At 43.1% G+C, this 57671-nt stretch carries 47 protein-coding genes and 1 pseudogene (1 of these 48 running past the window's edge); 1 reads left to right on the top strand and 47 read right to left on the bottom strand.

The annotated features are described in order from the left end of the window. From RTX25_RS07430 to RTX25_RS07405, 6 genes are all read right to left on the bottom strand, one after another. Positions 1-471: the 5' end (the start) of an RnfABCDGE type electron transport complex subunit D gene (locus tag RTX25_RS07430; protein ID WP_312652303.1), read on the bottom strand. The gene continues 525 nt to the left of window position 1, outside the view; only the first 471 of its 996 coding nucleotides appear in the window; its start codon is at positions 469-471; its stop codon lies off the left edge, out of view. 1 nt (position 472) lies between these two features. Next, positions 473-1801: an electron transport complex subunit RsxC gene (gene rsxC, locus RTX25_RS07425; RefSeq protein ID WP_312652301.1), complete on the bottom strand. Its 1329-nt coding sequence runs from the start codon at positions 1799-1801 to the stop codon at positions 473-475. A 257-nt stretch (positions 1802-2058) separates the two neighbouring features. Further along, the gene (locus RTX25_RS07420) at positions 2059-3183 is read right to left on the bottom strand and encodes a Gfo/Idh/MocA family oxidoreductase (RefSeq protein WP_312652299.1); all 1125 of its coding nucleotides are present in this window, start codon (positions 3181-3183) and stop codon (positions 2059-2061) included. Positions 3184-3368: 185 nt separating this feature from the next. Then, positions 3369-3584 (bottom strand): hypothetical protein, encoded by a 216-nt coding sequence (locus RTX25_RS07415; RefSeq protein ID WP_312652297.1) that lies wholly within the window; start codon positions 3582-3584, stop codon positions 3369-3371. Between the two features lie 218 nt (positions 3585-3802). Then, a complete protein-coding gene (locus RTX25_RS07410; protein ID WP_312652295.1) occupies positions 3803-5530 on the bottom strand; it encodes a Cna B-type domain-containing protein in 1728 nt (575 codons plus the stop codon). Between the two features lie 14 nt (positions 5531-5544). Further along, on the bottom strand, positions 5545-6180 hold the full coding sequence (locus RTX25_RS07405) for a histidine kinase N-terminal 7TM domain-containing protein (RefSeq protein WP_312652293.1): 636 nt from the start codon (positions 6178-6180) through the stop codon (positions 5545-5547). A 374-nt stretch (positions 6181-6554) separates the two neighbouring features. Here RTX25_RS07405 and RTX25_RS07400 point away from each other — a divergent pair, with 374 nt between their 5' ends. Further along, positions 6555-7550, top strand: coding sequence for a zinc-binding dehydrogenase (locus RTX25_RS07400; protein ID WP_312652291.1), 996 nt, complete (start codon positions 6555-6557; stop codon positions 7548-7550). A gap of 395 nt (positions 7551-7945) precedes the next feature. Here the strand turns inward: RTX25_RS07400 and RTX25_RS07395 are convergent, their stop codons facing one another. From RTX25_RS07395 to RTX25_RS07195, 41 genes and pseudogenes are all read right to left on the bottom strand, one after another. Then, positions 7946-8392 carry an Hsp20/alpha crystallin family protein gene (locus RTX25_RS07395; protein WP_312652289.1) on the bottom strand — a complete coding sequence of 149 codons (447 nt, stop codon included), beginning with the start codon at positions 8390-8392 and terminating at the stop codon, positions 7946-7948. A gap of 229 nt (positions 8393-8621) precedes the next feature. Next, entirely contained in the window at positions 8622-8849 is a 228-nt protein-coding gene (locus RTX25_RS07390) for a DUF2188 domain-containing protein (RefSeq protein ID WP_312652287.1), read from the bottom strand. Between the two features lie 172 nt (positions 8850-9021). After that, a complete protein-coding gene (locus tag RTX25_RS07385) occupies positions 9022-9672 on the bottom strand; it encodes an HAD family phosphatase (RefSeq protein WP_312652285.1) in 651 nt (216 codons plus the stop codon). Between the two features lie 65 nt (positions 9673-9737). Further along, complete coding sequence (locus tag RTX25_RS07380; RefSeq protein WP_312652283.1) at positions 9738-10436, bottom strand: YetF domain-containing protein; 699 nt, start codon at positions 10434-10436, stop codon at positions 9738-9740. Positions 10437-10539: 103 nt separating this feature from the next. Then, on the bottom strand, positions 10540-11304 hold the full coding sequence (locus RTX25_RS07375) for a response regulator (protein WP_312652281.1): 765 nt from the start codon (positions 11302-11304) through the stop codon (positions 10540-10542). After that, positions 11301-13019, bottom strand: coding sequence for a sensor histidine kinase (locus RTX25_RS07370; protein WP_312652279.1), 1719 nt, complete (start codon positions 13017-13019; stop codon positions 11301-11303). The genes RTX25_RS07375 and RTX25_RS07370 overlap by 4 nt, the downstream gene beginning before the upstream one ends. 221 nt (positions 13020-13240) lie before the next feature. Then, positions 13241-14185: a nucleotidyltransferase gene (locus RTX25_RS07365; protein WP_312652277.1), complete on the bottom strand. Its 945-nt coding sequence runs from the start codon at positions 14183-14185 to the stop codon at positions 13241-13243. Between the two features lie 83 nt (positions 14186-14268). Beyond that, on the bottom strand, positions 14269-15687 hold the full coding sequence (locus RTX25_RS07360; RefSeq protein WP_312652275.1) for a phosphoglucomutase/phosphomannomutase family protein: 1419 nt from the start codon (positions 15685-15687) through the stop codon (positions 14269-14271). A 34-nt stretch (positions 15688-15721) separates the two neighbouring features. Continuing rightward, positions 15722-17395, bottom strand: a complete 1674-nt coding sequence (locus RTX25_RS07355; RefSeq protein ID WP_312652273.1) for an iron ABC transporter permease — start codon at positions 17393-17395, stop codon at positions 15722-15724. Position 17396: 1 nt separating this feature from the next. Beyond that, the gene (locus RTX25_RS07350; RefSeq protein WP_312652271.1) at positions 17397-18470 is read right to left on the bottom strand and encodes an ABC transporter ATP-binding protein; all 1074 of its coding nucleotides are present in this window, start codon (positions 18468-18470) and stop codon (positions 17397-17399) included. A gap of 58 nt (positions 18471-18528) precedes the next feature. Next, a complete protein-coding gene (locus RTX25_RS07345; protein WP_312652269.1) occupies positions 18529-19557 on the bottom strand; it encodes an ABC transporter substrate-binding protein in 1029 nt (342 codons plus the stop codon). 322 nt (positions 19558-19879) lie between these two features. Further along, entirely contained in the window at positions 19880-20440 is a 561-nt protein-coding gene (locus RTX25_RS07340; protein ID WP_312652267.1) for an RloB family protein, read from the bottom strand. A 2-nt stretch (positions 20441-20442) separates the two neighbouring features. Beyond that, complete coding sequence (locus RTX25_RS07335; protein WP_312652265.1) at positions 20443-21714, bottom strand: ATP-binding protein; 1272 nt, start codon at positions 21712-21714, stop codon at positions 20443-20445. Positions 21715-22053: 339 nt separating this feature from the next. Then, positions 22054-23208 carry a hypothetical protein gene (locus tag RTX25_RS07330; RefSeq protein ID WP_312652263.1) on the bottom strand — a complete coding sequence of 385 codons (1155 nt, stop codon included), beginning with the start codon at positions 23206-23208 and terminating at the stop codon, positions 22054-22056. Positions 23209-23218: 10 nt separating this feature from the next. Continuing rightward, the gene (locus RTX25_RS07325) at positions 23219-28792 is read right to left on the bottom strand and encodes a hypothetical protein (RefSeq protein ID WP_312652262.1); all 5574 of its coding nucleotides are present in this window, start codon (positions 28790-28792) and stop codon (positions 23219-23221) included. A 313-nt stretch (positions 28793-29105) separates the two neighbouring features. Beyond that, complete coding sequence (locus RTX25_RS07320; protein ID WP_312652260.1) at positions 29106-30026, bottom strand: hypothetical protein; 921 nt, start codon at positions 30024-30026, stop codon at positions 29106-29108. Further along, positions 30023-30322 (bottom strand): MBL fold metallo-hydrolase, encoded by a 300-nt coding sequence (locus tag RTX25_RS07315; protein ID WP_312652258.1) that lies wholly within the window; start codon positions 30320-30322, stop codon positions 30023-30025. Before RTX25_RS07315 ends, RTX25_RS07320 begins: the two co-directional genes overlap by 4 nt. A 167-nt stretch (positions 30323-30489) precedes the next feature. Further along, on the bottom strand, positions 30490-31569 hold the full coding sequence (locus RTX25_RS07310) for an extracellular solute-binding protein (RefSeq protein WP_312652256.1): 1080 nt from the start codon (positions 31567-31569) through the stop codon (positions 30490-30492). A gap of 59 nt (positions 31570-31628) precedes the next feature. Then, positions 31629-33275, bottom strand: a complete 1647-nt coding sequence (locus RTX25_RS07305; RefSeq protein WP_312652254.1) for an iron ABC transporter permease — start codon at positions 33273-33275, stop codon at positions 31629-31631. Position 33276: 1 nt separating this feature from the next. Then, on the bottom strand, positions 33277-34434 hold the full coding sequence (locus RTX25_RS07300; protein ID WP_312652252.1) for an ABC transporter ATP-binding protein: 1158 nt from the start codon (positions 34432-34434) through the stop codon (positions 33277-33279). 132 nt (positions 34435-34566) lie between these two features. Continuing rightward, a complete protein-coding gene (locus RTX25_RS07295) occupies positions 34567-35346 on the bottom strand; it encodes a helix-turn-helix domain-containing protein (RefSeq protein ID WP_312652251.1) in 780 nt (259 codons plus the stop codon). A 14-nt stretch (positions 35347-35360) separates the two neighbouring features. Continuing rightward, on the bottom strand, positions 35361-37064 hold the full coding sequence (locus tag RTX25_RS07290; protein WP_312652250.1) for a histidine kinase: 1704 nt from the start codon (positions 37062-37064) through the stop codon (positions 35361-35363). A gap of 399 nt (positions 37065-37463) precedes the next feature. Beyond that, on the bottom strand, positions 37464-38507 hold the full coding sequence (locus RTX25_RS07285) for a type II TA system antitoxin MqsA family protein (RefSeq protein ID WP_312652248.1): 1044 nt from the start codon (positions 38505-38507) through the stop codon (positions 37464-37466). Positions 38508-39244: 737 nt separating this feature from the next. Continuing rightward, the gene (locus tag RTX25_RS07280; RefSeq protein WP_312652246.1) at positions 39245-40099 is read right to left on the bottom strand and encodes a MurR/RpiR family transcriptional regulator; all 855 of its coding nucleotides are present in this window, start codon (positions 40097-40099) and stop codon (positions 39245-39247) included. 38 nt (positions 40100-40137) lie between these two features. Continuing rightward, a complete protein-coding gene (locus RTX25_RS07275; RefSeq protein WP_312652244.1) occupies positions 40138-40830 on the bottom strand; it encodes an N-acetylmannosamine-6-phosphate 2-epimerase in 693 nt (230 codons plus the stop codon). Positions 40831-41157: 327 nt separating this feature from the next. Next, positions 41158-41688 (bottom strand): glucose PTS transporter subunit EIIB, encoded by a 531-nt coding sequence (locus RTX25_RS07270; RefSeq protein ID WP_312652423.1) that lies wholly within the window; start codon positions 41686-41688, stop codon positions 41158-41160. Positions 41689-41715: 27 nt separating this feature from the next. Beyond that, positions 41716-42684: pseudogene (locus RTX25_RS07265) on the bottom strand (PTS transporter subunit EIIC); the annotation flags it as partial. Between the two features lie 394 nt (positions 42685-43078). Continuing rightward, on the bottom strand, positions 43079-43795 hold the full coding sequence (locus RTX25_RS07260; protein ID WP_312652242.1) for an NAD(P)H-dependent oxidoreductase: 717 nt from the start codon (positions 43793-43795) through the stop codon (positions 43079-43081). Between the two features lie 241 nt (positions 43796-44036). Further along, a complete protein-coding gene (gene pcp, locus RTX25_RS07255) occupies positions 44037-44681 on the bottom strand; it encodes a pyroglutamyl-peptidase I (protein ID WP_312652240.1) in 645 nt (214 codons plus the stop codon). 300 nt (positions 44682-44981) lie between these two features. Further along, positions 44982-45434 (bottom strand): ribose 5-phosphate isomerase B, encoded by a 453-nt coding sequence (rpiB, locus tag RTX25_RS07250; protein WP_312652238.1) that lies wholly within the window; start codon positions 45432-45434, stop codon positions 44982-44984. Between the two features lie 50 nt (positions 45435-45484). Then, on the bottom strand, positions 45485-45673 hold the full coding sequence (locus RTX25_RS07245) for a PfkB family carbohydrate kinase (RefSeq protein ID WP_312652236.1): 189 nt from the start codon (positions 45671-45673) through the stop codon (positions 45485-45487). 22 nt (positions 45674-45695) lie between these two features. Beyond that, entirely contained in the window at positions 45696-46715 is a 1020-nt protein-coding gene (locus RTX25_RS07240; protein WP_312652233.1) for a LacI family DNA-binding transcriptional regulator, read from the bottom strand. A gap of 433 nt (positions 46716-47148) precedes the next feature. Further along, entirely contained in the window at positions 47149-48078 is a 930-nt protein-coding gene (gene manA, locus RTX25_RS07235) for a mannose-6-phosphate isomerase, class I (protein WP_312652232.1), read from the bottom strand. A gap of 89 nt (positions 48079-48167) precedes the next feature. Then, entirely contained in the window at positions 48168-49118 is a 951-nt protein-coding gene (locus RTX25_RS07230) for an ROK family protein (protein ID WP_312652231.1), read from the bottom strand. Next, on the bottom strand, positions 49115-49771 hold the full coding sequence (locus tag RTX25_RS07225) for an SIS domain-containing protein (RefSeq protein ID WP_312652229.1): 657 nt from the start codon (positions 49769-49771) through the stop codon (positions 49115-49117). The genes RTX25_RS07230 and RTX25_RS07225 overlap by 4 nt, the downstream gene beginning before the upstream one ends. Positions 49772-49838: 67 nt before the next feature. Then, positions 49839-50771, bottom strand: a complete 933-nt coding sequence (locus RTX25_RS07220; RefSeq protein WP_312652227.1) for an ABC transporter substrate-binding protein — start codon at positions 50769-50771, stop codon at positions 49839-49841. Between the two features lie 64 nt (positions 50772-50835). Then, positions 50836-51858 carry an ABC transporter permease gene (locus RTX25_RS07215; RefSeq protein WP_312652226.1) on the bottom strand — a complete coding sequence of 341 codons (1023 nt, stop codon included), beginning with the start codon at positions 51856-51858 and terminating at the stop codon, positions 50836-50838. 12 nt (positions 51859-51870) lie between these two features. Then, the gene (locus RTX25_RS07210) at positions 51871-53388 is read right to left on the bottom strand and encodes a sugar ABC transporter ATP-binding protein (RefSeq protein WP_312652224.1); all 1518 of its coding nucleotides are present in this window, start codon (positions 53386-53388) and stop codon (positions 51871-51873) included. 127 nt (positions 53389-53515) lie between these two features. Next, on the bottom strand, positions 53516-54964 hold the full coding sequence (locus tag RTX25_RS07205; protein ID WP_312652222.1) for an ATP-binding cassette domain-containing protein: 1449 nt from the start codon (positions 54962-54964) through the stop codon (positions 53516-53518). Next, complete coding sequence (locus tag RTX25_RS07200) at positions 54957-55979, bottom strand: histidine kinase (RefSeq protein WP_312652220.1); 1023 nt, start codon at positions 55977-55979, stop codon at positions 54957-54959. The genes RTX25_RS07205 and RTX25_RS07200 overlap by 8 nt, the downstream gene beginning before the upstream one ends. Positions 55980-55988: 9 nt before the next feature. Beyond that, positions 55989-57602: a response regulator gene (locus RTX25_RS07195; RefSeq protein WP_312652218.1), complete on the bottom strand. Its 1614-nt coding sequence runs from the start codon at positions 57600-57602 to the stop codon at positions 55989-55991. Positions 57603-57671: the final 69 nt, after the last annotated feature.

The raw sequence follows: 57671 nt of genomic DNA, 5'->3' as shown, positions 1-57671 counted from the left end.
TGCAGCCGATACGGCATCGGGTCCCGGCAGCACCCAGCTGGTGATCCAGGGTGTAAAGAACACCTTAAGCATGACTCTTGCGGCAAGAGCAGGATTGAACCTGTTTCTGCCGATTCCCCCGGCCATCTGCTTGACCACGATGATGGCAAACAGAGAGCCGATGACGACGGTCCACCAGGGTGCGGTCACAGGAAGGCTGAGGCCAAGGAGCACACCGGTGACCATGGCGCTTTTATCGTTTATGGTGATCTTCTTATAGGTCAGCTTCTGATAGAGGTATTCGCTGCCCACTGACGTTACGATCCCAAGTGCAACAAGAAGCAGCACTTTCCATCCGAAAAAGTATACAGCAGCTGCAGTTGGCGGCATCAGTGCAATAAGCACCTGATTCATGACCCATGCTGTGGTTCTTGGTACCCTTATGTGAGGTGAAGGTCCTACACGCAGTTTTTCTTTCATCTCCATTCTCATGCTATGCCCCCTCTTTCTGCTGCTGAGCTTTTATGGCTGCTTTTGCTTCTCTGATGTTTTCAAGAAGAGGAATCTTCGAAGGACAGATATAGGAACAGTTCCCGCATTCTATACAATCCATGGCACCAAGCGCTTTCGCTTTATCCACGTCCCCTCTCTTGAATGCCTCACTGATGAGAATCGGCTGAAGATTCACCGGGCATACGTTGATGCATTCGGAACACATGATGCAGTCGCTCTCTTCTCCGATTTCCGCTTCCTTTGCATTCAGCACAGTGATGGCGGTCATGGCTTTCACAATCGGTACACTGACATCAGCCAGTGCTCTGCCCATCATCGGTCCGCCGCTTAAGATCTTCGCAGGATCTTCTTTAAAACCGCCGCAGTCGTGAAGAAGTGACTCCACAGGTGTTCCGATCCGAACCAGAAGGTTCCTGGGTTCCTTCACAGGGGAACCTGATACGGAAATCACTCTCTGATAGAGAGGTTCTCCCAGTTTTACAGCGCGATATACTGCTCTTACCGTTGAGATATTCATGACCAGAGTGCCTACCTCGGAAGGCAGCCCTCCAGGCCTTACTTCTCTTCCTGTCAGATTCTTGATGAGATTCTTTTCCGAGCCTTGTGGATACATGGTACGAAGGGTTTTTACGGTAATATCCGTAAAGTCCTTAACCGCATCCGATAGTGTTCTGATCGCTTCCTGTTTGTTGTCTTCCACAGCAATATAGACGATCTTAAGCTTCGGCAGAAGCTTTCTGACCACATCGATTCCCTTTATGATCTCATCTGTATGTTCAAGCATCACCCTGTAATCGGAGGTGGAATAAGGTTCACATTCGGCACCGTTCACGATGAGCGTATCGATGGTGCTTCCAGGAGGAGGATCAAGTTTTACTGCGGTGGGAAATGAAGCTCCGCCCATACCTACAATACCTGCACTGACGACCTTCTCCAGGATGACTTTCGGATCACTGATCTCTTCCTGCTCTTTTATGGAATCGATAAAGGTATCTTTTCCGTCGTTCTCGATCACGATACAGTCTGCCATTCCGCTCTGCGTCTGTCTTTTCTCGATCTTTATGACCTTGCCTGATACGGAGGAATGGACTGGGGCAGAAATTTTTCCGTCGGCTTCAGCCAGGAGTGTACCGATTTTAACTTCATCTCCTACCTCAACCACGGGTTTTGCCGGTTTTCCTATATGCATGGAGACCGGAAAAACCAGCTCCTTCGGGACGACTGCTACGGTGATTCCAACATTACGTGTTCTGTCTTTGTTTTCTTCGGGATGACTTCCGCCATGCTTGCCCATGAAAAATAATCGCATATGATCATTCCTTTCTGTCCTTCATACTTTATAACTGTTCTAATAACGAAATACTCTTTAAAATCAATATAATGATATAAGTATAATGTATTTTATTTAGTAGATAAAGAAATACGGCCAGGAATATGCAAAATGTTCATACCTCGCATCTGAATAATCCATGGATATAAACATAGTGAAATAAAATCGGTGAGGAGAGCCTCTCTCTTCACCGATACTACTTTAGTTATGAAGCTGAACGCTCTTTCGGGTAATGATTACACATCCTCTTCCTGCCTGATCTTTTCATTCAAGGCCAGCTCATAATCTTCCGGATCAAAATCAAGTGATACGGTTTTTTCTGTCCATGCAGACATATAGGTTCCGTTGATCATTCTTACACTCTTTATCCCTTCACTAAGCGGACAGATGATTTCTTCCTTTCCAAGCACCGACTGGACAAAATTGTTTATGAGTCTTGCCTGAAGTATTCTATTGGGCTGCTTCTCGAAGGTCTTCTCCTCTACCCTGTAGGGCACTTCAGGAAAGTTCTCTTTTGTCTCCTTTGCAAAGTCTTCCTCATCCTCGGCAAGCTTTGTGATTTTCACCTTGCTGTCATTCTCGATGACGATCTGACCTTTACTGAAGGAAAGCTCGAAACGGTTGGTTCCCGGACTTTCATGAGTTCCTGTGAGAAACTGTCCTGATGCTCCGTTGCTGAAGAACATATGGATCATCACATCATTTTCCGCGGTGATGGGTCTATGGAAGCCTTCTTTTGTAAACGCGACGACCTTTTCAGGCATTCCCGTCATCCAGAGAAGCGTATCCAGCTGATGTATGGCCTGATTGATGAGCACTCCTCCTCCTTCTGCCTTATAGCTTCCTCTCCAGATGGTCTGATTATAGTAGTCATAGGTCCGGTAGAGATTTGTCACCTGCCAGATGGCACGTCTTAGCTCCCCCATGTCACCGCTGTCCACAAGATCCTTTACAAATCCGTAGAGTTCGCTGCTTCTGTAATTGAACATCACACCCGCTTTGAGATGAGGATAGGCGTCCGCTGCTTTATTCAGCGCTTCCACTTCCTTTATCCTTATGCCCACAGGCTTCTCGATCATCACGTGTTTTCCGCTTTCAAGAAGCTTCTGCGCCATTTCAGGGTGGTAAACGTGTGGCGCTGTGATGATGACCGCATCGATTTCATCTGCCTCCAGCATCTCTTCCAGGCTGCTGTAGAGCTTCGTCTCCTTAAGATCATACTGAAGTAGAATTCTTTCAAGATTTTCCCGGTTTCTTGAGGTCAGTGCGGAAAGCTCCGCATCTTTAATGAGTCCTTTTGAAAACATGGAGATATAATCTTCTGCGATATGTCCGATTCCTATAATACCTACTTTAACCATAATGCTCACATCCTTGTATTTCTTAGTACCATCTTATCATCAAAACCCCCAGAATCTAAGCATGTTTTATCGCCTCACCCGCCATATGACCACTTTTTGTGCTTCTTCCGGACATCATAGACGAAAAGAGCACCGCATTCCTGCAGTACTCTTAAAAAGAGGGGTCTCTATATTAAGCTCATCATTTATATGACAGTATGGTTCCAGGCCTCACAGAAGATTCCGATTCCCTTGTCGGTAAAAGGGTGCCTGAAGCTGTCCCTGTATACCTCTATCCCTGCTGTCACGATATCTGCACCGGCAAGTGCACAGTCTACCATCTGCTTGGGGGTTCTGATGGCCTCTTTTACCCAAGCTGAGATCTCATCCAGAAAGGCGTAGAATGATTTCCCGCTGTTCATGATGTGTTTCGGATTGGTGGTGACACCATCAATTCCGAAAGTATGATAAGCCGTTCTGACTAAGGATATCCTTAATTATAAGTATAGGGAAGAAATAAATTATGATTACTATATATTTTATTCATCGAGACTTCTACTTAAGTCTTTAGCAGACAGAAAGAAGCAGGCCTTAGCCTGCTCCTTTATTTATGTTTATTGATGTCTATCCTTATCAGTCTTTAGATGTTTCTTCTCTTTCTAAGAAGGAGAACTCCGCCAAGTGCCATCAGGATACCCAGACCGTACCAGATCACTCCATTTTCAGCGCCAGTACTTGGCAGCTGTGGCTGTGGTTTTGGTGGTGCAGGTGTCGGTGGCAGTGGCTTAGGATCCACGTCTTCGAATTCGAGAATGTTGACTACTGTCAGTTCGAAAACTTCACCGTCTTCGTCCAGTATGACTGTCTTAGATTCCGGATCCATGATGTAGTCCTCTGGTGCACTGATTTCCGTTACGATGTAGGTGCCCAGTGGTAATACCGTTTCAAGGATTCCGTCTTCATCTGTTGTTCCTCTGAATACGAGGTTTCCTTCTTCATCTTCCACTTCAAAGACTACGCCTTCTACAGGGAAGTCAAAGTCGTCGACTTTTACGATTCTTAAGGCTGCTCTTAGCTGTCTGTTCAGGATGTTGTAGCCTGTTACAGTCGCCTCATATCCTTCTACCGGATCTTCAGTTACGGTGTAGACAAAGGCTTTTCCATCTTCGTCAAACTCTGGGAGTTCTGTGAAGCTGTAGGTCCACTTGTCATCTTCGTCTTTGGATAAGGTCACTTCGTCTATTTCCACTCCATTCTGAAGCAGATTGATGACGATGCTCTCTGGTCTTTCAGACAGGTCATCCCAGGTCTTTTCACCATTAACGTTAACCATGCCTGTTCTAACATTCTGAATGTCATAGCCTGCATAGAAGGTATTATAGCCTTCAACAGGAAGTTCTTCCACTTTGTAGGTGTAGGCGATTCCGTTTTCATCAAACTCTGGAAGCTGGCCGAAGCTGTAGTTCCATTCATTTTCAGCTGTGACCACTCTTCTGTCAATCTCTTCACCGTTTCTTGTGAGGATTGCAGTGATGGATTCCGGTCTTCCTTCTTCACCTTCGTCGAACCAGCTCTTCTGTCCTTCGATTTCTACCGTTCCGACTCCTGTGTTTGTCACGGTGAAGCTGCCATCTTCATTTTGGATGATGGTGCTTTCATAACCTTCTGCAGATACTTCTTCCAGGTAGTATTCGATCGGCATACCGTGTTCATCAAACTCTGGAAGGTTCTCAAATGTGAATGTCCAGTCGTTTTCTTCGGACAGTACTGCCATTGCGACATGTGTATGGTCGATCATTTCATCCATTGTCATTTCCGAGAATTCTCTGTCCATTTCGTGTATTCTTCTGTAAAGATGTACAGTGATTTCTTCGATGTCTCTGACTCCGTTGTCTTTCCATATCTTTTCAACAGGTATGTCGATTTCGCCGGTGCGGATGTTATGGATATCCGTTCCGATGATTTCTGTCCTGTATCCGTCAACTTCAACTTCATCTATGGTGTATTCGTATGCGATACCCTTTTCATCAAATTCAGCCAGGTTTTCAAATGAATAGCTCCATTCGTTTTCTTCGCCGATTGCAGTTCTCGCGAATTCTTCACCGTTCTGAAGGAGAACGACTGTTATGTATCCAGGCCTTAAGCTTGTGCCTTCTTCATCCATCCAGTACTTCATACCTGATACACTTGTCTCGCCGGTTCTGAGATTGGTTATGGTGTAGCTTCCGTCCTCATTCTGTTCCACTGATGAAACATATCCTGTGACTTCCACTTCTTCTACGAAGTATCTGATCTGCAGTCCGTTTTCGTCAAACTCAGGAAGATCTCTGAAGATATCCTTCCAGTCGTTTTCTTCATTCAGTTTCATGGTCATGACTTCTTCTATGGAGACGGCCTGTGGTGCTGCGATACGGTAAATATACCAATAATGAGGCTCACATGAAGTCCAACGAGAATCGCAAGTATTTCTTTTCTGAGGACTCTATCTGTGCTTTTCTTCAGATTTCTGGATACTAAAAATATGGCCAGCATCATAAAGACAGCAAAATACAGCGCCATCCACGAATCAAGCAGAATATCCGGCTGATAGATAAGCCAGCTTTTGTCATGCTTCCTGATGACTTGAATGAGCTCTCCACCACTTGCACTGATGAAAAAAATAACAACTGTAACAGGCACCGGGAAGTATATCGCAGCAAGCTGTTTTCGTTTCAGTACGATATCCAGACCCGATGTCAGTATCAGATGATGCAGAAGAATACTGTAGAAAGTTCCCCAGCCGATGACACTCATGAGAAACAGGTACCGCCCTCCCCCTATTGTCTCAGCATGGTTCATGAGCGAAAAACTGAACGCCCATACACTGGTGGAGCAGCACAGATAAAAGAAACTCCGGTTGATCCTCTCCTTCGGATTGAGGTAATAGGCATGCATACCCACATAGAAATAAATAATCATCGTCAGATAGAATAACATCGATAATAAAGTTGATGCCATGATACATACACTTCTTTCCATTAAATAATCCGCTGCAGCATTTTAAGGTTTCAGCCTGAAATATCATTCAAAATTTCAATTATATTTCACCTATTACACTTATCGGCAATATTCCAGCATTTTATAGCTTCCACGTCTGATTATCTTGAGATGTAAGGGAATTTACCTTTAATATCATCGAAGCCTCCTATAAATCTGTCGATTTTCTGTGCTGCGCCATGGCATCCATGACGCGTTATGAAAAAAGTGCGCATTTTAGAAGATCTGGAAATGTTCTATGAATTTTCATGAAAATGGCTGTTTCGCTTCTTCGTCCAAATGCAGGATTCAAGAAGATGCACTATAATAGTAGGTATATTACGGATTAATACTGACGGCAATGGAGGAGATTAATCATGAAAGCAGTTGTTGTAGGGGATGCCACCCAAAGAGAACTTCAGATCAAAGAGATGGATATACCCATTCCACGAGATAACGAGATTCTGGTCCGTGTTCATGCTGTAGGGCTCAATCCTGTGGATTATAAGGTGGCCGCTTCCGGACACCCTAGCTGGTCCTACCCTTTTATACTGGGTCTTGATATAGCGGGCACAGTAGTTGAAACCGGAAAGTCTGTAACGCACCTTTCCCCCGGAGACAGAGTCTTCTACCATGGCGATCTGTCAAAGCCTGGAGGGTTTGCTGAATATGCCGTGACAACCGCACACACAGTAGCCAGTATTCCAGGCGGCGTGAGTTTTCAGGAGGCAGCTGCACTTCCCTGTGCAGGTCTTACCGCCTATCAGGCCCTTCATCGAAAAATCGATATGAGCAATATGGAATCCATACTGATTCACGGCGGCGCCGGCGGTGTCGGTGGTTTTGCCATACAGCTGGCCAAGCGTGCAGGGCTTAAAGTCATCACCACCTGCTCACCCGAAAATAATGACTGGGTTTCAAAGCTTGGTGCCGATTATGCCATAGACTATAAAAATGAGGATATCACTTTAAGGGTAATGGAAATTACGGATGGTAAAGGGGTAAACACCATTCTGAACACTTTAGGTGCAGAAAGCGCTCAGGAGGATATTTTGAGATTATCCTACAACGGTCATCTCATCTGTATCGCTGATCTTCCCGATCTTGCGAAGGTCAACTTCTGGAGTAAAGCGATATCAGTTCACACCATCGCCCTTGGCGGCGCTCATGGATCAGGAAACTACGCAGAGCAGAGGGATCTGTCCAATATGGCTAGAGAGCTCATCAATCTCTTATCCATCGGCGGAATACTTCCAATGATCGAAAGCAGAATCACTCTTGAGGAAATCCCCGAAGGATTTAGACGTCTTTCCTCAAGGCACGTGAGAGGCAAGATTATCGCAGAAATCATTCCTGAAGGTCCATCAAAATAAGAATCCGCTCTATACAAGAAAGGATATAACGAAATATGCTGTTACATTGTCAGTCTACCTGAGCTGTAACAGCTTATTTTAATGAATTATTCTATCTGATCATTCGGGGAAATAATCATACTTCTGATCTTAGAAGTCGTAATCACATCATATGAATACGAGACAGAACCGGGACTTAATATATGGTCTTTAATATATATCCACATTCACAGACATCACTTTAATCCATGTCGGATTCAGAACACCCAGTTGCAGCCTGTAAAAATAGTATCGTAATATCTTATGGGAGAGCACAGCAGATCACTACTGTAAGGTTCTAAATCATCCTCTTCAACGGAAAAAACAATCCGCATCCTGGGCTTAGGATGCGGATTGTTTTTAGTTACCCGATATCTTTATTCGATGTCGATTTTTCTGCTGGTATCAGCTGATTCTTTCTTAGGAATATTGATTTTCAGAACACCGTCTTCAAGTCTGGCTTTGATGCCTTCCTCATCAGCCTCCTGAAGATAGATGTTTCTCTGCATGGAACTTGTTCTTCTCTCTCGATGAATAAAGTTCTTTTTCTTCTCTTCCTTTTCTTCCTCTCTGCTGATGCTGATGCCGAGTCTTCCATCTCTTAAGGAAAGATTGATTTCTTCTTTCTTGACTCCGGGAACTTCAGCGTGAACAATATACTCTTTGTCTTCTTCCTGAACATCCACCTTAAAGGTATCTGCCTCAAGATATCTTCTCATAGGCCATGCTTCCGTAAAAAAGTCATCCAGCATGCTATGAAGGTCATCAACATCTCTTGATACAATGTCATTTTTTCTTCTGTTGAATGGTATTAATCCTGCCATACTTTCCAACTCCTTTAATTTCAGTTTATGTAACATTAGCACTCCAGCCCTTCGAGTGCTAATCAAATTACAATTATGTTATAGCACAGGTATTTTGAGATTTCAAAAATGATTTTTCAAGAAAAATGGCGTAAAAAACAGACAGGCAATGCGCCTGTCCGTTAATTTAAATTTTTCAATTTTTTGAGGCTTAAACTGAACATAATCCCGGAATTCCAAGAATCAATCATCAGCCCTTCGGTGGATAAGGATCATTTCCGTAGGAGTTTCTCTCTCCAATGGTCCCGTCCAGCTTATGTATGATCAGCTCCGTCTTCTGGTTCATCGCAATTTCCTTTGCGATCTTTACAGCCTCTTCCTTGGTTTCTGTATGGTGACTTGCTCTTTTTGCATCTTCTCTTTTGACATCCCAGCCGCCGTCCGGATTAGGCAGTACATGATGCGCATCATTTGCCATAATATACGCTCCTTTCATTCATCTCATTCTATATTTCTGTATGATCTTCTGAGAGTATTACACTTACTCCTTCATCATAAGTCATAGATATGAGGGTTTTGCATATATTCGGTAAAAATGGTTTGAACAAAGTGCTCACCGCTATCATGCTTAATAGACATGAGGAAAGGACTTAGAGTAGAGAAGCATCAGAATCCTTCATATGCTGAAGATTCTCTTCCAGCATGAGATACAGATCCATCATATGGTTGTTGTGGAAAAAGTGAACCCCTTCCATTCCGAATTCAAGAGCTGTATGGATGTTCGCAAGAGTATCGTCGATGAATACGCACTCTTTGGGATCCAGCTGATATTTTTCAAGAAGAATCTCATAGATCTTTCTCTGAGGCTTCATTTCCTGATGTTCATAGGACACAATCTTCCCGTCAAAGAGATCAAAGAACGGATAGTACCTTATGGTATTCTCAAATCCTCTTTCAGGATAGTTCGAGAGCGCATAAAGGTTGTAGCCCATCTCTTTGAATTTTCTCAGGAAGTATAGGGATACTGGCATCTCACTGATGAGAAAATTCTCCCAGTGATAGATGATTCTTTCCACTTCCTTCTGATACTCAGGAATTCTTGTGATGATTCTTGACGCGGCTTCCACCTCGCTCATCTTACCATGGTCGAGAAGCTTCCACTCCTCGCTGCTGAATACTTCGTTATAGAGTAACTTCATGAGCTCCGGATCCTGTCCGTAGTGATTGACCAGCCACTCTGTGGGATCAAAACGGATCAGTACATTCCCGATGTCGAATATGATGTTTCTGATTTTATTCATTCTTTTTATCCTCCCGCTGTTTATTTTCGAAATCCTTGTTCAGTATTTATTCTTGTAGTTACTGGCTAATTTATGTAGCCTTCTCTAACTTCATTGATGCAGTCATCGATCATTTTGTAGTAGAATCCCTCTTCTTTTGACCATTCGCAGTATACAACCTTTGTAAGATCTTCCACTCCAAAAGTCTTCATCTCACCTTTCAGCCACACCTCTTCTTTTCCGATGTATTTCAGCACTTCGCGCTGAACTTCACCTTCATCGATGAGCAGAAAATTGTAGTAGTCTTCCTTGGATGAGTCTTCTACGTTTCTGTACTTTGCGTACCGGATCACCGAAAACCTTCCGTCCGGTTCGAGAAAAAGATCTTTCACTTCCCTGAGGGAAAAAATATCTTTCTGCCTCAGTACACTTCTCAGCTCTTCCATCTCGATATTGGCTCTGTCAAAGAGTCTCATGTTCAGTTTACCATTCTCGATGATATGATCAGGGGTTCCTCTGAAAACTGTTCTGAACAGATTGTACTTCTTGGCCAGAAGATCCATGATATAGATGCTCAGAGTCCAGACCATAGCCGTGAAGATGAACGGAAGAATACCGATTTCATCGTCATAGAAGATGCTGTCGAGAATTCCTCCGAATACAATGACATGAACAAGGTCAAAGGGCGACAGCTGAGCCAGATTCTTCTTCCCCAGGAGCCTGAATGTCAAGGTCAGGGTTAAAATTCCGATCACAAGTTTTATAGCCTGAAGTCCATAATCCATAACAATCTCCTTCTCATTCTTAGTAATAATCAGTACGATCCATTTCGAAAAATCAATTTATATGAGCCTTTATTATCAGATACAGTTTCTTACATCCATCGTCCTACACCTCAAGTTCTCTCATGTAGACACTTGGACTTTTGCCCGTGACTTTTTTGAAGATGTTGCTGAAGTAGTGGGCATCATTGTAACCCACAAGGTATGCCAGTTCGTAGATTTTGGGATGATCCTTCTCCATGATGTGGATGGCTTTTTTCATCCTGAAATGGGTAAGATAATCCACAAAGGTATACCCTGTTTCCCGTTTAAAGAGCTTAGCCAGATAGCTTTCGCTGATGCCAAGCTCTTCTGATATCTTAAGGCACGTGATGTCCTTCATGTAGCTGTCATCCATGCATCTGATGCACTGCAGGACATAACGGTTGGCATCAGTTCTTTCTGTGCCGGGATACTCTTTGAAGAAGTCCAAAGCCTGTTCCTCACTTCCTAGCCGCTCCTCGTTGATTTCACCGATCACCTTTTCCAGAACCTTTTCCAGTTCCTCATCTTTGAACGGTTTAAGGAGGTAGTCTGTGACTCCGAGACGCAGTGCGCTTCTGGCATATTCAAAATCCGAATAGCCCGAGATGATGATGAAGTGCATATTATGGTCCTCTCCAAGTGACTCGATCATCTCTATCCCCGTCATCCCTCTCATTCTGATGTCCGTAAGGACAATCTGAGGTTTCTTCTCTTCGATGAGTTTCAGTGCTTCCTGAGCATTTGCCGCCTCACCCACCACCTGACAGCCGAATGCCTGCCAGTCTGTGGTCATGATGATTCCGCGACGGATCATTTTTTCATCTTCCACTACAACAACCCTGATCATTTGCTGCCTCCTTCGGGGATCGCGATGCGTATGGTCGTTCCCCTTTTCAGTTCAGTGAGTATCCTGACGCCGTAGCCCTTTCCGTAGATGAGCTCGATTCTTTTATGGACATTGATGAGCCCGATTCCGCTGTCTGCATGTTCTTCCAGCAGCTTCACCGCAACCGTCTCTTCCATCCCGATTCCGTCGTCCTTCACTTCAAATATCATCCTGCCGGCTTCCTTGAAGCCTAGCACTTCCAGATGTCCCTTTCCTTCCAGGCCATGAAGAATGGCATTCTCCACAAGAGGCTGCAGAATGAGCTTCGGAATCTTGAGATCCATGAGACTTTCGTCCACGCGGATGTCATAGGAAAGATCATCATCATAGCGCGCCTTCTGTATGGAGAGATAACTCTCAAGCCAGGATAGGCTGTGCCTTACGGTCTGGAACTCTTCGGCATCCTCCATGGATATGCGAAGAAGAATTGCGAGATTTGTGATGAGACTGATGACTTCGTCCGTTCTCTGCATCTTGGCCATCCACTTGACCGTATCCAGCGTATTATAGAGAAAATGGGGATTGATCTGGGACTGAAGCATCTTCATTTCCGATTTCTTCAGTCTGTCCTTGCTTTCGATGATGTTTCTGATAAGAAGATCCAGCCGCTTCGCCATCTTGTTATAGCGCTGCATGAGCTCACCGATTTCATCGGTTCTTTCTACCGGGAACCTCTCGCTGAAGTCCCCCTTCTCCACTTTCTTCATATAGTAGACCAGATCCTTCACCGCACCCGACACGGACTTCGAAACCTTATAGGCAAAGAGCAGTGCAATGACGAGGGTAAAGAGTCCGATATTGAACAGGATTTTCAGAAGAAAGGTGGCATTGCTTTTGACATCTTTAAGAGAGGAGTAGGAAACGATCCGAAAGGGATAGTTTGCGCTGGCTCTGTAGGAAGCATGAAAGGAATCATCCTCGATGGCTGTGGTGTAGCTTCCGCTCGGCGCGGAAGAATCATATCCAGCATCCACTTTAAACGGTCTTGCCTCGTTCTCAATCTGATTCTTGCTGTAGAGCACGTTGCCGATCTCATTGACGATGAGCACTTCCCAGATGTTTCCCTGATTCTTGCTGTGGATGATGCCTGAAAGCTCTTCCCTTCTGATATCCACCAGAATGAAGCCTTTAAGCTGATCTTCCTCTATTACAGCCTTGGCCGCAGTGAGCGCTTTATCGTTCAGCTTTCGTTCTGCGTAGCTTGCAGGATGAAAAACGATGGCGTCATCGGACAGGCCCGCTTTTCGCAGAACCCCCCAGCTCAGGTAGTCTTTTGTATTATAGTGCCTGGGTACGACGTCGGACTGAAATAGTGTCTTTCCGTCCATGCCGAGTAGGTAGAGAGACATGGTGGAGGTCCTACCTGAAAAGAGGTAGTACATCTTCTCGTATATGGCTCTTGTCTCCTCTTCCGTAACCGTCTGATCTTCCATGACCTTAAGAACAAGGGGGTCCTTTGAAAGGAGCGAGACCGCCTGCTCGTAGAATCCGTACATTGAATCCACATCAGCTGAAACCTCCTGAAGATAACGCTCCGCCTCTTCCTCGATATTGCTTCTGAAGATTCTCTCGGAGAACCCGTAAAGAAGACTGGTGATGAGAAGAAGAGGAATCATGGCCACCAGAAAATAGGTGACAAAAAGCTTGGCGAAAAATGAGCTTTTAAACTTTTTCAACTGCGTTCTCTCCTCCTTCTCTCCTTATGCAGGGTAAAGCCTGCAGGCAAAGCATATCTCTTCTGACCGGTCATAGGATTTCAGTCTTTTTATCTTCCGCACACTCATTTTATGTCCTCGTGTACATTCCATTTTATCACTGAGGTATTTTAACCTGTTCTCTTATTATAATACATTTTTGAAAGAGATTGAGCTCTACAAAAGAGATCCCGCGAGAATCCTTACTCACCAAAGAGAGACTCAGGATAATGGCCGGTTTCCACAAGTTGTAGAATGGCCGCTGAAACGTCATCCTTATCTTCCTTGTAGGTCATGCCCATCCACTGGTCGCGGGCTTTTATGATCTTAAGATTTTCCCCGCTACGCTTTCTCAGCTCATCCATGGCTTCAGGCAGGTAGAACTCATCTTTCAGAAGTTCAGTGTCTTCCTTCAGAAGAAACGCTTTAAACACAGGCTCGAGATCATCCAGCACCTCTTTCTGAACACCCCAGATGTTCATGGAGACCAGGGTATCTTTCTTAAGCTCGATCTCTTCCTCATTAACCTTAGCAAAGATTGCATCTTCAGCTTTAAAGATTTTCTCTCTTTCCTTTATGGAGACGAGGTAACCCCTCTCATCCACTTCAAGAATGCCTCTTGATACCGCACCTTTTTCTGAGAGCGTATTTTCCACCGGATAGCCCGGTATGACCATGGATTCTCCTTTTAAGAGCTCATCATAAAGATCCTTAAGGACGCCTCTGCCATAGAGATCATCTGCATTAAGAATCACGAAGGGTCCATTCAGATGATGTCGTACACAGTAGAGGGCATGGCCTGTTCCGAGCGGCTTCTTCCTCTCCTCGGGTATTTCTGTTCCCTCGGGAAGAATGCTTCTGTCCTGAAAAACAATCTCCACAGATACGACCTTACTCAGGTTATCTCCAAGGCCTTTCATGAACTCCTTTTCCATACCTTCTCTGAGTATGAAGATGAGTCTTCTGTATCCGATCTTTACCGCGTCATAGGCAGTATAGGCCATAAGGCTCTGCCCTCTCGGTCCGATGTCCGCCAGCTGCTTGTTTCCGCCGAAGCGTTTTCCCATACCTGCGGCCATGAAAACCAGGGTTACGCCCTGATCGGGATTTTCATTCTTTAAACTGTTTTCGTCTCTTGTCTTTTCCATTTTTCTTTTCTCCCATCTGATATTCTTGATCTATCCTGATTCATGATGTGATGAAAGGCACCGATTGCTCGATGCCCCTTTTTTCAGTTATAGATCCCGTAGTGTTCAAGGAAATTCTCGGCAAGTTTCTTCGCTTCCCGTCTTGTGGGCATTTCCACAAATACACGAAGCAGTTTTTCCGTCCCCGAGAAACGTGCCACGATCCATCCGCCGTTTTTGTAGTAGATCTTCATGCCGTCCTCATAGGAGACTTTCTCTACCGGATAGAATTCTTCAGGCAGTTCCTTTTTCTCGAATAACCGCTCTTTAAGCTCCAGTTCCTTTTCGGCAGTGAGGGCAAGATTCTCTTCATGCATATAGAATGAACCGTATTTTTCCTGAAGATGCGTCAGCATCTCGTGGATTCTTTTCCCCGTCACGCTGATCATCTCCACAAGGAGTGCTGCGGCAAAGATTCCATCTTTTCCCTTGATGTGTCCTTTGATGGTGAGTCCACCGCTGCTTTCCCCGCCGATGATTGCTCCGGTCTCGGTCATCTTGCTACTGATGTGTTTGAATCCCACAGGGACTTCATAGCATCTCTGTCCGAAATCTTCTGCAATCTTATCCAGCAGATGTGTGGTGGAGATGTTTCTCACAACTGGTCCTCTCCAGCCTTTGTACTTCAGAAGATAGTAATAGAGAAGACTCATGATGTCGTTGCTTGTGACATAGGTTCCTTCCTCGTCGATGATGCCGAGTCTGTCCGCATCACCGTCTGTTCCGATTCCGATGTCGTAGTTTCCTTCTCTTACCATATCCCTCAGCTTTCCGAGGGTTTCTTTTGTCGGAGATGGCATTCTTCCGCCGAACCGTGTGTCATGGCGGTCATTGATGACATCCACTTCACATCTGACCGTGATCAGCACGGTCTGAAGGGCTGCCTTGGAAACACCGTACATGGGGTCCACAAGGACTTTAAGTTCTCTGTTTCTGATTTTCTCCACATCGATCATGGAAATGATGGTATCCACATAATCATTGAAGGGACTGACGGTCCTTATGATTCCTCTCTTTATCCCTTCTTCGAAGGGCATCGTGAGGATATCTTCCTCATGAAGTTCCTCTATGATGCTTTCAAGCTTTGCTGTGACCATAAGGTCGGCATCTTTACCGCCTTTGGTGAAAATCTTGATGCCGTTGTAGTCCGCCGGGTTATGGCTGGCAGTGACTGCCAGACCATAATCGCAGGCGAAGGACTTGACCGTATACATGATGAGGGGTGTCGGGCTTACTTTTTCGATGAAGTTGACCGCAACGCCGTTCCCGGCAAAGACTTCTGCAATCCATCTTGAGGCTTTGTCCGAAAGAAATCTCTTGTCGTATCCGATGACAATACCGTGATGATCGACTTTTTCTCTTTTCATGAGCACAGCCAGAGACTGGGCTACCTTTATGATGTTCGTTCTGATGAATTCATCACCGATGATGGCTCTCCATCCACCTGTACCGAATTTAAGCATTTGTCTCACCTTACCTTTTATGTCAGATTGAATGTTACAAGGAGATGCTTCTACCACCTGATACCTTATTGAATACCATGATGGAAATGATGGTGGTCAGGGTCAGGATGGAGGCAAGCGCTGCTGCTGTACCGAAACTTGCCCGCACGACTTCTGTATAGACAGCCACCGATATGGTGGATGTTCTTCCCGTATAGAGGATAACCGTCGAGCTCAGCTCATTGATGGTGGTGATCCAGCTTAAAATCGCACCGGAGAACACTCCAGGAGCCATCATGACCGCTGTGACCTTAAAGAAAGTCTTCATAGGCGAAACACCCAGATTGATTGAAGCTTCCTCGATGCTCGGATCGATCTGATAAAGGATGGATGCGCTTGATCTTACGGTATAGGGCAGTTTTCTGATGATATAGGCGATGATGATGATGGCTGCCGTACCGCTTAGGACCAGTGGCTGTTTATTGAATGCGACAAGGAGCGTGATACCCAGAACAGATCCCGGAATAACATACGGGAACATGATTAAGGTATCGAGCAGACTGTTGAACTTCGATCTTCTTCTGACGATGATATAGGCCACCAGTATACCCAGTATGATCATGACCGCAAGGGCGATGACCGCATAGACGAAGGTGTTTCTGATGTTAAGGGACAGTCTGTTCATGACGAGACTGTAGTTGTCCAGACTGAATTCCTTGAGGAAAATCGGTCCCCTGGTTTTCATGAACGATGTGGTGATGACCACGATCTGCTGAACCATGGCAAGAAAGACGATGATGTAGCAGAATGCTGTTGCCAGGAACTTCTTGCCCTTAGGCAGCTCCTTGACTTCAGGCGGTCTAAGTGAGCTCATCATATAGCTTCTCTTCTCCACGACTTTCTTCTGGATGAACAGAACGCTTAGGGAGAAGACGACAATGATGACACTGAGGGTGCTTGCCATGGCGGCATTTCCGCCAAGCTCACTCATGAACTCGTCGTATACCACGACAGGAAGTGTCTTGAATCCTTCACCGATCAGCATCGGTGTACCGAAGTCTGCGAGTGAGGTCATAAAGACAAGAAGTGCAGCGGAGGTTATGGTCGGAAGAATCAGAGGGAAAGTGATGGTCATGATTCTCTTGAAAGAGGACATGCCGAGGTTTTCGCCTGCTTCTTCCAGGGATGCGTCAATGCTTGATAATGCACCTGATGCATAGAGATAGACATAAGGGAAGAACTTCAGCGTAAAGATGAAGATGATTCCGCCCAGTCCGTAGATCGTCGGTGCAGTGATGCCGATGGCTCCTAGAATATTCGTAATAAGTCCGTTACGTCCAAGAAGTATGATCCACGCGTAGGCACCGATAAATGGTGGTGAAAGAAGTGAAAGGATGACCATAAGGTTAATGAACTTCTTTCCTGCGATATGGAAACGGCTTGTGATGTACGCCATGGGCAGTCCTACTAGAACGGAAAAAATCGTTGCCAGGGTACATACGATAAAGCTGTTCTTCAGCGTATTGAAATAGTAAGGGAGCTTGAAGAAATTGAAGTAAGTCTCTAGACTGAATGCCCCTTCTTTGTTTCTCAGACTTTCCATAAACAGGGATGAGAATGGATAGATGAGGAAGATGAAGAGCAGAATAAAGCTGCCCACGGAAATGTAGTTCCAGAAGTTCAGACTGTTTCTGAAGTCGAACTTCTGTTTCTTTCGTTTCTTCTCCAAACTAGATCACCGTCCCTTCTTCGTTGTAGACCTTGATGATCTGTGGATCAACCTGGACTGTGACGACTTCTCCTATCTCTCTTAACGTTTTACCGTCTTTGGTGTATTCGTTGATTTCAATGATCTTTCCTTCTGCCAGCTCGATTTCATAGTTCATGAAATCTCCGAGGAAGGTGGAAAGCGTGATCTTTCCTCTGAATCCGACGGCATCGGAGGCTCTTCTTAATACCCCTTCTTCCGGTCTTAGGGATACAATGACTGGACCTTCATGGCCGAGATCACGATCAAGGGGCACGATGCCCTGTGGGGTTGTGATGACGGTATTGTCTCCTTCTTTTCTGGCTGTTCCCTGAAGAAAGTTGCTTGTTCCGATGAAGCCTGCTACAAACTCATTGGCGGGATACTTGTAGATTTTCTCCGGTACGTCGATCTGCTGAATGACTCCCGCTTTCATGACTGCTATGCGATCTGAAATGGCCAGGGCTTCTTCCTGATCATGGGTCACGTAGATGGTTGTGATCCCCAGTTCTCTCTGAAGCTTCTTGATGATGGTTCTCATCTCAAGTCTCAGCTTCGCATCAAGATTACTTAAGGGTTCGTCCATCAGAAGAACATCAGGTTCGATGACGATGGCTCTTGCAAGAGCGATTCTCTGCTGCTGTCCTCCTGAGAGCTTTGATGGTTCTCTGTCCTTGTATTCTTCCATCTTCACTAGGCGAAGTGCCTTAAGGACTCTCTCCTCTGCTGTCTTCTTGTCCACGTTTCTGGCCTTAAGGCCATAGGCGACGTTGTTGTAGACCGTCATATGGGGGAAAATGGCATAGTTCTGAAACACCATTCCGATGTTTCTCTTATGTGCAGGAATGGAATTGATGACTTTATCCCCAAAAGTGATGGTCCCGCCTTCGATGGAATTAAAACCCGCGATCATTCGAAGAAGTGTTGTCTTTCCGCAGCCTGATGGGCCGAGCAGGGTAAAGAATTCCCCTTCTTCCACAAGGAAATCCGCATTCTTCACTGCGTGGAAGTCCCCGTAGTATTTATCGATATTTTTGAAATTTACTGAATTGCTCACATTTACCTCCAACTAAAAAGAAAGGGCAAGATTCTTGCCCTATTCTGTTTATTCATCTTTATTCCTGTCCTGTTACGATATTCTTCCATCTTTCGAGGATTTCGTCTTTGTTGTCTGCTGCTGCCTGGAAATCATAATCCAGTAGCTTGATTTCTTCTATTGGTCCTAATCCGTCAGGATTGTTTGCATCTGTTCTTGTGGATCTCCAGCTGAAGTCTTTAGCAGCCAGGTCCTGTACTTCCTTGGAGAAGGTGAACTCGATGAATTTCTTTGCGTTCTCAAGATTCTTCGCACCCTTTATGAGCGCGATTCCGTCTGGAGCTGCTGATGTTCCTTCTTCTGGATAAACGATGGTCATGTCGCTTCCTGCGATGATGTATCTTGAAGCGGCTTTCTCAAGTGTTAGTCCTACAGCATACTCACCATCGGATACACCTTTGTAGGTTCCTGATGAGCTTCCTAGAATCTTATTGTCCAGGTTCTCTACAAACTTCTTGATGGTTGCCCAGCCTTCTTCGCCATCATCCTTGAATGCTTCAAGCATGGTTGCAAGAATGGTGTAGGATGAACCGGATTTAGCAGGATCAGCGAATGCGATCTTGCCCTTCCACTTCGGATCAGTCAGGTCTTTCCATGACTTTGGTGCTTCTTCCTGTGATACCAGCTTGTTGTTGTGGATCAGTACCATTGGCAGTGCACTGAATCCGTACCATTTACGCTCAGGATCTTTGAACATATCAGGAATCTTAGCATCTTCTTCAATTGTATAGCTTTCGAAGTGTTCCTTGAATGCATCCAGTGATTCAGCTCCGCCGCCCCACATAACGTCTCCAAGTGCGTTTCCGCTTTCCGCTTCGACTCTCTTCAATAGTTCTCCGGTTCCCGCTGCAACAACGTCTACACGGATTCCTGTTCTCTCTGTAAATTCATTTATGATCGGATTGATTTCTTCAGCGTTATGTGGTGAATAAACCACAACGCTTCCGTCCCCTTTAGCTTCTCCTTCTCCCTCTGCTTTTTCTCCACATGCAGCAAGAGCTGTAACTGATAGCATGGCAATAAGTAAAAGACTGATTTTCTTCTTCATTATTTCCCTCCTATGATGTTTTATACTTCTATTGTATGTTTCATGAAAACCTTTAACAATGTAGCATTCTGCACTTTGGTGTAATATTCAGCACTCTATAGACTATTTACATCATAAATCTCTTTCAGACTCAATGAAAAAGAGAACGAAACAATTTCTGCCTAGATCCCTTTAAAATACATATAATATGCCTGTGTCTAACTTATTGCCGCTTCTTCGCATAAATATGATGAATATTTATTATTCATCTATTTATAATTGTGAATGAGCTTTTAATCGAATTTCTTCAACTAAAATGTACAGCAGCGAACATGGAATCATTTCAGACGGGTTGTTCTTTATGTTTAAGTTTTGCTCGTCTGATTGCATCAGATTCACTACCGTTCTGACACAATAATCTATAGTTATGACCATTTGATTTTAAGTATTTCTGTCCTGTTCTTTTTGAAAATGTTCTCCTGAAACCTGCATTGCAGGTCACAGAGTCCAAATATGTACTCATTTCATTGAAATATGCTTCAAACCAGACTTCAATACATGGATTTGACCAGGCAACGTTTATCGATTCTCTTTCAGCATTTCGAATCAGCATATCGAAGTCAACCACTTTATCCCGATCGAAAACTATCCACGGCTCTGCATAATTGGGATTAAGTGACATGATTTCTTTGCAGGATGCGATCAGCTTCTTTGTGTCTCTATTGTATACCTTCAGTACCAGTTTCTTTTTTACTTCTTCTTGTAAAGAGTTTCTTAAACCGTCGAAATATTGCTGCTCCGTTTCTGTGCCATCAGTCAGAATAATATAGTATCCAAGTACAGGAATTCGCTTCTGATTATTTTCTCTCCTGGTTCTTTGACCATTTCTACTGTTTCTTGCCATGACTACTCCTCTAAAAACATATCAAAACTTCTTAACGAAGGAACAGCTCCATATTTACCAAGCAGATAATTTTTCTCGTAACTTTCATCCTTTCGAATCTTTGTTCCGTCTTCATCTACAAAATCAGCAAGAGAATATAATGATGATACTCCGTATACACTTTTTTCGGTGAACCATATTTCATCTCTGCGAAGAAGATTATTGGACAATTGCCATGAGTCATGGGTTGTGAAAACCAGTTGAGCATTGTTTATGTTGATATCCGGATTAAGAAAAATAAGAAGGAAATTTCTCACAAGTAATGGATGGAGACGAGAATTAAGTTCGTCTATAAGTAAAATTCCTCCTTCCATTAAAGTCTCCTGTAGGATAGGATATAATGCAAACATTTTCAGCGTACCACTGGATTCATCATCTAAGGGTATACTTATTGTCTCATCAGAATTTAAAATTTTATGTACTGCATCTATTTTATATCGCGTTCCCTCTTCATCATCACTACTGATTGGTTCGACATTAAATCCGATAATTGAAGGATCAAAAGCAGAGAAAAATTTTACGACTTTATTTCTTTCTTCTTCATTCTCAGCGAAATCATTGGGAATCTTAGAGGATAATACAGTCTTCATTAATGGATCACCAAAATTGGCAAAGCTGGTTTTCATAAACCAGTCCCTTACATTTTTCATTTTAGAGATTTTCAGTTTTGTTCCTAGCGAAACAATCAGAGCTTCTCTCTCCAGTGCTATTCTAATATTTTCCTGACTTTTCTTGGGAATTCCACTTAACTCCAGTACACCGGTATCATTATTTCTGTAGACAACGGACTTGTACTCTTTCGCAGTCTTTGCCTTAGTATTAAACCATTCTTCTACTATTCCCTTCTGATTGAGCGTAAACCCATAGTTATAGGTTCTCCCTACACTTTCTGAATTATCCACATAAAAAACTTCAAATGTTGTGACTTCATTTTTACTGTTCAGATCAAATAAAAAAGGAGTTACTCTTGTCATTTTGCTCTTTTGCTGTTTATCTTCACTTTCACCACCGTAATTGAAGGATTCAAGAACATAATTGACCATAAAACTGAATGCTTCGATCACATTCGATTTACCACTTGCATTAGCACCGTAGATAGCAGCAATCGGTAATAATCTTTCTCCACCGGAATCCAACACATGATGATTATGCTCTGTAATCTTGGTTGCTGTGAAGTCCAGTATTGTATCATCTCTAAATGATTTAAAATTACTGAATCTGAATTGAATGAGCATAGCACCACCTCCTAAAATAACTTTATGCGCAATTACATGTAAAATCAATTGAATTATGAGATTTTTTCTCATTTACATGCATGAAACCTAGTTTACTTCTGTAATTAATAAATTAATATTTACTATGAAGCCGCTGCACCTGATAAAGGTTCCAATATAAAACCTTACCGATACTCTTCTCGGAAGTTTTGACCTCTGATGCTTCGGGGCCGTCATAACGATTGATTCTACATAGGCTTGCGACTGGAACCTCGATATTTGTTCAACAGGAACAATTGCAATAGGGCCATCTTGAACCTCGCGGTCCAGATGGCCCTATTGCAATTGTTTCCTAGTTCATTATACAGTAGATAGTTTACCATCTTCGAAAAGATTCATGATAGTTTCAGATGTGCAGATATCTAGATGTGCTAGCCTATTTCTAACACTGGCCATAAGCTTAATTAAGTGGTAAGTTTCCTGATCCACTTCCAGTTTTATCTGATTCGTGCTGTTATAGGGATTCAGGAGATAGGATAGGAGTCCGATTTCTACATCCATAAGCTCAGTAATTTGTGTACCGAAGGTATCGATGATCGGCAAGCATTTAAGAAGCCTTTCACTCCACTTTTCGATAATTTCAATGCGTCGCTGTTCTATAAATGGAAAAAGCACATGAACCTGAGATTTCCAGATCCTTTTATTAATTAAATCTCCCTGTCCACTGGTCAGGAGATAGAAAGGATGCTGTTCTGTAAATTCAAATTCGTAAACTCCTCTCCCCGAATCTTTATAGAGGTCATATACTTTTTGTATCCCATCTAGAGGTTCTTCCCTGTTCACATCAAACTGCTGAAGAAATTCATAGCACATCTCGCTGTCGTATCCGAAGATTTCACTACTGAGATGGGCTAGATAGGTCTTGATATTTTTATTGGTCATCTCCCTTTGTGACGCTATTATAAACGCGAAAAGAAGCGTGTCATAACTTGTGATGTATTCCATTGATCTTAAAGTTTCAATATTACCTTTTCCTGATACTTTGATATTGAGATTTCTCACTTCCACCACAAAAGTGCCAGCTTGTCTTGAATGCTTTGTTTCGTCTGCATAATATGCCACTTCTCTTAGAACACTCTGGACATTTTCATCTGGAATACCTTTTAACCATATGACCCTTCCGTCCAGAATACCATGTTCTGCCAGAAACTTCTGAGTCTTCATCACCCCATTACGAAATCTTCCAGACACCCCGGAATCACCGCACGTTGTGATGAGATGCATCAGTAGACCATCTTCCACAATACCTTCATCCGAATAGTCCATAAAAATGAAATGGCAGTTGTTGCTTTTCGCTTCCTCTTCAACACTATAGCGCAGCTGCTGTCTCCAGGGAGTATCCTGCTGAACAGAAAGTATAAGGTTCTTTCTGCTTAGTAGCATGTCCACTATCGCATCTCTGAAGGATGCAGGCCCTGTGATGTTATTCCACCATAATTTATCATGTTTCACCATAATTTTCTCCTTAATCGTTGGCTTCAAGATGACTGCAGATTTCTGCTTCTGTTCCGAACATTTTTGAGAAGTCGTATTTACGAAACTTATAAAGCACTCTTCCTTCGCTTTCAAATTGGGTAAGTACACCCAGTTCTGCCATCTCCTGCAAAAGATTGCTATATTCATCATCAGGGGTTCCCGCCAGATAAGGCACCTCAAAATTCTCACCGATATCCTTAATTTCCTCAACTGAATAACCTCTTGCTCCACTAGGCATTTCCTCCACGGGATCCATGAAGAGGTAAGCCAATACATAAGCAATTTTCAGATACCTTTTATCCAGAAGAAGGTTCAGAAAGAACTTTTCTTTAATTTTGCTGTTGATGTCTTTTTCAAAAAGGATAGCCTTGAGCTTATCATGATCCAGAATATAAGGCGGATTGTTTTCTGCTGAGTAGTATTTTCTATATTTTTCTGATACGGTCTGAACCATAGTGTAACAGAAGAAATGAAGAAGGCCTGGATAATAGTTTGTCTTTAAAAGAATCATAGATATGAGACTTTCATCTTCAAAGCTATACCCCAAATAGGATAATGGTATTTTCAGAAGCTGAGCGGCATCACGGGGGCTGAAAGGCTTTATACCCAGTGGGTCACCAAGTTGAGGGATGATGCTATTTTTCTCCTTTGCAGCAGAAAGTCTTGTAACATTGTGTAATCCGGCCAGTACAAACTTAAAATGGTTGTCGGTTTCTCTTCTCAGTTCACGTAGATCCTTTAGCGGCAGGTATCCATCTGTGGTTATTGATGAGAGAAAATCATCCACTTCATCCACGAGAAGTAACAGCTTGCTATACTTTTTCTTCTCATAGTGTCCTCTGAGTTCTTCACAAAGAGATGCCCAAGTGTGATTTTTATTCTCCAATATTCCAGCTGCGGTGAGTTCCTTACTAATCTGATGCACCAGTAGTTCGGAATCCATATTCTGCGCATTTACAAATACAGTATATTCCTTGTTTTCAGGTCTGTGAGCGACACTTTTTGCACGAAGAAGGAGTGCAGTTTTACCCAGCTGTCTTCCACCGTAAACCAAACATGAACCTTTGGGATCCAGAATACTAGCCAGTTCTTTTTTTCTCCCGAAAAACATTTCGTCCGCAATGAACCCCCCATCATTATTGTAGGGCTGATAATATGTGTAGGGCAGGGTGCACTTCAAGAGCGCTTCAATTCTGTCTTCAGGTCTTCTGCCTGCAAGGAACAATGTCAACACCTGGTCGATAAGAAGAAAGGAATTCTGCCAGCTGGTGCTGGACTTGTACTTCTCTGCAATCTTTCGTCTTTCTGGTTTCGTCAAGGCATTATCCAGTAGGATGATGGTGTTGCTGCCTATTCCTCCATCGATGCGACTGAGTATCTGAATCATCTCATTGGCATTAATTCCACCGAACATACAAATCACCCGAAAAAACTCGGTTGCTTGTGTCCCATAGTTGGATATGGGATGATTGTAATAGTCCAGATTTTTATCAGGAGGACTGATAAAGAGTTTGAAAGTTTTCCAGTTTTGTGACGCCACAGAACTTCTCTGAACATCTTCAGTACAGCTCTTTATAGCGAATCCAAGCTCTTTAAAGTAACGGAAGAGATGCTCCGGAAGATTTCTTTCATTAAGATCCTTTGGCCACGATCGAATAAAATTCTCACTGCTTTCCCTTATTCTCGCCGTGAAATCAGTTTTCCGATTCTTAAGAATATGCCTCATCTCCGGCTCAATGAAGTTTCTAAGTGCCCGCCCTTTGTAGCTCATGCACCTGTCGTAGATACCATCGTACTCATCCAGAAATTCCATATGATAGTCCTGTGAATTAGATACACTAATTTCATCGTCAACTGATCTGATGCCCTGCCTTAAATTATCTAAATACTCCGTGGACAAACCGATATTACCTTTCTCTAAAAGCACCTTTATTGTGCTGATTATAGGATATTCTTCCACTGTTTTACCTTTGCAGGAATCTTCAAACTGCATATTAAGTTCTTCCGTACGCTTCTGTGCTAAAAGCTTGATGTTGTTTGTCAGCGCAGCCAGAAAACGCATGTAAAAACCGTAGTTATTGTTCTCTAGAAGCATTTCCTTATAATCTTCGGAAAGCTGGATCATTTCCTCCTTATTCACTTCATCAATGGATCCATACATGTATGCCATTTCAAAATCGCTCTTGAACTGATCGATATAGCTATTAAGAGCTGACTCTGCATTGATGCATGCCATATCAAGATCCAGTTCCAGTATGTCTTGAGGCCCCTCAAGTTCTCTCAAATAGTTCTGTATAAGAGAAGCAATCCCGAAATCATCACGATTTGTCTCCTTAGGATCATTCACCACGGTATAAAAACGTTCTGAAAGATCTTGAGGATCGCTTAAGATATGCATAAGCACTCTCCTCCACGGTTCCCATCCCCTTGTACCATTAAACATAGGATTGATTACAGGTAGAGCATTTCGGTTGAGTTCAATGTGATTAGTCCTTAAAAACTCCAGAAAAATCCAAGGAGAGTAGGTAGAAAGTTTCTCAAGATATGACTGGATTTCTATTAGCGTATACATGAGAACATTAATTCCGGGTTTAAAGGTTGTATACGGAGAGTTTGTCAACTCCTCCAAAGATTTTCCTATATGGTAAATTATATCTTCACGGAACTTGCTTATTGTACCCTTGTGTTCTTCCAATTCCATGGAACGTGAACTATGTGGGGTTGAAAGACTGAGCCACGACCCCATAACATTGATTCGCTCTTTTAGTTTTTTATCAACTTTCTTTCGTCCGATATGGGAAAACCCTGTATTTTTACGGAAATATTTAGGCATAACTTCCTCCCATATTTCATCTATATAGGCGTCCACCATTTCCTGATCAATTTCAACCTCTCCATGAGTGATGGTAGCAAATGAATCGAAGAGATTTATCACAGCCTGATAATCACTCTGGATATTATTCTCCACCACATGGAGTGCCTGATGGATCTGGGATTCTTTACCTAAGCACTTTTTAAGCATCTTCTTGACTTCTATCATACCGATATTAGTCTCGAGACTTTCGTTCCTTAGCTGTTTGGCAGCGTGTTGAATATTTCTTATGCTGTTTTCCGTCTGAGAAGCGCTTCGGATGTAAGCGAAGGTTCTTTCGGCAAATCCATTGGGTTCGACATCCAGAAAATTTTTCAGAATACCTACTACCTGTTTCACGGAAGCATGCTCATCAAAGAAAATCTGATGACTTTTAACAATCTGATCTGCATAGCTGAGTAGCGTATAGTCATGAGCAATGTCAGGACGGAACAAACCACGGATTATTACCGAAAGCATAAAGAGATAGTCTGCATCTACGCTTTCATCATCATGAGATAAAGCTTCGCTGTATAATATGCCTATTGATGCACTATCATAGGCTTTTTCCTCCAGATTCATACCAGTTGCAAGAAGAATCTTTCTGTAGTATGTTTCCTCTTCTGGATAGATTTTTGAAAGAGATTTTGCCCAAACCAAAGCTAATGGTACCCTATCTTCTTCTAGAAGAGCCTCAGTCATTCTGTGCGCAACTTCTCTCACATCACTTATTCTTTCCATGGGGAGGAGAAGTTCAGCAAGTTTTTTTACGCTTTCAGTCCCCGTTAAGACCTTCCTGCTTTCAGATGGCTTTTCTCCAAGTGAAGTGGAATAGTGTTCTATTTCATGTTTCTTAAGAGGCCCTTGCACTTCTTCTGCAGGTGATTTCTCTTCCATAGATGAAACTTCGCCAGTCTCTTCTATGTCCATTGCCTCTCTACTGTTCTCTGCATTTTTTCCCCGTTTATCTTCTTGAACAGATTCCTCGCTCACCGTTATTTCAACTGATGTGTCTAAAGATGAGACTACTCTTTCTGAATCCAGTTCTTTCTCATTTTCCGTAAGACTAACTGTTTCTGATAAGGAGTACTCTTTTGAAGGAAATGTTTTCTTTTTCTCGTCCAAAAATATCAGCTTGTTTTTTTCTGTGTTATAGATAACCAATCCTTCTAGCGTGTCCATTCTCTCTTTAGTTTCTTCAAGCAACATTTCATCACAGCAGCAGAGGATATAGGTCACTTGACCCTTACCTAGGCTATTTGCTATATTACTCATCTCTTTTAAAAGATTTTCTGTATCCGAACCTTGGAGATTTGCAAGAACAAGTTGCTCTCCCACTAGGCTTGTCAGATCTGTTCTAAAGGAGATAATCCTGCCCCTGTGCTTGAAGTCAAAAATGTGATCGGAAAATTCATCTGGGCTAAACTGTTCCAGATAGCGGAGAAAGCTGAGATATGATGAAAAGAGTCTTAATGATTTTTGCGCGTCTGCCATTGTCCAGTTTGCCCACTGAGGCTTGGAAATCTTCATCACTTTAAAAGGGCAGTGTCGATCAAAGATTTTACTCAGAGTTTCCTTCTGAGTATAGGTCCAACCAACTTGGCTTAAACCAAAGACTGGCTCATTCCAACCTGATACTTTTGTGCTCACAAAATATCCTTTCTTCTCATCTTTTTCGAATCCTCCTTCGGCAAAGAGAATCTGATCTCTTAACTTTGGAGACACCATAAGCTTTATCAGGTCCAGAAACTGGCTTTCACTCATAAGTGGAATCATGGTGAGTGCCGAAAGTCTGAAAAGTCGAGAAGGCATCTTTTTAGCCTCATTTGTAAACACTGTTACACTGAATTTTGGCTTGCTCGGAGATGTAACGGTAAGAAAATCGTCTTCATTTACCTTCTCCATCTTCATAATTTTCTGATTCTCGGAAATCTCGGTGGGACTAATATTCTCTTCAAGCAGAATTCCCACCTCGGAACCAGTCATATGAGTGGTTTTATCCCTCAAATCAAGATTTATATCATTTACTTCCCGAGCTGCACCTTCTTTTATCTCCTCATCTATTTTAGTAGATTCTTCTACATTATCTGAACAATCTTCTATATACTTCATTGGAATATCATCTATGACGAGATGATATTTTCTGAGGGAGAGTCCCTTCAAGAGCATTTTATCAAATGCATCGGAGATGAGATCATACTCTTCCTCACCAAGGACTTCTGCACCATACATCACCCCTTTGACAAAACAATGTGCAGGCTTCAATGCTGAAATATTTATTTTCAGTTCATGGTTATTAGATGAAGAACCTAGGTTTTCCTTATACTTTTTGACCAGCTCCTTCTCTTCTTCAAGAACTGTCATGTAGCTGTCCATTTCGGATGTGATTCTATGAAATGTTTCTGCCACTTCGATCATTTCATTTTTAAGGTTATCCATTTTATGGGCCGCTTCACCATATGTTATGAATTCTTCTTTCATCTGGATAATAGAGTGGTTGTCGCCCAGAGGTGTTAGCTTAATGGACTTCAGATAAACGTTTATTTCTTGCTGAAGCATATGAAGTTGTTCCTGTGCGATACAGAACTCACCATATACTGTCTCGTTAGGAATATACCCTATTTCAAGCGTATTTGTTATGCTCTGAGATAGACTTTTCGCATTTTCTGTTTCTTTAATAATCTGATTAACCAGTAAATTTAAGTCTTCCAATTACCATCCCCACTTTCATATATTGTTTCTGTGCTCTTGAATAAACGATATACTTATTATATTATTTTAGCTATGAAATTCTTTTCCTCTGCATTATGTAGTGAATATACAATTACACATATCCTTTTACTTCTGTTTTTCTGCAGGCAACAAGAGTAGTAACTGATAGCAGGTCAATGAGTAAAAGGCTGATTTTCTTCTTTATTATTTTCCTCCTATAATGTTTGATACTTCTATTTTATGTTCGTGTTTACTTTTAAAATCTATCATTATGTACTTTGGTATAATATTCTACACATACGTTAGAATAGTCCTAACAATTCAAAGATAAATAGTGTGAATTTATACATTTGGTCGGATGACAATTACCATTTATTCTCGCAAAATCACAATAACTGTCAGGTTGTAATTTTGCATTTGTGCAGAATACATAGCCAAATTTATTTTGATTATTGTCAACATATTCTTTACATATTCTCCGATTTTTATATCCACCATTTGAAATTAACACGTACTCAGCCGATGGTAAGTGATCTGTAAAGTAAGTGTATGTACCATGATGAGAAGCTTTTAATATATAATACTCTTTGTAAAATATACCTTTTGAACTTAAGTAATTAATTACACTTTTTGTAGAATCACCTAATAACAATAATTTTGATGATTTATGCATTATAGTGCTACATGAATTCATATTGTAAATAAACTTATTATATTCTTTTTCGACGATTTTATTATCAATGTCTACTAATTCATAAATAGTATTTATAACATCATTGAAGTAAATAACACTCAAATATTTTTCATTAAGAATGTGGGCTTTTTCCCTTAATATATCAATGAATCTCTCATATTCATTTTGATACTTTTCCTCTTCAAAGGTATAAAAATATTCTACAAATGCACCAATAAACTCTTCCTTTATTTTGTTATATGATGACAGAATTGTGAAGTCTACCTTTCTATTCATATTTGGAATTTCAGCTTTTTGCTTGAGATTTTCATAGAATTTCGACCAACCACCTCTTACATATTCTAAATGACACAGTCTATTTCCAACTTCTGGCCAAACAACATTAAGAATCTCATTATCAACTTGAACTTGATCACCACTTTTGGTTAAGTAAATCTTACCTTCAGGTTTGATTAAGTCTGGTAGAATTGCAAGTAGCTTGACTATATTTTTTGATTTAATATTCGCTTTTTTATGTGAGAATAATAATATTTCAGTCATTGTTTTAATGACCTTTTATCATTAATAAAATAGTAAGGTAAAAAAACTTCATCAAATACTTTTTGATGCTTAATTTCCAATATGCCATTAAAATGGTCAGAATCAAAATGTGATATCAATAGCTTTAAAACTTCTGGAGGACTATTTAAAATATTCACTATTTGTCTATATGCATTCTGACTTTTTGATACATTTGAGGTATTATTATCTGAACCACAATCTACAATTAGTGTACTTTTAGCTTTCTGTAATAATATACATTCTCCAAATCCAACCGGTTTCATTTCTATATTCATTTTATCATCCCTTCCCATATCTAATATTTTTTCTTCTTAATTATATATTAATCTTTCTCTTTATAATAGGATAATCTATTTTTTATTATATATAATATAAACCCCCTGTCCGGGCACTACACCAGACAGGGGGTCGATATATTAGGGGATTTTTGAATGAAGCTATTTTAGTGGGTTTCAGCCCAAAGTGTATTCCACTTTTCAATCATCTTTTCTTTGTTGGCTGCAAGGTATGCGAAGTCAAGGTCAACCATGTTGAGTGTATCTTCCTTTGGAAGATCAACAAGGATGCTCTTTCCGTTTGATCCTCTACCTGATGACTGTTCAGCTCTGATGTCCTGGAACTCTGTTGAAGCGAGGAGATCCATCATCGCTTCTGCTGCTGTAAGGTTCGGTGCAGTCTTGACGATCGCAGCTCCGCCTGCCATAGCAGTGTTTCCTTCTTCCATGTAGATGTTCTCTACTGGAGCACCATCTTTGATGAGGGCTGCAACTGTTGATTCATAGGAAAGACCGACTACATATTCACCGTTGATGACCAGGTTATAGACATCTTTTGAGGATGTTGTACTGAATGAGTTCTTCATGAGCTTTTCTACATAATCCCAGCCCTTTTCATCATCGAACTTATCGCCCATTGTTGCAAGTATGGTCTGAAGCTGTCTCCATCCTGAAGAAGAAGCATCTGGTGCTGCAAGTATGATCTTGCCTTCAAGCTTCGGATCAAGAAGATCTTCATACCCGTTGATCTCAAGACCAAGTTCATCGCGAAGTTCAGGATTGACAACAAGGCTCATGACCTGTACATCGTAATAGGTATAGTATCCGGATTCATCATGATAGAGCTGCTCGCTGTCATTTACAGCAGTATATGGCTGAAGGATATCATGATAGGTATCTCCGTCTGCTGCAAACAGTCCACCGATGACGACATCGGCATCGTTTGATTCATCGCCACGGATACGGGTTGCAAGTGTACCGACTGAGTCAGCCTGGATTTCGATCTGGGAATTCGGATAATACTTGTTCCACATTTCCTTAAGAGCTTCCTGCTGAGTTTCTTCCATGGTGGTATAGACTGTAACTTTACCGGTTACTTCATCCTCGCCCCTGACATAGTCAGGACGTTCGGTTGCAGCAGGTGTTTCGCCCGCTGGTGGTGTCTGAGATGTAGGCTCGTCCTTTGCGCCGCAGGCTGCAAGAGGAAGCATCATAAGAGCTAGTAGCGTAATTATGATTTTTTTCATTGTTGTGTCTCCTTCTTTTTGTATTATATTATCGGTCATCCGATCAATATCAGTAATAGCTACAGTCTGACATCTTCGATTTTTGTAAGCTTCAGATAGATGGCCAGACAGATGACAGTAAAGATTGTGGTGATGGTCGCAAATACCGCCGCAACACCATAGGTGCCGTTATTGATGGCAGCATATGTGCTTAGGGTAAGGGTGATGGTCCTGTTGTTATACAGAATGACACCCGAGGACATCTCTGTGATGACAGAAACCCAGCTGAGAACCGCTCCGGATATGATTCCGGAAGACATCATAGGTATGGTGAGCTTCGTGAATGTCGTGAACTTTGAAGCGCCGAGACTGAGCGCGGCTTCTTCGATGCTTTCCGAGATCTTCATCATGGCGGCGGTCGCCGACCTGCTGGTAAACGGCATTCGCCGGATGGCCAGTGCAGTGACCATGATCATCATCGTTCCAGTCAGATAGAATGGACTGCTGCTGAATGAGATAATGAGCGCGATACCGATGACGCCTCCCGGCATGATGTAAGGCATCATGGAGATGACATCTATGGCGTTGTTCATGAGATTGCTTCGTCTGACCACGAGGTAGGCAATAAGCACTGCGATGATGATGATGACGATCAGCGTCACAAAACTGATGGACAGTGTATTCCCTATGGAGCGGAAAAGATTCTTCTCCATGGCCTTCTGGTAGTTGATGAGGGAATAGCCAGGCCTTAGTATGCTGTTGTTGTAGTTTCTGAAGGACATATTGATGACATACAGCTGAGGCAGCATGGCGATGGAAACCAGGAAGTAGGTGAATAAATGCATCAGTATGCCTCTTATTCCCTTTGTCTCCTTAGGCTGTACAGGATGAAGTGCACTGATGGTGAACTTGAACCTGTTTGTACTTACCTTCTGGATGATGAAGATCACAGCAGTTACGATGACTGCAATGACACTGATGGCTGCTGCAAAGTGATAGTCGGCACCGTTTTCTCCAAGATACTGATTATAGATCAGTACTGGAAATGTCGAGTAGCCTCTGCCGATGAGTACCGGTGTACCGAAATCCGCGAAGGATCTCATGAATACCAGAAGCGCTGCTGCCAGGATAGTCGGCATCGTGAGACTCATGATGACTTTGAAGAATCTCTTTATGCCGCTGCAGTTCATGCTTTCGGCAGCTTCAAGGAGCGAGTTGTCGATGTCTCTGAACGCACCGTTCATGTAGATGACCACCAGCGGAAACAGCTTAAGGGACTGTACAAGAACAATTCCGCCGAATCCGTAGATGGAGAAGTTCGGAAGTCCGAAGGACTTCAGAAACGTTGTGATGAGTCCCGAGTTCCCCATAAGGAGGATCCATGAGTAGGCTCCGATAAATGGAGCAGACATGGTGGATAAAAGCACCAGGACAAACAGAAGCTTCTTTCCCTTCATCTTGAAAAAGGAATAGAAGTAGGAAAAAGGAATGCCCAGGAGCAGACTCACAAAGGTTACGGTCAGTGCGATTTTAGCACTGTTGAAAATGGATGTGTAATAGTATGATTTCGAGAAAAATTTTCTGAATGCATCCAGTGTGAACTTTCCATCACTGAATACCGACTCTCTCAGAAGATTGATCAGAGGATAGATGAGAAAGACGGCAAACAGGATGAGTAGTCCTATGGAGACAAAGGTCCATACATCGATTTTTTTTCTGGTCCTCATGCTACTGCACCTCCAGACCACCCCTGACTTCTCCAGGGAGATCCAGGCTATGGGAAATTCCGGTCATAAGGCTAAGACCGGTTTCCTTATCGAAAACATTGATCTTTTCCATATTGAGGGTCAGCTTGACCTTGGTTCCAGGTGCGATGATGGAATCGATTTTGGATTCCTGTACGATCTCCGCTTCTTCTCCGGTTTCAAGCCTTACGAAGTAGTGGGTGTTGTATCCGAGAAATACGCTGTCTTTGATGACCGCTTCAATTCCTCCAAGATTCTCTCCGTCATGTTCAAGGTTCACCAGGAGCTCTTCCGGTCTTGCGGAGATGATGATGTCTCTGTTTTTCATTTCTTCCTCACGGATGAATGGTGTATCCACGCGGTAGCTGTTGTTATATACGATCTGGCATCTGCCGTTCTCGATAGAAAGCTTTGCGTTTAGGAGATTCGACTTGCCGATGAAGGTTGCCACAAAGACATCTGTAGGTCTCTGGTAGATGCTCTGAGGGGTGCCGCAGTGGCGGATGACGCCTTCCTTCATAACAGCGATTCGGTCTGAGATGGCCATGGCCTCTTCCTGATCATGAGTGACATAGATCGTGGTGATGCCTACATCCTTCTGGATGTCCTTGATGACCGTTCTCATTTCCACTCGAAGCTTGGCGTCAAGGTTTGAAAGTGGTTCATCCATAAGAAGCACATCCGGCTTTATGACCAGCGCTCTTGCAAGCGCAACTCTCTGCTGCTGACCGCCTGAAAGCTTGTCCGGCATTCTGTCCGCATACTGGTCCACGTGGACGAGCTTCAGGAACTTATCTGTTTCTGTACGGATTTCTTCCTTTCCAGCCGATTTCTGTTTCAGTCCGAACTCCACATTCTTTCTTACGGACATATTAGGGAATATCGCATAGTTCTGGAACACCATACCGATGTTTCTTTTTCCCGGCTCGAGATCGTTTACTCTTTTATCGTTGAATAAAAAATCTCCACCCTCTATACTGTTGAATCCCGCTATCATTCTTAATAGTGTCGTCTTGCCGCATCCCGATGGTCCGAGCAGTGTGAAAAGCTCGCCGTTTCTGATGTCTATGGACAGATCTGGAATGATGGTGATCTCTCCATATCTCTTTGTCGCATTCTTCACTGTTATTCTTACGCTCATAATATCCTCCATAATCTCTTCATCTGTTACTTTACCCTTAGTTTACCAACGTCGTGAAACCGTTTAAACCGAATATCCGATACAAAAAGAGAAAAAACCAAACAAAACGCTGTTTGGCTTTCATCAGGACGTTTAATGGATTTTGGCCAGATACTCCCTGGGGCTGAGGCCCACATACTTTCTGAATACCGACCCGAAGTACTTGTAGTCGCTGATTCCGCATTTCCAGGAAATCTCCTGGATGGTCATCTCCTTCTCTTTCACCAGAAGCTCGATGGCTTTCTGGATCCGGTAGCGGTTCAGGTATTCGTTGAACGTTGTGCCTACAGTCTCTTTAAACTTCCGGTTGAGATAGGTTTCGCTGTAGTTGAACTTTTCGATGACATCTCTCATGACGATTTTCTTGTCGTAGTTTTCAAAAATGAACTGAAGCATCTGGTCGACAATGTCATTGTCATAATGGACATCATAGGAATCACTGAAAAGATCGATGCTCTTCAGCTCATTTGTTCCCATGATGTTCTTCTGGACGAGCTCTCTCAGCATGATGTCTTTCTTGGCCTTCAGGATGACTTCCTTGAGCTCATCGATATCAAGCGGTTTTGAAAGATAGCCGAGAACGCCAAGCTCTATAGCCTTCTGGGCATATTCGAAGCTGGAATAGCCTGAAAGAATGATGGCCGAGTAGTCGTTTGTCTCATGGGTCTTCTCGAACATCTCAAGCCCGGCCATGATGGGCATATTGATGTCTGCGATGACGATTTCCGGGGCATATTTCTTTATGGCGTCTATACCTTCCACACCGTTTTTGACATCAGCCACCACCGAGCAGCCAAGCTCCGCCCAGTTGATGCTGTATACAAGTCCCTTTCTTATGATGTCTTCATCTTCTGCGATGACGATTTTATACATGCTTTTCCTCCCATTTAAGATAAAAGTTCTGGTAGAGATTCCGCCAGGTCACCCTGATAGATTTTAAGGGTGATCTGGAGTCCCTTATCCTCATTGTTTCTGATCTTCATTTCGCTTTTCTCTGAATATTTCAGTTTCAGTCTCCTGTATATATTGTAGAGACCGTTTGATCTGGTATTGTTTGAAGCCTCATTTAAGGTTTTATAAAGAGCTTCTATCTCCTCCTCACCCATACCCGGACCGTTGTCCTTTATGATGAGATAGAGATAATCCCCTTCTCTGTATCCTCTGATCCTGATTTCAAGGTCCATGGCATCCATGAATCCGTACTTGATGCTGTTTTCGATGAGCGGCTGAAGAATGAGCTTCGGCACGATGGAGGTTCTGCAGTCCTCATCGATGTCGATGAGGCAGCTTAATCTGTCGCTGAACCTTGATTTCTGGATGGAGAGATAATCCTCGATGAACTGCATGTCTTCATCAAGCATCACATCTCTCTTGGTGTTGTTGATGCTGTATCTCAGAACCTTCGTGAGCTGTATAATGAGTTTCCCTGCCTGGTCCTTATCGAAGATCAGAAGATTTCTGATGATCTCCAGAGTGTTGTAGAGAAAATGCGGGTTGATCTGCGCCGTGAGGTGGTTGATCTCGATGGTGCTGTTCAGTTTAAGAAGCTCGGTATTTCTGTCATTGAGGCTTGTTATGGTGCTCAGCATATTGTTGATCTGATGGGCGACATCTTCAAACTCATCCTTCGTGTCCATGACGATGCGGTGGGACTGATCATACTTTCTGATGATCCTGATCTCACTCACGAGCTTACTGATGGACTGGGTGTTCTTCTCCGCCATGGTTTCGGATATCCGGTTTGCGAGGTTGTACCAGAGCATTCCGATGATGAGGATGACCACAAGTCCGATAAGGATTTCGGGGTTTTTAGGGTAAGGAACCAGAGCGTAGATCTTTACTCCGTATTCCGGCAGATCTTCATATTTCAGCCAGTATCTTTCCTCTCCGATATAGGTGATTTTAGCCTTGCTGATGCTGAACTTGTAGTTGCTGTTTAGAAGACTGGGCTTGTTGTAGAAGATGACATTGTTCCGCTGATCGGTCACCACCCCATTGAAGTTGTAATGGGACATATAGTAGCTCCAGTCATCTCCCAGGAGAAACAGCGTGATGTAGCCTGTCAGTTCTCCTTCTTCATTATGTATGGGTTTCACCATCATAAGATCCGAATAACCCTCACTGTCGTTGTAGACAGAAGTATAGACTTCATTTTCTCCGATATTCCTTGCATTGTAGCTGACCGCATTGTTGTAGCTGTAATGATAGGTGGAGATTCTGCTGATGTTGTATGTCGTGTACTCGATATTGAAATTTTCATCCATGATGATGACATCTGTGGAAATGTTCCTGCCCAGGTTCTGCCTGTAGAGAAGGTTCTGAAATTCTTCCATACTTTCTCCGTTTTCGGCAATCTGCCCATAGAGTCTTTGGGCTTCTTTATCCAGAAGAAAGCTGCGGTTTGCATCATAGGTTTCCTTGAAAGTGTTTCTGATATGGATGAGGCTTTCATCTGCAGCGTATTCATTCTTGATGAAAGTTGCCGATAAAAGGGCAAACACAAATAATGCCGATACCTTGATCAGCATGGTGATGATTTCCTTGATGACGGATTTTTTCATTTCCTGCTTGAACTGTCCTGTGTTTTCCATCTGATCTCCTCACATGAAGCGATTACCCATTCAGAATGCTCATCCGGTATTACGCCCAGGTTTCACTTTTCATTCACTTTTCATTCATAATCTATCCTATCACAAAAATGATTTAATTCCAGTTCTCTGTACTTACAAACTAATCGTTTCTATGACAATATAATATGATTTCACCTCTTTGGTATGATGAAACTGTATGACAAGTAAGGATTGTCTCTTTATAATATAAGGGTTGAACCGCAATTTGAATTTTGATGAGAAAAAACCCCATATAATCGGATGATTATTGACTCCGACCATTTGGGGTGCTAGACCTAAATCATTTTACGGTTGCTGATTCATTGAGCATTAATACTCGTATCGGATATAAAAAGCGGGATACTAGTTATGCTCTCTCATTCACCTTAATTCTCTCAGATCTTTTGCGATTTCATAAGATATCAATTTATACGGATCCACTTCTCTGTATGCTCTCTCTTTATGCATATATTCCACGATTTCTTTCGCTTTATGGTTTTTGAACCATGAAACAATGAGATTCAGAACACTGATTTCTTCCTTCGTAAACTCCGATTCATCAATATTCTTATTTGAAACAATTTTATAAGCAATATCGCAGCTCAAAATCTCTTCTTCCACTTTGATTCCCGGGAGAGTAATGATTTCCTCATAAGCAAGTGGTAATGCACCATATGTCATATGCTTATACACTAGACCGGTCATCGAACTGCCGTATCTTCTGTAATAAAGAACATCTGCATACCACAACAGCTTCATGAGCTTAACCTTATATAAGTAGTTGATGTGATTTGCAAAGTACCCCATAATCATTGAGAGTTTATCTAGATCCAGCAGTTTATTGCCGTTATATTCGCTTTCAACATTAAATGCTGCATAGACACTTTCTATCTCCTGTAATTTAAGATACTGGATGCCTGCAGCATTTATTCGCTCCACAATCTTAGATCGTATCTTTTCATATTTTTCCTGTGTAAACTTATCCTTGTGTTTCTCTAAATTCTGCAATATAAAGAGAGGATGATCATAAGCCATTCTCATTAACCGGTCATATGTTTCGTCCTGAATCGTTTTACTTTCATACCTTGTAACAGTAACCTCACCCCAACCAAGCAGATTCGAAAAATCACTTTGTGTCAGGCCATAACTCTTTCTGATCTCTGCAATCTTAAATGACGGCAGCAGCCCTTTTTGTACCCTATATGCATCTCTAGCTTTCAGCAGATTCTCATCCATCATTTTTGCCGGGACAAACTCATTATCTTCCTCATCTGTAATTGGACACAAAAGAATAATCTCATCATAATCAACGTTAACGCCTTTAACAATACCTTCAGTGTGCCTCATTCTCATTTCTAATTCATGCTTTTTATCGCAAACAGGGCAATCCATCTGAATTTTCTTCAGTAAATTTCCTTCATTCATGCATTACACCCCTTTCTTTATTCTTAATATTTAATTTTCCATTTATATTTTGTCACACAGGGTATTTTACACTTTTGAATATTTCTATTCTTATCGGCTTATATCGTTATATCTGATGATTTCTTTTCTCAATTTTCCCTGCCTATTTATAAGGGAGATCTATACGAATCGGAATTTCGAGCAAAATGAAATAAAACGCAGAAAACCTTTCTCTTTATAGAATCTCTTATCTTCACTTTAATATAAACATCTCTGCAGCTGATTGTCCGGGTAAATGCGTAAAATGGAGGCAGGCTCTGATTCTTATCATCAATAATTGTCTCCATATAATCCTCTGTTTCAAGCGACATCAGCTGGTGAGCTACGTCTGCTCTGTCAAAATCCAGTGATAGAAGAGTATTTACTGTGGTGTACGGATCCGTTGATACCTCATTCTTTTTTCTGAGGAGTATATCCAGATCTGAATCCACTTTAAAATCCGGATGAGATATTATTGCTTTAAGTTCTGAAAAAACAACTTTACTTCTTCTTCAGTCGAGATAACATTTTGCTTCACTGTACACCTCATTTGCATTGATTGTAAACTATCAATTGATAGTAGTCAACAAGAGGTGTAACTATTTCCATGTATTTTCGAAATCATTTATTCGTAATTGATTATTTCTGTTCTAGTAAAAGTTAAGCCCATCAGAATGCAGATGAGATTACATCTACGGCCTGATGGGCTCTTTAAAATCTTAATATAGTTTACTGAGTACCGACTGCAGTGTCTGTTCCTTATTCCCCTCACTCTTCTCATAGTTCATGAGGAAGAACCGGGTATAGAGAATATCCATGAGATAAAGCTGAGCAACCTTTGCTGTTGTGGATCCGCCCTGAAGGGGTCCTTCCACGGCTCCTGTAAGGAGCACCACATCCGCATATTCAGTCAGGGGTGATTTCTGATAACGGGTGATGGCGATGATCTTCGCTCCGGCTTTTTTCGCCTGTGCTGCGACATCTATGGTATCCCTTGTCTCTCCCGAGAAGGAGATGATCACTGCAACTTCCTTTTCATTCATCAGTGCTGCAGTCATTGCCTGTAGATGAGAATCAAAGGTGGCACTGGTCTTGCTTGTGATTCTCAGAAACTTGATGTGACCCTCCAGGGCTGTGGTGTAGGATGAACCTACGCCGAAGAACCTGATATGATCGGCTTCAATCATCATTTCTGCAGCCTGTTTAAGTTCGTCGTAATTGATCAGACTAAAGGTGTCTTCTATAGCTGAAAGATTGGCATTTCTGACCTTCTCTGCAATCAGTTCCATGCTGTCTTCTTTATGGATATCACTGTAGATCTTCTGGCTGGTCTTGTCCTCGCTTGTGCTGTTGGCGATGGCGATCTTGAAGTCCTGATAGCCGCTGAGGCCTAGAGTCTTGCAGAACCTGAAGATGCTGGCTTCACCTACGCCGAGTTCATCCGAAAGCTCAGTGATGGACATGTACATGACCTTGTCGCGGGTCTTCAGGGTATAGTCCGCTATTTTCTTTTCTGATTTCGTGAAAGTATTGTATAAGGTCTCAATGGTGGAATAGATATCGCTAAGTTTCATCCCTTACACCTCCATACTCTACTTTATCATACCTCAGTTTATTTTTTCACTGCATCAATGAATTTTTTCGTGATTTCCATCGGCCTTGTTATGGCAGACCCGACAACTGCAGAGAATACGCCTGAGTCCATGACAGCCTTCAGTTCCTGCGGAGTGGATATTCCACCTTCGGCGATCAGGGGTGTTTCAATCTTCTCAAGGATCTCTTTGATGAGATCAAGATCCGGAAGCTGTCTGTCTCTTGTGTAGGAAGTATACCCAGATAGGGTCGTTCCGACAAAGTCAAAGCCAAGCCTTGAAGCTTCCTTTGCTTCAGCAAAGGTTGAGCAGTCCGCCATGAAGAGCTGATCGGGATATTTTTCTCTGATGACCGGAAAGAGCTCTGTAATGGTTAAGCCGTCTGGTCTCATTCTTTCGGTGGCGTCAAGGGCGATGATGTCCACCCCTTCTTCCATGAGTTCATCGATTTCTTTCATGGTCGGTGTGATGAACACTTCATTTTCTCCGTAAACCTTCTTGATGATCCCGATGATGGGAAGATCGACGGTAGTCCTGATTTCTCTGATGTCCACCACGCTGTTGGCTCTGATGCCTTTCGCTCCGCCAAGATATGCGGCGAGGGCCATCCTGCCCATGATGAAAGGACTATGGAGCGGTTCTTCAGGAAGTGCCTGACAGGATACAATGACCTCTCCTCTGATGGCTTCCATGATTTCTTCTTTATTTCTCATATATTCTGCTTTAATAAGCTGCCTCCCTTTTTCATAGACTGATCTATGATTTCTCTCTCTATGTTTGTCATTTGTTATGTTTTTGTTCCATTCTTTTAAAATAAATGATACTGCTTCCTGTGCCTCATGAACTCAAACCATAAGTTAAAGCTCTGATTCATGCAGCCTGCCTTCGAAAGAGACGGAACGCTCTTCTGTTATTAGAAGGTCTGTCTCCTTTAAGATCTAACTGGAGCATCTTTCAGAGCTGAAATCTGATCTTATAATTCATGATGCTCCTAGGGGAAATCACTCAATGCAGTTATGCATTGAGTGATGAATGAAAAGCTATCTGACTTTATTGATTTCGTTCTTCAGAATTTCAGCCAGCGCGCCATAGACTACCTGAACGCCCTTACCTTTTCTGAATACGCCTTTGGCTTTCAGCTGATTCTTCCAGGTCGCATCATCTGCCACCTTTTCCACGTCCTTGACGGTGACCCTCAGTCTTGTGATGCATGCATCCACTTCAACAAGGTTCTCTCTTCCACCAAGAGCGGTGATGACTTCTTCAATGTCCATCTCTTTCATGAGGGCATCTTTCTTGGTGTAGAGCTTGACTTCATCCTGGTCGCCTCTACCTGGTGTCTTAAGGTTGAACTTAAGAATCAGCGTCTTGAATACCCAGTAGTAGATGAGTGCTGTAGGAATACCCAGGATCAGGATCCAGATGAAGTTTGTCTTGTCATTTCCCTGGATGAGTCCAAAGAGTGTGAAGTCGATGATTCCTCTTGAGAAGGTGACACCTACTGCTACATCCAGCACATAGAGAATCGCATAGGATAGTCCCTCAAGGATGGCATGGATTCCGTAAAGCATTGGAGCAACGAAGAGGAAAGTGAATTCTATAGGCTCTGTGATTCCTGTAAGGAATGATGTGAGCGCTGCAGAGAACAGAAGTCCTCCGACCAGCTTCTTGTTCTTTGAATCAGCTGTTCTATACATAGCAAGTGCCGCTGCAGGAAGACCGAACATCATAGGCAGGTAACCGCCTGTGAAGAACTTGGTGCCTTCTGCGCTGAACCTTACGGTTTCAGGATCTGCAAGCTGTGCAAAGAAGATGTTCTGTCCACCCTGGATGAGTTTTCCGGCAACTTCCATTTCTCCACCGAGGGAGGTGAACCAGAAGAGCGGATAGATCGCATGGTGCAGACCGAAGATGTTCAGAAGTCTCATGAAGAATCCGTAGAAGAAGATACCCACTGGACCTGTTCTTCCGAAGAACTCTGCAAAGGTTGAAATCCCCAGGTGTACATATGGCCAGATGAACGGAATGATGGCTCCGATGATGCTTGCCGCAAGTACGCTGATGATCGGAATGAATCTTACACCGGCGAAGAAGGAAAGCGCTTCGGGAAGCTTCTTGTCATAGTATCGGTTAGCTAAGATCTAAACAACGATACCGATGATGATTCCGCCGAGAACACCGATACGAACAGAGAACATACCAAGCTCATACCCGTAGACATTGGCCTGCTTGGCAGCTTCCACCGCATTCATGCCCTGTCCGATGAAATAGTCGACAGATGTGGTTTCCGGATTATGTCCCATAAACCCTAATATCTTTCCGATGACCGAGTGCATGACGACAAATCCGATGGCAGCTGAAAGTCCTGTTGCACCTTTTTCCTGCAAGGCAAGCCCTGAAGCGATACCCACTGCGAAGATCAGCGGCAGATTACCGAAGATGACGTTACCGATGGTCGCCATGGTGCTCAGAATATAGTTGAGGATTGTTCCGTCTCCCAGAAGCCACTCAAGACCGTAAGTTTCAATCATGAGGGTGTTGGTAAAGGCAGCACCGACGCCAAGCATGATACCGGCGATCGGAAGAACGGCGATGGGAATCATAAAGGATTTCCCTAGACGCTGTAGTTTCTCAAACATGAATAATACCTCCTAAAAAATATAATAGTAATCAGTACATGGGGTTATGAAACCATTTTCTTTATCCCTAAGGAGAATGTACCATGTCCGAATTCCGATTTCAATAGATTTTGGAAATTATTTCCAAAAATATTTTAAATTGTGGAAATTTCTATCATATTCATATAATGCACTGTATCGGAGAATCAGGTGCATTCCGCGAATTGCCTGGATATTAAGGGTTTTGGGTATCACAAAAGCCCGGGTTCATATTTTCATAAGAACCCGAGCTTTCCATTTTCATCCAAGGATTATTCTGTCTGATAGGGATTTAGAGTGGCGATTATGAAGTGATCTGTCTCTTCCAGGGTCTTTCCTTTTCGAGCCACAGATTGTTTTCCCAGTGCGCCTTATCAACCTTGTTCCAGGTATTGGAACTGTGCATTTTTCTCATGATATTGAAGAGAACCCAGGTCTTTATTCCCGGTCGTGATTTCTCAGAAGTTCTGCGGATCTTAAATGCTGTCTCATCCACTTCCTGAATGATCTTTTTCATGATTTTCTCTGAGACATCATCCCAGCTGCTTGCATTCACATTGAATTTAAGGCTGTGAATCTTCGGTATTCCCCACCAGAACAGCTGCCTCCTTATGGACTGGACAACGCTTTTCCCTCCTGCACCTGCAGCGGTGGTCACGACAACGCCTGTTTTTGTAAACATCTCTCCCTGTGGCCTATGGGACATCCACATATAACCGAAATGATCAAAAAGTGATTTCAGCTGACCGGTCATCTCGAAGCAGTACGTCGGTGAGTCAACGATGATGATTTGAGACCTAAGCATCGCTTCACTGATTCTTTTCACCTTTTCACTCTCCGGGCAGTACTCTTCCCCTTTGAAAATACATTGAAAACAGCCCACACAGAATCCAGGTGAATCTTTTGGGAGATAGAACTCATGAACAACCGTATCGTCGTGAGAAATCCTGTTTTTCAGCATCTCTGTAATATGATAAGTGCTTCCTTTATGAACCTGACCATGAATGACTGTGATTTCCATTTCTCTTACCCCTTTGTCTCATGAATAGAACTGTTTCACCACTATTATAGTTATAGCAGTTTCATCACAAGGATTCAATTGGTTACGGACCACGGACAAATATTTAACAATTAATATATATCTATAACGCTGACTCATTTCTTAGATGAAATTGCCCAACAAAAGACAGCATTAAAAAGGCTCAGCGCATCACATGGAATGGCTGAGCCTCAAAATTAGACACACTCTTTTATGCTCTGTCTCAATCCGTCTTACCTCCCACAGAAGTAATATCCTTCTCATTCTCTACGACTGCACGAACTGCCGCTTCCAGTGCTCTTGCGATGTCGATGGTCGACATGGAAGGAGCCGGAGTCGCCCTTTTGGATACCTGTTCCGGAGTGAATGGCACATGGATAAATCCTGCCCGGATATTCTTATCCATTCTGGATACTGTATAGAGCACCCCGTACATGATATGGTTACAGACAAAGGTTCCTGCCGAGTTCGACAGAGATGAAGGCAGACCTTCGAGGCGTATGGCTTCTACCATTGCTTTGACGGGAAGAGTCGAAAAATAAGCCGGCGCGCCATCTTCATAGATGGGCGTATCGATGGGTTGATTTCCCTCATTGTCCGGAATTCTGGCATCGTCTACATTGATCGCTACACGCTCAGGGGTGACTTCGGATCGTCCTCCTGCCTGCCCTACACAGAGGACTGCGTCAGGATGTTCTTTTCTAATCGCCTCTACTGTCTTTTCTATGGATCTACCGAATACTGTGGGTATCTCGAGCTTTATGATTTCAGCCCCGGAAATACGATCTCTCATCAGCTTTACGGCTTCCAGTGCAGGATTGATGGATTCTCCATCAAAGGGATCAAATGCGGTGACCAGTATTTTCATGGTGATTTCCTCCTCTGTCTTCTTTATGCAGCATTATGCCCTACAATCATAAGTTCATAAGAACAATCAGGCTTCATACATTAATTCGATGATAGCATACTTCATCCTTGCCACCAAGTAGTCAGCGATGCTTACCTTGTCAAAGACTGTTCTAGGATTGAGACAGTATAAACATGGACACTAACATAAAACCGCTCTCCTGTCATTGTAGTTTCTGTCTGTATCCATTATATAGAAAAGAAGAGTGCAGCCGATCTTAATATCCGGCTGAACTCTTCAGTTTTAAAGACGGTTACCCATTTACTTTGCGGTGAACCTCTTTTCTATCTCTGTTATTCTATCCACCTTGGCGGTGGATCCTCCACCGGAGAAATCGGATTCCAGCCAGATATCCACAAGATACTTGGCAAGTTCCACGCCGATCACTCTTTCGCCCATGGTCATGATCTGGCAGTTGTTGCTTTTTCTTGACCTTTCTGTGGAGTAAGGATCATGGCAGACGGCCGCTCTTATTCCTGGCACCTTGTTTGCTGTGATGGCCATTCCGATGCCTGTTCCGCAGAACAGTATGCCTCTTTCATAATCGCCTTTTGCCACTGCATCTGCGACGGTATAGGCAACATCGGGATATAGAACCACATCGCCCTTCTTCGATCCGAAGTCGAAGAATTCTATCCCCTTCCCTTCCAGATGTTTCATGATCTCCACTTTCAGTCCGTATGCCGCTTCGTCGCATCCTATTGCTATTTTCATTTGTATCCTCCATCTTCTGTTCTATATTTTTTTCTGTTTTTTCTATTCATTCAATCTTCTCCGACAGCGCCGATCATGGATACATCTCCGCCAAGCTTTGCCACCGCATCTGCCTGATTTGCTCCTTTTCCTCCCGGAATCTGTCTGAATCCGTTGCCCAGAACCGTTTCTCCTGGCCTTGGAATATGTTCTGCCTGGATGACCAGGTCCATATTCAGGCTGCCAACCACAATAATCACGTGCGATTCCTCCTTCTCATTTCTAAATTGAATTTCTCTCTGTAATTTCCGTATCCAGCATCACAATACTGTGATCCGTTTTTTCCGTTCCTTTTCCAGCCTGTTTTTCTCTTAAGTGCTGTATGAGTATATTCACTGCCTGATAGCCCATTTCATAGTTCGGCTGTTTTACGGTTGTCAGCTCAGGTTCCACCATCTGGGACATATAGATGTCATCAAACCCCATGATGCCTATGTCTTCGGGAACTCTAAATCCGCTTCTCAGAACTTCTTTCATGGCACCGATGGCGATGAGATCATTTCCGCAGAAGACTGCATCAAAATCGGTTTCCTCCTGAAAGAGTTCTTCTATGCCTTTCTTTCCCCACTCAGCGCGGTACTGGCCGTATTTGACTAAAGCTTCATCGAAGGAGATGTTTTTCTCCATCAGTGCTTCTTTGTATCCTCTCAGTCTGTCCATGGCTGTTTTGATCTTCAGTGAGCCGGATAGGTATGCTATTTTTCTGTAGCCTTTTTCCACCATATAGGTGATGGCATTGAATGCGGCATCCCTGTTGTTCACCAGCACTTTCCCCTCTACATTCTTCGAATCGAAGTCTCTGTCGATGAGGATTATGGGTATCTGGCATCTTTCCAGAACATCACTCAGTCTTTCACTGTTTGAGGAATGGGCAATGATGATCCCATCGACCATCTTGCTTGTGAGTGACTCGATATATTTTTCTTCGACCTCGATTTTATCGTCTGTATTGCAGAAGATGATGCTGTAGCCTTCTTCGTTCGCCCGGTCTTCTGCACCTCGTGCAATTCCGGGGAAGAACGGATTCGTGATGTCAGGCAGAATCAGACCGATGATTCCGGTTTTTCTCGTGACAAGACTTCCTGCCATGGCATTTGGGATATAGTTGTATTTCTTCATGGCGTCTTTCACTCTTTGCCTGGTCGCTTCTGTGATGTGCTTGTCTTTTTCATTGAGCACCAGTGACACTGTGGCAATGGATACGCCTGCTTCTTTTGCGATGTCTTTGATCGTTATCTTCATATTATTTTCTCCGAAAAATTTAGTTAAACGTTTTACTAACTTTTATACGATTATTATAGATTTAAAATCCGAAAATCTCAATAGAGTTGAAAACATTTACAAATCTGATATTTTTTAAGGTTCATTCTTTTAAAATATTATTATTCATGGGTGAATACGGTAACATTATTATGGAAATCTGATTTCATATGGAAAATATGACGTCTATCCTCTAACCGGGGGAAGTGTAGATCCTCTTTATTCCATGAGTATCAGGAAATGGTCCGAACAGGATTGGCAGTTTAATGATGACGTGCTGAAAGCACAGATAAACTATACAATGTTTACCTGTGCTTTCTTACTTAAAGCTTCCGCTAAGTATTCGAATGTGTATTAAGATGACATATACTCCTAAAGGGACTTACTACGTTACATAGTCAATAAGTTCATCTGATTAAATCCATGAAACCATCATTTCAAGATTGCCTTCAAACTTCACCTTCTTACATGCAGAGGTCAGGATGAAGTGATCACCTTTTATCATCGGAATACCGTTGACGTTTCCTTGACCGCCCAGAACACTCACCAGCTTGTATTCTTCTATCTCCTTAACTGCCTCTCCCTCTGTGATCCACTTTTCAACAGTGAAGTAAGACGATGAGACATATCTGGTTCTGGTCATATTTTCTTCTTTAAAAGTTTCAGGCACAATGCTGTTTCCTTTATGGGGAACGCTCAGCACTTTCTTCGCCTCCTCCATATGGAGTTCTCTTTTCTGTCCTTTGTCATCCATTCGGTCATAGTCGTATACCCTGTAAGTGACATCTGAGGACTGCTGGGTTTCAAGGACAAGTGTACCCTTGCAGAGTGCATGTATGGTTCCGCTGGGCACATAGAAAAAGTCGCCTGGCCTGATCTTTACGCTCTCAAGAAGATTATCCCATTCTCCTTCATCCATCATTCTGCTCAGTTCATCTTTTGTTTCTGCTGTATGTCCATAAATCATCCTGGCATCTTCTTCGCAGTCGATGATGTACCAGCATTCTGTTTTTCCTAGAGCGTTCTCCTCTCTCCTTGCATACTCATCATCTGGATGAACCTGTACACTGAGATCCTCTTTAGCATCGAGAATCTTGGTCAGGAGTGGAAAGACAGAAGATTTTGCGCCTCCGAAGAGCTCCGGGTGATCCTTATAGACTTCCGAGAGATGCTTCCCTCTAAGTGGTCCGTTTGTCACCTCACAGTCTCCGTTCTTGTGCGCGGAAATCGCCCAGCATTCTCCAGTGGACTCGGTTGGGATATCGTAACCGAAATAATCTCTAAGCTTTGTGCCTCCCCAGATTCTCTCCTGGAAGACAGGTTTCAGTTTCAGTATTTCCTGCATTCTTTACCTCATTTCCGATTCATTGAATCAGGTGTTTTCTCTTAACCATTATAGTACTTCAGTCACATGTTTCAAAGCTCACGATTAATTTACTCACCTAAGGCTGCAGCAACTGCCCCATAATCTCCGATGGCTTCACCAAGAGATGATGGAAGGATTTTCAGATTCTTCCTTGAGTAAATAATCGCTTCCTTCTCCAGTTCTTTCATCATCTCTTCTTTCATGAGGTGTCCTGATCTTTTATAGATGGATCCGGCAACGATCATTTCCGGGTTGAGAAGATCAACGATTATGGCGAGTCCTCTGCCGAAGTAGCGTCCCGAGATACGGAATATCTCTTTGGCATCTTCATGTCCGTTTTCTGCAGCCAAGGCCACGTCCTTTGCAGTGATATTCTCCAGTTCATCTTTCAGGTATGAGACTGTTCTCCCGCTTTTCCGCTCTTCTTCCGCCTTTTTCTTTGCAAGCTGTGCGATTCCTTCACCGCTGCAGTATCCTTCGAAACTTCCTCTTTTCCCATATCCCATGGGTCCGTCCTCCGTCAGTCTGATATGGCCTGCTTCTCCTGCCATATTATCTGCTCCTCTATAGAGCTTTCCGTTAAGAATAAGCCCTGCGCCAAGTCCAGTTCCGAATGTCAGAAAAACCATATGCTGTGTTCCTCTTCCTGCACCATATTTCCACTCTGCAAGTGCACAGGCATCCGCATCATTCTGAAGCCTCGCTTTTGCCTTGAACTGCTCTTCAAGATACTTCACAACGGGTACTTCATCCCATCCCGGAAGATTGGGCGGAGACAGTATCAGGCCTCTTTCCGCGTACAGTGGCCCCCCACAGGAAACACCGATCTGAAGAGGTTCATTTGCGAGTCCTTTTGAAGAAATCATCTCTTTCGCTTTCATGGAAAGCTCATCTAGAACACTCCTCCAGTCACTTTCTGTCTTCATCTCATATCTGCCCAGAAAATCTATAGTCTCCCCTTTAACTTCCGCCAGAATCACAGCACTTTTGGTGCCTCCTATATCAAATCCGAGAATCATTCCTCATCCTCCCCGAAGATCTCATATTCCAGTGCTCTGCAGAAGAGATGATAGATCGGCAGATGGAGTTCCTGTACGAGGTAGGTCTCTTTTTCCGGTACATTGAGAAGAACATCAGCATAGTCCTTCAGATGTCCGCCTGTTTCTCCTGTCATGGCGATGATGCTCATGCCTCTCACCTTTGCCGTCATTGCCGCATAGTTTACATTTTTTGCGTTTCCGGATGTGGATAGGGCAATGAGAATATCCCTTTCGTTACCGTATCCCAGAACTTCCTGGGCGAAGGAAAGCTCAGGGGCGGCATCATTGGCATATGCACTCAGAAATCCCGTCTGAGAAACCAGAGAGATGGCCGGAATGGATCCCTGAAGATGCTTCACAAGATACTCTCCGTCCACGCCATAGGTGCCGATCAGATCTTCAGCCACCTTTCCTTTCACAGGTCTTCTGATGTAGAACTCCTTCAGGAGTTCACCGGCAATATGCTCACTGTCTGCAGCGCTTCCACCGTTTCCGCATACAAGAATCTTTCCCCCTTCAGTTATGCTGGCAACACTTAGGCTCACAGCTTCTTTCATTGAGTTATGCAGAAACCTCATCTGCGGCCATTTATCAAAAAACGTATCCATAAGTGCGATGGTATATTCTTTCATGACATACTCCTCTCGTTCTATGAAAAAAGGGGCTACATTTCTGCAAGCCCCAGTTCCACTACTTCTGTTATTTTACAGCAGCTGCATCGATTACGGATACGCCTGTGTCTACTGCAGTTTCAGTGATTTCTTCGCCTTTAAGCGCCTTCACTGCAACCTTCATTCCTTCATAACCCATGACATCAGGGTTCTGAGCCATCGTACAAAGAAGTTCTCCTGACTTGATCAGTTCAAGAATCGTATCTGATTTGTCAAAACCGACGCCTACAACTTCTCCGCCTGCTTCTTTGATTGCATTTCCTGCTCCAACAGTGGATCCTTCATTGGCACCGAATACGCCTACAACACCTTCAGTGATATAGTTTGCTGCGATGTCCTTGGATTTTGCGGCATCACCGTCTCCATACTGAGTTTCAAGAATTTCAAATCCTTTTCCTTCGAAAGCGGCTCTGAAACCTTTTTCTCTTGCTACTGTGGAGGCTGTGGAAGCATTTACATTAACGATACCGATTTTACCGGAAGTCACACCGTTCGAGTCTAAAGCTTTCAGCATTTCTTCTCCAGCGGTTTTTCCGGCAGCTTCATTGTCTGTAGCTAAAGTGGCAACAGCCGGATAATCAGCAGGTGAGTCAACATACACAATCTTAACGCCTGCATCTTCAGCTTCCTTAAGTGCAGCAGTTACTGCATCGGGTCCGTTAGCTGCCAGCATAATCGCATCTGCACCACCGGCAACAGCATTGTTGATGCTTTCAATCTGCTTCGCATCATCCTTCACGTCAGGTGCCAGCCAGGTATACTCTACATTTCCAAGTTCGTCAGCTGCTTTCTTCGCTCCGCCATCTACTGTCACCCAGTGCTGGTCCATCTGATCCATGGTGATGAGATACACTTTGTACTTGTCGCCGCTTGCTGATGGTTCATCCGCATTGCTGCATCCGGCAAAAACTGTGAGGCCTAGGGCTAGTGTCATCATTGAGGCAATAATTTTCTTTAACAATTTAGGTCCCCCTTTAATTTATGATTTTTATTTCAGGCATTACGCCATTCATAACGAAGTGTGATTATCCTGCGACTTTAAGCCGTTCTCTCTTTTTGGCTTTGTTCTGATTGGACCTCACTATGATATCCAGAAGAACAGAAACAACGACTATGATTCCGATGACGATATTTCTTATGGCAACTGGTGCGCCTGCAAACTGAAGACCATTCTGAAGTACACCCCAGATCGAAGCACCGACAACCGTACCCAGAAGAATTCCCTGACCGCCGAGTGTGGATACGCCACCGATAACAGATGCGGCAACTGCATACATTTCATAACCTGTTCCGGCATCCATGGTGCCCATACCGCTTGTAGCGGTCTGGATCAGTCCTACACTGCTTGCGCAGAAGGCACTGACAAGATAGGCTTTGGTCGTTGTGGAGACGATGTTCACACCGGAGAGATGAGCTGCGCTGATGTTGCTTCCTATGGCATAGATATGCCTTCCGGTTCTGGTCTTGCTCAGAATGAAGTTGAAGATGAGCCAGATGACCAGTGCAATCCATATGGTATTGAATAACCCGAAGGTTCTGCCGTAGTAGAAGAAATTTCTGAATCCTTCTGCTGCCTGCCCGATCGAATCCGTATTATAATTGTTGTTGACGATCTGAGCGACTCCTCTTGCAATGGTCATGGTACCCAGGGTCGCGATGAACGGCGGCAGCTTCGCTTTTGAGATCAGCTGTCCGTTGAACAGTCCGATGAGCTGGGCTGAAAGAAGAGTAATCCCTACAGATATCCATGGATTGACACCCATAGACATGAGCTTTGCCGAAATCATTGCACTCATCCCGATGACCGATCCGATGGAAAGGTCGATGTTTCCGGTAATGAGCACATAAGACTGACCGATTCCGATGATGATGATCGGTGCAATCTGTCTCATCAGATTGGACACATTCTTAGGTGAGAAGAAGGTGGGGTTCAGTATTCCGAATACAATAATCAGTGCAATAAGACCTATGGTTACGGTAACCACCTGCCCCATTCCGCGTATGGCCATGATTTTTTTGATTTTTTCATTGTTCCTTATGGATTCCATAATTTCCCCCTTCTATACAACCCGCTGATCTTCGATTTTCTTTTCAAACTGTGTTGCGTATTTTAAAATCACATCTTGTGTGGCTTCTGTGATGTCCAGTTCCTTTGTAATTCTTCCATCACACATAACGATGATCCGGTCACTGATGCCCAGGATTTCAGGAAGCTCTGATGAAACAAACAGTACCCCTATACCTGCTTCTTTCAGTTTGTTCATGAGGTTGTAGATTTCCACTTTTGCTGCCACATCAATTCCTCTTGTGGGTTCATCGAAAATCACCACTCGTGAATTTCTGGCCAGCCATTTACCGACTACGACTTTCTGCTGATTTCCTCCAGATAGACTGCCTGCATCGACAGAAACATTGGCGAGCCTTATTTTCAGACTCTTTACGGTATTCAAGGTCATTTCTTTTTCTTTCTTTCTCGAAACCAGACCATATTTATTGGTCAGGAGATCCAGATTCGGAAGTGCGATGTTATCGGTAATACTGAGCTTCGTGCAAAGTCCGTCTTTTTTGCGGTCCTCTGGGGCCAGTACAAGTCCATGTTTTATCGCATCTCTTGGTTTCTGTATGATGATTTCCTTACCGTCCAGTATGATCGTTCCGGAATCCATGGGGTCTGCTCCGAAGAGCGCTCTTGTTGTTTCCGTTCTTCCTGCACCCATAAGACCCGCAATGCCTACGATTTCACCCTCATAAATATTGAAGCTGATGTCTCTGACCATATGGCCTGCATTCAGTTTTTTCACCTGAAGGATTTCCTTGCCTTTTTCTCTCGTGATTCTCGGGAATTTTTCATGGATTTCTCTCCCAACCATAAGCGAGATGATCTCGTGAAGGGTGGTGTCCTTGAAGTCCATGCTGCGGATATATTCTCCATCTCGAAGGATCATGACCCGATCTACGATATACTTCAGTTCATCCAGTTTATGGGAGATGTAGATGATTCCTCTTCCTTCCGCTTTCAGCTTTCGTATGATTTCAAAAAGATCGCTGATTTCCTTGGAGGTAAGCGCTGAGGTCGGTTCGTCCATAATCAGCACTTTGCAGTCGGTAGCCAGGGCTTTCGCAATTTCCACCATCTGCTGTTTGGAGACGGAAAGATTGCCTACAACTTCATCCGGATCGATCCTGATGTTCAGCTCGGCAAGTATCCTGCTTGCTTCTTCCTTCATCTTTCTGTCTGACATGATGCCTCTGTGGGTCTCTTCCCTGCCGAGAAAGATATTCTGATAGACGGTGAGATGTGGACACATATTCAGTTCCTGATGGATTATGGAGACGCCCATCTCCTGAGCTTTCAGAGGATTCATATCCTCCACTTCTTCTCCGAAGACTTTTACCGTCCCTGCATCTTTTGTATATACACCGCTTAGAATTTTCATGAGGGTAGATTTGCCTGCTCCGTTTTCGCCTAAAAGCGCAAGAACTTCTCCTGGCTTCAGGTTGAAGTCTACATTGTGGAGCGCCCGTACTCCTGGAAAACTCTTATTTATTCCTTTCATCTCAACAATATAGTTCTCCATAAAAAACCCCCTAATTCAATGTCCGTATCCTGTTACAACAAGTCTATCATAACGATTACATTGTCATAGGGGATAAAATCATGAATTAAGGGGTCAATATTACGATGTTTAAGAGATCATCCTATATTTAACGCTCAAACCGGTAAAAGTCCTCTTTAAGATACTCTCGGATGAAGGAACCTTTCTCGATGGTCAGCAGTCTGTCTGATACAGACAAGGAATCCTGTATGCTGACAGCGAGGATCACGACTGTGATGCCCTTCTTTCTCAGAATATTGATGAGGGTGATGATATATGCCCGAAGGTACATATCGGCATTGGAGAAGGGCTGGATGAGGAACACGATCTTCGGACTGAACAGGTGAATTCTGTGGTACACAAGAGAGTAGCTGCTTCTTGTTCCCACATCTTTCATGTATTTCCGATCCAGATCACTGCCTAGGTATCCGAAGTATTCCTTATGAATGCTCTTTCGCGTTCTTCTTGGCATAAGACTTCTGTGCAGTTTCCGGTCAAGGAGAAAAATCAGATTGTCAAAGTAGCTCATGTCCTTGAATATCATGGATTCCTTAGGATTTTCTTCAATAATGGCAATCTCCTTTTCGATGAAATCTTCACCATTTCTGTATATAAGGGGCTCACCGCAGTAAAGCACAGTTCCCTCCTCGGGAGTTTTATTGCCTTTCACAAGATAAAGAATCTCATCAATGGAATAATTGTCGATATCAAGGATGGTGACACATTCTCCCTGTCTGATCTTAAGGGATAGATGTTCAAGAGGCCCGGAAGATGCATTCTTGAATTCCAGTATGCCCGATGGACCTTCTTCGCTCTCACTAAGATAGGGATGGTCAAAGGATATGATGTAAGGAAGAATGTTTTCGTTCTGAAAAGATTCTTCTTCCAGAATCTTCACCACTCTTCCGTCTTCCATCAGAGCGATTCTCCTGCAGATTTTGAAGGCTTCCTCATGATGGTTTGCGATATAGAGAAAGGACACCTTGTCTTTTTCCGCAAAATAACGCATGAGCGCATGAAATTTCTGAAGCTCAGTTGTACTCAGGTAACTGGATATCTCATTGATGATGATGAGGGATGTTTCGCTTTTGACATATTTGACGAGCTCGATGACACTTCTTTCAAAGCTGTCCAGCTGCATAACAAGATCATCTGCGTGGATACGGATATCGAATTCCTTCAGCAGACTTTTTGTCTCTTCATACAGTTTTCTGCTGCTGATGATGTTTTCACGGTAGTTTCTCGAAAGGACAAAGATATTGTCTGCTACAGTGAGATCTTCAACCAGTCTTGTATGCACATCGATGATCTCCACTTTGTTAATGGCGAGATTGCTGTGCTCGTAATAGTTGACCAGTTCTCCATCGAGATAGATTCTCCCCATATCAAGAGGTGAATTCTGAGTGAGCAGACTCATCAGCTCTTTTATGCCATGGGAGTTCAGGGGAATCAGTCCAAGAACTTCTCCTTTGTAGATATTGAAGTGGATATTATCCAGCCTGAGAATCCCATCCACCTTTTTGGTGACGTGTTCCACCCTAAGCACTTCTTCAATCATCTTTAGTGTCCCCCTCAACTGCAGGGAGCGTCACTTCCACATCGGTTCCGGCATTTTTTCTGCTATATACATAAATACCATACTCATCTCCAAAAATCAGCTTGATTCTGTTGTTGACATTGACAAGCGCTATTCCACCTCTCTTGTCGTAGTCATCCTTCAGGTACTCAAGTGTCGTGCCGTTTAGTCTCTGATTCAGTTCATAAAGCTGGTCTGCATCCATACCCAGTCCATCATCGGATATGGTGATGATCATTCTGTCCTGGGTCAGGACGAGATGGATGCGGATGTTCCCTTTTCCGATTTTTCTCTCTACACCATGAAAGATCGAGTTCTCCAGTATAGGCTGCAGGGTGAGTTTAGGCAGCCTCATTTTCAGGATCTTTTCCTGATCTCCTTTAAACGTAACGGCAAGTGCGAGTCGGTCCCCAAAACGGAACTGCTGGATTTTATAGTAGTTTTCGATATTTGCCAGTTCTTCTTCCAAGGTGACCAGCTTCTCCAGATTTGAGATGGTGTACCTGAAAAAGGTGCCCAGCGCTTCTGTCATCTCCGCTACACTGTCTGCACCTTCGATGAGCGCCTCGCTTCTTATTCCTTCAAGGGTATTATACAGAAAATGAGGATTGATCTGATTCTGAAGCGCCAGATACTCAGCATGCTTTTTGGTGGAGTTGATCAGTTCTCTCGTATTCATGAGTTCTCCGAACTTCAGTATGGCATCTTCCTGTTCCTTACTGTAGGGAACTCTGATTTCATAGATCCCTTTAAGGATGTACCCTTCTGAAAAAAGAGACAGGGTCTTATTGGTTTCTCTCATGGGCCGAAGAACATAGATGTCTGTATAGTACAAAAGTATTCCGGATAGAATCAGATAAAAGAAGAAGGGTATGAATGAGCGGCTCTTCAGGGCATAGATAAAAATGGTGATCAGCATAAGACCAAGGAGGAAATAGAGCGCACAAAACAGAAACATCCCTCTATTGACAAGGTATCCTTTCTTCTGGTTGATCATGCTGTCCTCCTAAGCGTAGATTTTCCTGTATTCGTTGGGCTTCAGTCCTGTTCTTCTGATGAATGAGCGGGTAAAGTATTTCACGTCAGTGTAACCGACCATTTCACAGATGTCTGCAATTCTCAGGTCCTTTTCTTTTAACAGTTCTTTGGCACTGTTCATCCTGATTTCTGAGAGATGCTCGATAAAGGTGACTCCAGTCTCTTTTTTGAACAGTGCACTGAAATAGTTTGAGCTGAAGCCCACTTTCTGGCTGACTTCATCAAGGGAAAGATTGTTCATGTAGTGATCTTCCATATACTTTTTCGCTTCTCTTATGGGTCCTGAGAGCATCTCTTTCTTGTTGATGATGACCTCAGTCATGGATTGAAGAATCTTGTTCTCCAGTGCAATGAAGATTTCTTCCAGACTTTGTACGTGTTTTATACCTGCTTCGAACCTGTCCATGAGGATGCTGCTTTCCGCGAGAGAAAACTTGTTCTTCAGCATGGTAAAGCTGTAGAGATTGCAGATCTCTTTTGCCAGATGGATGACCTCATGTCCTGTGACCTTCTCCTCTTCCCTTATCCTGTCTTTAAGATCTCTGAGAAGCCTTCGGGTACCTTCAAGATCCAGCATGGATACGTGTTTCTCGAAGGACAAAAAGAACTCATGCACGATATCGCGTCTCAGAAATTCACCGGACTCCAGCTGTTCTCTATAGTACACCTTTCCGGCACCCCCGATATAGCTTTCTTCAAGAGCAAGCATCGCTGACTCAAAAGAATGGAGAATACCCCCCAGGTTATCTGTAATATGCCCCAGGCCTAGGGTCACGGTTCTGTTCTGGTATTCAGGGATGCTTTTCTTGAAGAGCTCAATCAGGTCTTTCTCCCGTTTCAAATACTCTTCTTTCTTCTCTTCTGGAAACTGCAGGAGGAGTATCGTATACTGATCTTCCTGATAGATCTCATGGTCGATAAGGTTGTAGCCTTTGAAAGCTTCATCCAGTACGATTGTTATTGTATCCTCAAGAATTTCTTTTTCTTCGGTAGATGTACTCCCTTTAAAATCGGTTTTCATGACCAGAATCTGACTGCAGCGGTTGTCCATATTAAACCCGGACTGATCGGAAAAAAGCTCAGTTCCGCTCATCTCTTCAGGCGTATCTCCTGCCATCAGGGCCTGCATAAACTGTATTCTTCTTCTTTCATTCTCGCTTCTTATACGCATTTCTTTCAGATCAGATGATGCTATCCTGTCTTTGTTATTTCTGATTTTATCACCCAGTTTGAGTAGCGTATCAGTAAGTTCTGTCTTTTGGATGGGTTTCAGTAGATAGTCACTTACGCCAAACTTTATGGCTTTCTGTGCATATTCAAACTGCCCGTAACCGCTTATGATGATAAACTCAAGATCTTTCTTCAGTTCTTTCGCCTTCTCGATCAGTTCCAGACCATCATAACCTGGCATTCTGATATCGGTAATAATGAGATCCGGCTGATGTTTTTCTATAAGTTCCAATGCTTCTATTCCATTATGTGCTGCAGCCAAGACTTCCATGTCCACTTCTTCCCAGGCAACGAGTTTCATGATCAGTCTGCATACACGTTCTTCATCATCTGCTATGATTACCTTCAGCATAATTACCTCCTAATTGTTTTAGCTAATTTCAAATGACTTAAAGTTGATGGAGTTGCCTGTCCGTAAATT

It is taken from the genome of Proteiniclasticum sp. (assembly GCF_032054185.1).
Classification (GTDB): domain Bacteria; phylum Bacillota; class Clostridia; order Clostridiales; family Clostridiaceae; genus Proteiniclasticum.
Note: the sequence above shows the minus strand (reverse complement) of the source record. Positions and strands in the feature narration are given on the sequence as shown.

What these genes read in the sequence shown, in the direction of transcription:
- rsxC (WP_312652301.1), bottom strand. Translation starts at nt 1,801, where the DNA reads ATGCGATTATTTTTCATGGGCAAGCATGGCGGAAGTCATCCCGAAGAA.
- RTX25_RS07420 (WP_312652299.1), bottom strand. Translation starts at nt 3,183, where the DNA reads ATGGTTAAAGTAGGTATTATAGGAATCGGACATATCGCAGAAGATTAT.
- RTX25_RS07415 (WP_312652297.1), bottom strand. Translation starts at nt 3,584, where the DNA reads ATGAACAGCGGGAAATCATTCTACGCCTTTCTGGATGAGATCTCAGCT.
- RTX25_RS07410 (WP_312652295.1), bottom strand. Translation starts at nt 5,530, where the DNA reads ATGAAACTGAATGAAGAAAACGACTGGAAGGATATCTTCAGAGATCTT.
- RTX25_RS07405 (WP_312652293.1), bottom strand. Translation starts at nt 6,180, where the DNA reads ATGGAAAGAAGTGTATGTATCATGGCATCAACTTTATTATCGATGTTA.
- RTX25_RS07400 (WP_312652291.1), top strand. Translation starts at nt 6,555, where the DNA reads ATGAAAGCAGTTGTTGTAGGGGATGCCACCCAAAGAGAACTTCAGATC.
- RTX25_RS07395 (WP_312652289.1), bottom strand. Translation starts at nt 8,392, where the DNA reads ATGGCAGGATTAATACCATTCAACAGAAGAAAAAATGACATTGTATCA.
- RTX25_RS07390 (WP_312652287.1), bottom strand. Translation starts at nt 8,849, where the DNA reads ATGGCAAATGATGCGCATCATGTACTGCCTAATCCGGACGGCGGCTGG.
- RTX25_RS07385 (WP_312652285.1), bottom strand. Translation starts at nt 9,672, where the DNA reads ATGAATAAAATCAGAAACATCATATTCGACATCGGGAATGTACTGATC.
- RTX25_RS07380 (WP_312652283.1), bottom strand. Translation starts at nt 10,436, where the DNA reads ATGGATTATGGACTTCAGGCTATAAAACTTGTGATCGGAATTTTAACC.
- RTX25_RS07375 (WP_312652281.1), bottom strand. Translation starts at nt 11,304, where the DNA reads ATGATCAGGGTTGTTGTAGTGGAAGATGAAAAAATGATCCGTCGCGGA.
- RTX25_RS07365 (WP_312652277.1), bottom strand. Translation starts at nt 14,185, where the DNA reads ATGGAAAAGACAAGAGACGAAAACAGTTTAAAGAATGAAAATCCCGAT.
- RTX25_RS07360 (WP_312652275.1), bottom strand. Translation starts at nt 15,687, where the DNA reads ATGCTTAAATTCGGTACAGGTGGATGGAGAGCCATCATCGGTGATGAA.
- RTX25_RS07345 (WP_312652269.1), bottom strand. Translation starts at nt 19,557, where the DNA reads ATGAAGAAGAAAATCAGTCTTTTACTTATTGCCATGCTATCAGTTACA.
- RTX25_RS07340 (WP_312652267.1), bottom strand. Translation starts at nt 20,440, where the DNA reads ATGGCAAGAAACAGTAGAAATGGTCAAAGAACCAGGAGAGAAAATAAT.
- RTX25_RS07335 (WP_312652265.1), bottom strand. Translation starts at nt 21,714, where the DNA reads ATGCTCATTCAATTCAGATTCAGTAATTTTAAATCATTTAGAGATGAT.
- RTX25_RS07330 (WP_312652263.1), bottom strand. Translation starts at nt 23,208, where the DNA reads ATGGTGAAACATGATAAATTATGGTGGAATAACATCACAGGGCCTGCA.
- RTX25_RS07320 (WP_312652260.1), bottom strand. Translation starts at nt 30,026, where the DNA reads ATGACTGAAATATTATTATTCTCACATAAAAAAGCGAATATTAAATCA.
- RTX25_RS07315 (WP_312652258.1), bottom strand. Translation starts at nt 30,322, where the DNA reads ATGAATATAGAAATGAAACCGGTTGGATTTGGAGAATGTATATTATTA.
- RTX25_RS07310 (WP_312652256.1), bottom strand. Translation starts at nt 31,569, where the DNA reads ATGAAAAAAATCATAATTACGCTACTAGCTCTTATGATGCTTCCTCTT.
- RTX25_RS07305 (WP_312652254.1), bottom strand. Translation starts at nt 33,275, where the DNA reads ATGAGGACCAGAAAAAAAATCGATGTATGGACCTTTGTCTCCATAGGA.
- RTX25_RS07300 (WP_312652252.1), bottom strand. Translation starts at nt 34,434, where the DNA reads ATGAGCGTAAGAATAACAGTGAAGAATGCGACAAAGAGATATGGAGAG.
- RTX25_RS07295 (WP_312652251.1), bottom strand. Translation starts at nt 35,346, where the DNA reads ATGTATAAAATCGTCATCGCAGAAGATGAAGACATCATAAGAAAGGGA.
- RTX25_RS07290 (WP_312652250.1), bottom strand. Translation starts at nt 37,064, where the DNA reads ATGGAAAACACAGGACAGTTCAAGCAGGAAATGAAAAAATCCGTCATC.
- RTX25_RS07285 (WP_312652248.1), bottom strand. Translation starts at nt 38,507, where the DNA reads ATGAATGAAGGAAATTTACTGAAGAAAATTCAGATGGATTGCCCTGTT.
- RTX25_RS07280 (WP_312652246.1), bottom strand. Translation starts at nt 40,099, where the DNA reads ATGAAACTTAGCGATATCTATTCCACCATTGAGACCTTATACAATACT.
- RTX25_RS07275 (WP_312652244.1), bottom strand. Translation starts at nt 40,830, where the DNA reads ATGAGAAATAAAGAAGAAATCATGGAAGCCATCAGAGGAGAGGTCATT.
- RTX25_RS07270 (WP_312652423.1), bottom strand. Translation starts at nt 41,688, where the DNA reads ATGCTTTACGGAATCCATGCCATCCTTGAGGGACTATCCTATGCGATT.
- RTX25_RS07260 (WP_312652242.1), bottom strand. Translation starts at nt 43,795, where the DNA reads ATGGAAATCACAGTCATTCATGGTCAGGTTCATAAAGGAAGCACTTAT.
- pcp (WP_312652240.1), bottom strand. Translation starts at nt 44,681, where the DNA reads ATGAAAATACTGGTCACCGCATTTGATCCCTTTGATGGAGAATCCATC.
- rpiB (WP_312652238.1), bottom strand. Translation starts at nt 45,434, where the DNA reads ATGAAAATAGCAATAGGATGCGACGAAGCGGCATACGGACTGAAAGTG.
- RTX25_RS07240 (WP_312652233.1), bottom strand. Translation starts at nt 46,715, where the DNA reads ATGAAGATAACGATCAAAGACATCGCAAAAGAAGCAGGCGTATCCATT.
- manA (WP_312652232.1), bottom strand. Translation starts at nt 48,078, where the DNA reads ATGCAGGAAATACTGAAACTGAAACCTGTCTTCCAGGAGAGAATCTGG.
- RTX25_RS07230 (WP_312652231.1), bottom strand. Translation starts at nt 49,118, where the DNA reads ATGATTCTCGGATTTGATATAGGAGGCACCAAAAGTGCTGTGATTCTG.
- RTX25_RS07225 (WP_312652229.1), bottom strand. Translation starts at nt 49,771, where the DNA reads ATGAAAGAATATACCATCGCACTTATGGATACGTTTTTTGATAAATGG.
- RTX25_RS07215 (WP_312652226.1), bottom strand. Translation starts at nt 51,858, where the DNA reads ATGGAATCCATAAGGAACAATGAAAAAATCAAAAAAATCATGGCCATA.
- RTX25_RS07210 (WP_312652224.1), bottom strand. Translation starts at nt 53,388, where the DNA reads ATGGAGAACTATATTGTTGAGATGAAAGGAATAAATAAGAGTTTTCCA.
- RTX25_RS07205 (WP_312652222.1), bottom strand. Translation starts at nt 54,964, where the DNA reads ATGATTGAAGAAGTGCTTAGGGTGGAACACGTCACCAAAAAGGTGGAT.
- RTX25_RS07200 (WP_312652220.1), bottom strand. Translation starts at nt 55,979, where the DNA reads ATGATCAACCAGAAGAAAGGATACCTTGTCAATAGAGGGATGTTTCTG.
- RTX25_RS07195 (WP_312652218.1), bottom strand. Translation starts at nt 57,602, where the DNA reads ATGCTGAAGGTAATCATAGCAGATGATGAAGAACGTGTATGCAGACTG.